Origin of the sequence: Novacetimonas maltaceti, from assembly GCF_002906255.1 — a bacterium.
GTDB classification, from domain to species: Bacteria; Pseudomonadota; Alphaproteobacteria; order Acetobacterales; family Acetobacteraceae; genus Novacetimonas; species Novacetimonas maltaceti.
Map to the genome: position 1 here is coordinate 1 of NZ_POTC01000019.1, position 57,337 is coordinate 57,337.

General features: G+C 65.7%; 45 protein-coding genes and 1 riboswitch. Of the genes, 15 read left to right on the forward strand and 30 right to left on the reverse strand.

Going from position 1 to position 57,337, the window contains the following annotated elements; genetic code table 11:
• Positions 1 to 311, forward strand: a 311-nt coding sequence (locus KMAL_RS08400; protein ID WP_146044184.1) for an OmpA family protein, incomplete at its 5' end; no start/stop codon positions are given.
• 197 nt (positions 312 to 508) lie between these two features.
• Here KMAL_RS08400 and tenA read toward each other — a convergent pair.
• Positions 509 to 1,213, reverse strand: a complete 705-nt coding sequence (gene tenA / locus KMAL_RS08405) for a thiaminase II (RefSeq protein WP_110095299.1) — start codon at positions 1,211 to 1,213, stop codon at positions 509 to 511.
• Between the two features lie 169 nt (positions 1,214 to 1,382).
• Here tenA and alaS point away from each other — a divergent pair, with 169 nt between their 5' ends.
• From alaS to KMAL_RS08425, 4 genes are all read left to right on the forward strand, one after another.
• A complete protein-coding gene (gene alaS / locus KMAL_RS08410) occupies positions 1,383 to 4,034 on the forward strand; it encodes an alanine--tRNA ligase (protein WP_110095268.1) in 2,652 nt (883 codons plus the stop codon).
• A 317-nt stretch (positions 4,035 to 4,351) separates the two neighbouring features.
• Entirely contained in the window at positions 4,352 to 5,050 is a 699-nt protein-coding gene (locus KMAL_RS08415) for a carbonic anhydrase (RefSeq protein ID WP_110095269.1), read from the forward strand.
• Positions 5,051 to 5,141: 91 nt separating this feature from the next.
• On the forward strand, positions 5,142 to 5,990 hold the full coding sequence (locus KMAL_RS08420; protein ID WP_110095300.1) for an endonuclease/exonuclease/phosphatase family protein: 849 nt from the start codon (positions 5,142 to 5,144) through the stop codon (positions 5,988 to 5,990).
• Positions 5,991 to 6,135: 145 nt separating this feature from the next.
• Complete coding sequence (locus KMAL_RS08425; RefSeq protein ID WP_110095270.1) at positions 6,136 to 7,095, forward strand: aldo/keto reductase; 960 nt, start codon at positions 6,136 to 6,138, stop codon at positions 7,093 to 7,095.
• Between the two features lie 28 nt (positions 7,096 to 7,123).
• Here KMAL_RS08425 and KMAL_RS08430 read toward each other — a convergent pair whose 3' ends face one another.
• Complete coding sequence (locus tag KMAL_RS08430; RefSeq protein WP_110095271.1) at positions 7,124 to 7,465, reverse strand: hypothetical protein; 342 nt, start codon at positions 7,463 to 7,465, stop codon at positions 7,124 to 7,126.
• A gap of 210 nt (positions 7,466 to 7,675) precedes the next feature.
• Here KMAL_RS08430 and KMAL_RS08435 point away from each other — a divergent pair, with 210 nt between their 5' ends.
• Positions 7,676 to 8,425 carry an NADPH-dependent F420 reductase gene (locus tag KMAL_RS08435; protein ID WP_110095272.1) on the forward strand — a complete coding sequence of 250 codons (750 nt, stop codon included), beginning with the start codon at positions 7,676 to 7,678 and terminating at the stop codon, positions 8,423 to 8,425.
• A 6-nt stretch (positions 8,426 to 8,431) separates the two neighbouring features.
• Here KMAL_RS08435 and KMAL_RS08440 read toward each other — a convergent pair whose 3' ends face one another.
• Complete coding sequence (locus KMAL_RS08440) at positions 8,432 to 9,397, reverse strand: multidrug resistance efflux transporter family protein (RefSeq protein WP_239020029.1); 966 nt, start codon at positions 9,395 to 9,397, stop codon at positions 8,432 to 8,434.
• A 21-nt stretch (positions 9,398 to 9,418) separates the two neighbouring features.
• Positions 9,419 to 9,504, reverse strand: a riboswitch (ZMP/ZTP riboswitch).
• A gap of 148 nt (positions 9,505 to 9,652) precedes the next feature.
• Entirely contained in the window at positions 9,653 to 10,207 is a 555-nt protein-coding gene (locus KMAL_RS08445) for an HdeD family acid-resistance protein (protein WP_110095273.1), read from the reverse strand.
• A 353-nt stretch (positions 10,208 to 10,560) separates the two neighbouring features.
• Between KMAL_RS08445 and rpsD the strand changes: the two genes are divergently transcribed.
• The 4 genes from rpsD to KMAL_RS08465 all read left to right on the forward strand — a co-directional run bounded on the left by rpsD (position 10,561) and on the right by KMAL_RS08465 (position 15,182).
• A complete protein-coding gene (rpsD, locus tag KMAL_RS08450; protein ID WP_110095274.1) occupies positions 10,561 to 11,178 on the forward strand; it encodes a 30S ribosomal protein S4 in 618 nt (205 codons plus the stop codon).
• 184 nt (positions 11,179 to 11,362) lie between these two features.
• Entirely contained in the window at positions 11,363 to 12,961 is a 1,599-nt protein-coding gene (locus tag KMAL_RS08455) for a peptide chain release factor 3 (protein ID WP_180999776.1), read from the forward strand.
• Positions 12,962 to 13,038: 77 nt separating this feature from the next.
• Positions 13,039 to 14,409, forward strand: coding sequence for a cysteine--tRNA ligase (gene cysS, locus KMAL_RS08460; RefSeq protein ID WP_110095275.1), 1,371 nt, complete (start codon positions 13,039 to 13,041; stop codon positions 14,407 to 14,409).
• Positions 14,406 to 15,182, forward strand: a complete 777-nt coding sequence (locus KMAL_RS08465) for an RNA methyltransferase (protein ID WP_180999777.1) — start codon at positions 14,406 to 14,408, stop codon at positions 15,180 to 15,182. Before cysS ends, KMAL_RS08465 begins: the two co-directional genes overlap by 4 nt.
• A 176-nt stretch (positions 15,183 to 15,358) precedes the next feature.
• Here KMAL_RS08465 and gltX read toward each other — a convergent pair whose 3' ends face one another.
• From gltX to KMAL_RS08485, 4 genes are all read right to left on the reverse strand, one after another.
• Positions 15,359 to 16,693 (reverse strand): glutamate--tRNA ligase, encoded by a 1,335-nt coding sequence (gene gltX, locus KMAL_RS08470; RefSeq protein WP_110095277.1) that lies wholly within the window; start codon positions 16,691 to 16,693, stop codon positions 15,359 to 15,361.
• Between the two features lie 71 nt (positions 16,694 to 16,764).
• Positions 16,765 to 17,133: a hypothetical protein gene (locus tag KMAL_RS08475; RefSeq protein ID WP_110095303.1), complete on the reverse strand. Its 369-nt coding sequence runs from the start codon at positions 17,131 to 17,133 to the stop codon at positions 16,765 to 16,767.
• A 62-nt stretch (positions 17,134 to 17,195) separates the two neighbouring features.
• Positions 17,196 to 18,434 carry a beta/alpha barrel domain-containing protein gene (locus KMAL_RS08480; RefSeq protein ID WP_239020030.1) on the reverse strand — a complete coding sequence of 413 codons (1,239 nt, stop codon included), beginning with the start codon at positions 18,432 to 18,434 and terminating at the stop codon, positions 17,196 to 17,198.
• Between the two features lie 38 nt (positions 18,435 to 18,472).
• The gene (locus KMAL_RS08485) at positions 18,473 to 19,876 is read right to left on the reverse strand and encodes a class II 3-deoxy-7-phosphoheptulonate synthase (protein WP_110095278.1); all 1,404 of its coding nucleotides are present in this window, start codon (positions 19,874 to 19,876) and stop codon (positions 18,473 to 18,475) included.
• Between the two features lie 335 nt (positions 19,877 to 20,211).
• On the opposite strand from KMAL_RS08485, the gene KMAL_RS08490 reads away from it, so the two are divergent.
• On the forward strand, positions 20,212 to 20,565 hold the full coding sequence (locus KMAL_RS08490) for a hypothetical protein (protein WP_110095279.1): 354 nt from the start codon (positions 20,212 to 20,214) through the stop codon (positions 20,563 to 20,565).
• 181 nt (positions 20,566 to 20,746) lie between these two features.
• Here KMAL_RS08490 and gorA read toward each other — a convergent pair whose 3' ends face one another.
• The gene (gene gorA, locus KMAL_RS08495) at positions 20,747 to 22,147 is read right to left on the reverse strand and encodes a glutathione-disulfide reductase (protein WP_110095280.1); all 1,401 of its coding nucleotides are present in this window, start codon (positions 22,145 to 22,147) and stop codon (positions 20,747 to 20,749) included.
• Positions 22,148 to 22,397: 250 nt separating this feature from the next.
• The gene (locus KMAL_RS08500) at positions 22,398 to 23,276 is read right to left on the reverse strand and encodes a ferredoxin--NADP reductase (RefSeq protein ID WP_110095281.1); all 879 of its coding nucleotides are present in this window, start codon (positions 23,274 to 23,276) and stop codon (positions 22,398 to 22,400) included.
• 288 nt (positions 23,277 to 23,564) lie between these two features.
• On the opposite strand from KMAL_RS08500, the gene KMAL_RS08505 reads away from it, so the two are divergent.
• Entirely contained in the window at positions 23,565 to 26,009 is a 2,445-nt protein-coding gene (locus KMAL_RS08505; RefSeq protein WP_110095282.1) for a helicase-related protein, read from the forward strand.
• A gap of 299 nt (positions 26,010 to 26,308) precedes the next feature.
• Here the strand turns inward: KMAL_RS08505 and serS are convergent, their stop codons facing one another.
• The 8 genes from serS to KMAL_RS08545 all read right to left on the reverse strand — a co-directional run bounded on the left by serS (position 26,309) and on the right by KMAL_RS08545 (position 34,869).
• The gene (gene serS / locus KMAL_RS08510; RefSeq protein ID WP_110095283.1) at positions 26,309 to 27,586 is read right to left on the reverse strand and encodes a serine--tRNA ligase; all 1,278 of its coding nucleotides are present in this window, start codon (positions 27,584 to 27,586) and stop codon (positions 26,309 to 26,311) included.
• On the reverse strand, positions 27,586 to 28,395 hold the full coding sequence (gene tatC / locus KMAL_RS08515; protein ID WP_110095284.1) for a twin-arginine translocase subunit TatC: 810 nt from the start codon (positions 28,393 to 28,395) through the stop codon (positions 27,586 to 27,588). The genes serS and tatC overlap by 1 nt, the downstream gene beginning before the upstream one ends.
• 11 nt (positions 28,396 to 28,406) lie before the next feature.
• Entirely contained in the window at positions 28,407 to 29,018 is a 612-nt protein-coding gene (gene tatB, locus KMAL_RS08520; RefSeq protein WP_110095285.1) for a Sec-independent protein translocase protein TatB, read from the reverse strand.
• Positions 29,019 to 29,120: 102 nt separating this feature from the next.
• Complete coding sequence (gene scpB, locus KMAL_RS08525; RefSeq protein ID WP_110095305.1) at positions 29,121 to 29,801, reverse strand: SMC-Scp complex subunit ScpB; 681 nt, start codon at positions 29,799 to 29,801, stop codon at positions 29,121 to 29,123.
• 104 nt (positions 29,802 to 29,905) lie between these two features.
• The gene (locus tag KMAL_RS08530) at positions 29,906 to 30,751 is read right to left on the reverse strand and encodes a segregation and condensation protein A (protein WP_239020031.1); all 846 of its coding nucleotides are present in this window, start codon (positions 30,749 to 30,751) and stop codon (positions 29,906 to 29,908) included.
• A 47-nt stretch (positions 30,752 to 30,798) separates the two neighbouring features.
• Positions 30,799 to 31,776 (reverse strand): SPOR domain-containing protein, encoded by a 978-nt coding sequence (locus KMAL_RS08535; RefSeq protein WP_110095287.1) that lies wholly within the window; start codon positions 31,774 to 31,776, stop codon positions 30,799 to 30,801.
• Entirely contained in the window at positions 31,773 to 33,575 is a 1,803-nt protein-coding gene (argS, locus tag KMAL_RS08540; RefSeq protein WP_110095306.1) for an arginine--tRNA ligase, read from the reverse strand. The genes KMAL_RS08535 and argS overlap by 4 nt, the downstream gene beginning before the upstream one ends.
• 109 nt (positions 33,576 to 33,684) lie before the next feature.
• Positions 33,685 to 34,869 (reverse strand): deoxyguanosinetriphosphate triphosphohydrolase, encoded by a 1,185-nt coding sequence (locus KMAL_RS08545; protein WP_110095288.1) that lies wholly within the window; start codon positions 34,867 to 34,869, stop codon positions 33,685 to 33,687.
• A 131-nt stretch (positions 34,870 to 35,000) separates the two neighbouring features.
• Here KMAL_RS08545 and KMAL_RS08550 point away from each other — a divergent pair, with 131 nt between their 5' ends.
• Positions 35,001 to 35,369, forward strand: a complete 369-nt coding sequence (locus KMAL_RS08550; protein ID WP_110095289.1) for a HesB/IscA family protein — start codon at positions 35,001 to 35,003, stop codon at positions 35,367 to 35,369.
• Positions 35,370 to 35,375: 6 nt separating this feature from the next.
• On the forward strand, positions 35,376 to 36,158 hold the full coding sequence (locus KMAL_RS08555) for an exodeoxyribonuclease III (RefSeq protein WP_110095290.1): 783 nt from the start codon (positions 35,376 to 35,378) through the stop codon (positions 36,156 to 36,158).
• A 462-nt stretch (positions 36,159 to 36,620) separates the two neighbouring features.
• Here KMAL_RS08555 and KMAL_RS08560 read toward each other — a convergent pair whose 3' ends face one another.
• The 12 genes from KMAL_RS08560 to KMAL_RS17590 all read right to left on the reverse strand — a co-directional run bounded on the left by KMAL_RS08560 (position 36,621) and on the right by KMAL_RS17590 (position 57,197).
• Positions 36,621 to 37,481 carry a cell envelope integrity EipB family protein gene (locus tag KMAL_RS08560; RefSeq protein ID WP_110095291.1) on the reverse strand — a complete coding sequence of 287 codons (861 nt, stop codon included), beginning with the start codon at positions 37,479 to 37,481 and terminating at the stop codon, positions 36,621 to 36,623.
• A gap of 4 nt (positions 37,482 to 37,485) precedes the next feature.
• Entirely contained in the window at positions 37,486 to 39,303 is a 1,818-nt protein-coding gene (gene aspS, locus KMAL_RS08565) for an aspartate--tRNA ligase (RefSeq protein WP_110095292.1), read from the reverse strand.
• A gap of 140 nt (positions 39,304 to 39,443) precedes the next feature.
• Positions 39,444 to 40,544, reverse strand: a complete 1,101-nt coding sequence (mtnA, locus tag KMAL_RS08570) for an S-methyl-5-thioribose-1-phosphate isomerase (RefSeq protein ID WP_110095293.1) — start codon at positions 40,542 to 40,544, stop codon at positions 39,444 to 39,446.
• Between the two features lie 356 nt (positions 40,545 to 40,900).
• On the reverse strand, positions 40,901 to 42,772 hold the full coding sequence (gene htpG, locus KMAL_RS08575) for a molecular chaperone HtpG (protein WP_110095294.1): 1,872 nt from the start codon (positions 42,770 to 42,772) through the stop codon (positions 40,901 to 40,903).
• Positions 42,773 to 42,888: 116 nt separating this feature from the next.
• Entirely contained in the window at positions 42,889 to 43,539 is a 651-nt protein-coding gene (locus KMAL_RS08580) for an NUDIX hydrolase (RefSeq protein WP_239020034.1), read from the reverse strand.
• Positions 43,539 to 44,033 (reverse strand): cupin domain-containing protein, encoded by a 495-nt coding sequence (locus tag KMAL_RS08585; protein ID WP_110095295.1) that lies wholly within the window; start codon positions 44,031 to 44,033, stop codon positions 43,539 to 43,541. The genes KMAL_RS08580 and KMAL_RS08585 overlap by 1 nt, the downstream gene beginning before the upstream one ends.
• A gap of 167 nt (positions 44,034 to 44,200) precedes the next feature.
• Complete coding sequence (locus tag KMAL_RS08590; RefSeq protein WP_110095308.1) at positions 44,201 to 44,800, reverse strand: hypothetical protein; 600 nt, start codon at positions 44,798 to 44,800, stop codon at positions 44,201 to 44,203.
• Between the two features lie 113 nt (positions 44,801 to 44,913).
• On the reverse strand, positions 44,914 to 47,130 hold the full coding sequence (locus KMAL_RS08595; protein ID WP_110095296.1) for a beta-glucosidase family protein: 2,217 nt from the start codon (positions 47,128 to 47,130) through the stop codon (positions 44,914 to 44,916).
• 340 nt (positions 47,131 to 47,470) lie between these two features.
• The gene (gene bcsD / locus KMAL_RS08600; protein WP_110095297.1) at positions 47,471 to 47,941 is read right to left on the reverse strand and encodes a cellulose biosynthesis protein BcsD; all 471 of its coding nucleotides are present in this window, start codon (positions 47,939 to 47,941) and stop codon (positions 47,471 to 47,473) included.
• The gene (locus KMAL_RS08605; protein ID WP_408887907.1) at positions 47,941 to 51,711 is read right to left on the reverse strand and encodes a cellulose biosynthesis protein BcsC; all 3,771 of its coding nucleotides are present in this window, start codon (positions 51,709 to 51,711) and stop codon (positions 47,941 to 47,943) included. Before KMAL_RS08605 ends, bcsD begins: the two co-directional genes overlap by 1 nt.
• A 128-nt stretch (positions 51,712 to 51,839) precedes the next feature.
• The gene (gene bcsA / locus KMAL_RS17585; RefSeq protein ID WP_338043490.1) at positions 51,840 to 56,480 is read right to left on the reverse strand and encodes a UDP-forming cellulose synthase catalytic subunit; all 4,641 of its coding nucleotides are present in this window, start codon (positions 56,478 to 56,480) and stop codon (positions 51,840 to 51,842) included.
• Positions 56,481 to 56,705: 225 nt separating this feature from the next.
• A complete protein-coding gene (locus KMAL_RS17590; RefSeq protein WP_338043491.1) occupies positions 56,706 to 57,197 on the reverse strand; it encodes a hypothetical protein in 492 nt (163 codons plus the stop codon).
• Here KMAL_RS17590 and KMAL_RS17595 point away from each other — a divergent pair.
• On the forward strand, positions 57,094 to 57,337 hold a 244-nt coding region (locus tag KMAL_RS17595), incomplete at its 3' end, for a hypothetical protein (protein ID WP_456306377.1). The two genes, KMAL_RS17590 and KMAL_RS17595, sit on opposite strands and share 104 nt — an antisense overlap.

A 57,337-nucleotide genomic window follows, 5' to 3' on the forward strand; every position in this document is an offset into this window, starting at 1 on the left:
CAGCCCTCACCGGCCGTGCGCGTGAGATCGTGGCCGAAGCCGCTCAGGCGTCCACCCACGTCCAGACCACCCGCATCGAGGTCAATGGCTACACCGATAACTCGGCAGCCCATCCCGGCCCGCGTGGCGAGAAGTACAACATGGGCCTGTCCATGCGTCGCGCCGACAGCGTGAAGGCTGAACTGATCCGTGACGGCGTGCCTGCCAACGCCATCGACATCCACGGCTATGGCGAAGCGCACCCGCTGGTCCCGACCGGCCCGGATACGCGCGAACCCCAGAACCGTCGCGTCGAAATCATCCTGCACTGATCACACGGTCAGACAGACTGGTTTCAGCAGAAGGGAGTGCCTCGGCACTCCCTTTTTGCTGTACAATACTCAGGAAGTATAAAAGTTCTTGGTGAAGCTTTTTTCAAAAAGCTTCAGACGCCGCCACCGTTCAGGAAAAGGCGCCCAGAACGTCGCTTGCCGGAGTCCATGTAGCCGGCATCGGCAACAGCCCTGCCTCACAGGCCCAGGCTGCGCCCTGCTTCCCAGAACGCGGCTTCCAGACGGACCGCCGTGCTGAACTCCGCAAGCAGCATGGGATAGCGGGCCTCGGCCCCATACTGTGTTCCCAGCATGTTCAGGCGATGGATTCCGCCCTCCACCAGATCCGTGAATTCCTGCCCGCCATACAGCGCGATCCATGACCAGTAGGGATTTCCTTCCCGCAGGGTAGCAGGATCGGCATGCAGCCGTGCGCCGATCTCCCCATACCCGATCATGCACGGGGCAAGCGTCACCTGCAGGTCCAGCAGGTCGCCCGTCTGCGCGCGGTCAAGGATGAAGCGACTGTAGGCCAGCAATTCGAGCGATTCCGGCGCGCGGCGCAACATGTCCTCGTCAATGCCCCACCCCCTGCAGTACCCCACATGCAGCGGCAGTTCGGTATCAAGGATACCCGACACCAGCGCGGCGGCCGCGCGCATGTCCTCCACCGTGGTCGATTTATGGACCGACAGCGCACAGGCGCGGGTGTACTGGATCAGGTAGAGGTAATCCTGGATCAGGAACCGCCTGAATTCCTCCTGCGGCAGCGTCCCATCCGCCAGTCCCTTCACAAAGGGATGGTGGATGAAGCGTTCCCAGTCCTCCATGCTGTCGCGACGCAACCGTCCCGCAAGGCCCGATTCCAGAAGGGGCCAGTCGCGTTGTGCATGCCATGTCATGTCCATTTTCCTCGTCTTCGTACGCGGCTACATTGCACAGTCGATCCCGGCACACGACATCATGTGACGGGCCGGGTCATGTGTACCCTTCCTGTGGCGTTGCGCGTGCGCTAGGTGAAGGGAACCAAGATCGCAATTTCTTTCACCACAGGATCGTCTGTTTTCCGCCATGCCAACAACAAATGACATTCGCGCCACTTTTCTGGACTATTTCGCCGCGAACGGACACCAGATCGTTCCATCCTCGTCACTGGTTCCCAACAACGACCCGACGTTGCTGTTCACCAATGCAGGCATGGTCCAGTTCAAGAATGTCTTTACCGGCCAGGAAACCCGCCCCTACTCCCGCGCCACCACGGCGCAGAAGGTCGTGCGCGCGGGCGGAAAGCATAACGACCTCGACAATGTCGGCTATACCGCGCGCCACCATACCTTCTTCGAAATGATGGGGAATTTCTCCTTCGGCGACTATTTCAAGGCCGAGGCGATCGAACTGGCATGGAAACTGGTGACCGGCACGTTCGGCCTGCCCAAGGACCGGCTGCTGACCACCGTCTATTCCGAGGACGAGGAAGCCGCGGCCCTGTGGCGCAAGATCGCGGGCCTGCCCGACAGCCGCATCATCCGCATCCCCACCACCGACAATTTCTGGCGCATGGGCGACACGGGGCCGTGCGGTCCGTGTTCGGAAATCTTCTACGACCACGGGCCGGAAGTCGCGGGCGGACCTCCGGGTTCCCCGGACGAGGACGGGGACCGGTTTACCGAGATCTGGAACCTCGTGTTCATGCAGTATTTCGAAAACCCGCCGGGCGTGCGCTCCCCCCTGCCCCGCCCGTCGATCGACACCGGACTGGGGCTGGAACGCTTTGCCGCGATCCTGCAGGGCAAGCGCGACAATTATGACATCGACACGTTCCGCGCCCTGATCCTCGCCTCGGCCGAGGTCACGGGACAGGACCCGGACGGGCCGTTCAACGCCAGCCACCGCGTGGTGGCCGATCACCTGCGCTCCACCTCCTTCCTGATCGCCGATGGCGTCCTGCCGTCCAAGGACGGGCGCGGCTATGTCCTGCGCCGCATCATGCGCCGCGCGATGCGCCACCTGCACATGATGGGCACGACCGAGCCCACCTTCTACAGGCTGGTGCCCGCCCTGATCCGGCAGATGGGCAGTGCCTATCCCGAACTGGTGCAGGCGCGCGCCCTGATCGAGGAGACGATGCGCGGGGAGGAAGAGCGCTTCAAGGCGATGCTGGATCGTGGCCTTGCGCTGCTGGAGGACGAAACCTCCCACCTTGCCCCGGGCGCGCCCCTGCCGGGGGCGGTGGCGTTCAAGCTATATGACACGTTCGGCTTCCCACTTGACCTGACGCAGGACGCGCTGCGCAACAGCCATCATGAGGTGGATGTCGCGGGCTTTGACGAGGCGATGGAAGTCCAGCGCCAGCGTGCGCGCGCGGCATGGAGCGGGTCGGGCGACAGCGCAACGGAGACCGTGTGGTTCGAGGCGCGTGACAAATTCGGCGCCTCCGAATTCCTTGGCTACACGACCGAGGTCTCCGATGCCGAAGTGCAGGCGGTCGTCGTCGATGGCGTCAGCGTCGATGCGGCAGGCCCCGGCACGAAGGTGGAAATCCTGCTGAACCAGACGCCCTTCTATGGCGAAAGCGGCGGCCAGGTGGGCGATACCGGCATGATCACGGCCAAGGGCCTGCAGATCGCCGTGACCGACACGCAGAAGAAGCTGGGCGACCTGCTGGTGCATACCGGCACCGTGATCGAGGGGACCGTCCATCCCGGTGAGGCCGTCACCGCGCGCGTTGACCATGAACGCCGCAGCGCGATCCGCGCGCACCACTCCGCGACTCACCTGCTGCACGAGGCGCTGCGCCGCCGCCTTGGCGCGCATGTCACGCAGAAAGGCAGCCTGAACGCCCCGGACCGCCTGCGCTTTGACGTCAGCCAGCCGCGCCCGATCACGCCGGAGGAACTGGCGGATATCGAGGCCGAGGTGAATGCCCGCATCCGCGAGAATACCGAGGTCACGACCCGTCACATGACGCCCGAAGAGGCGATCGAACAGGGGGCGATGGCCCTGTTTGGCGAAAAATACGGCGATGAGGTCCGCGTCGTGTCGATGGGCGCGCCGGAAGACGGGCGCGCCGCATGGTCGATCGAACTGTGCGGGGGCACGCATGTGCGGCGCACGGGCGATATCGGCCTGTTCCGCATCACGGCGGAAAACGGCGTCTCCTCCGGCGTGCGCCGGATCGAGGCCGTGACCGGCAAGGCGGCGGAAGAAGCCGCCGTCACCACGGAACAGCGCCTGTTCCAGATGGCCGCGATGATGCGCGTCACCCCGGCCGAAGCGCCAGAGCGCCTTGCGGTTCTGCTGGAGGAACGCAAGGTCATGGAACGCCAGTTGTCCGACCTTCAGCGCAAGCTTGCCGCCGGTGGCGACGGCACGCCGAAGGTCGAGGAGGTGGCCGGGACCAGCCTTGTCGCGCGCAATGTCGGTGACCTGCCGCCCAAGGAGCTCAAGCCGCTGGCGGATTCGCTGCGCAAGGAAATCGGCTCCGGCGTGGTGGCGCTCGTCTCCACCGCCGATGGCAAGGGCAGCATTGTCGTCGCCGTCACCACCGACCGCGCGGAACAGGTGGATGCCGTGGCCCTCGTGCGCCTCGCCAGTGCGGCGATGGGCGGCAAGGGTGGTGGTGGCCGCCGCGACATGGCGCAGGCCGGTGGCCCGGACATCAGCAAGGCACAGGCGGCGCTGGACGCGATCCGCAAGGCCCTGCCCGACATGCTCAAGGGCTGACAGCGCGGCCCCATGGGCCGGGTATCTTCATCAAGGGCGGGGCCGGTGGCTCCGCCTTTTTTTTTGCAATATCCCTGAAATGATGCCCTGTTTCAGTATAATATAACCATGAATATACGCATTTATTAACAAAACCCTGTACAAACATGAACATTTTTTAATTACATTTACATAGTATTTCTGAATGACTTCATAAGGGAACGCTTGTTTACTTTACGCATTAAACTGTATAGAAAACAGGAATGACACTTCCTATCAGAACCCCTGTTCATGATTGGGTGTTACCGTTCCGGACATAACGTGACAGGAGTGCCGACATGACCGATACGAATGCCCGTGAAACTCTGATTGACCTTCTGCATGGCGTGGAACGTTTCAATACCGAGGTCTTCCCGAAGAACCGCGAACTGTTCGCAAGCCTTGCGGACCAGCAGTCCCCCGGCACCCTGTTCATCGCCTGCGCCGACAGCCGCGTGAACCCCAGCCTGATCACGCAGACGAAGCCCGGCGAACTGTTTGTCCTGCGCAACATTGGCAACATCGTCCCGGCTTATGGGGAGATGCTGGGTGGTGTGTCGTCGGCCATCGAATATGCGGTCCTCGCACTCAAGGTCTCGCACATCATTGTCTGCGGTCATTCGGACTGCGGCGCGATGAAGGCGCTGCTCGACCCCGACCCGTCCAAGCTGGCGAAGATGCCGACCGTCGCCTCGTGGCTGCGCAACGCGGAAGCGGCGCGTGCGGTGCTCGAAGTCTCCGACGCGGGGCCGGCCTCCGTGCGCAGCCTGGCGGAACAGAACGTGCTGCTGCAGATCTCGCACCTGCGCACGCACCCGGCGGTGGCGGCGGGACTGGCGCGCAACACGCTGACGCTGCAGGGCTGGTTCTATGACATTCCCAGCGGCGAAGTCGTGATCCTTGACGAGGCCTCGCGCCATTTCGTCAGCGTGCATGACGCGATTGAGACCCTGCGCGCCGCGACGGCGGCTGCCGCGGCACAGGCGCAGCCCGCCTGAGGCTTTTTCCTCCCTTCCCTGCTGCCTTGTGACAACGGGCGCGGTAAGGTCGGGCATGTCCCGCCTGCCGCGCCCGTTCGTATTTCCACTGATGCTGCTGTTCGGTGGCGGGTGCCTGTCCGCCGGGACGGCCCATGCCACGACGCTGCGGCTGTCGACGTGGAACCTCGACTGGCTGACCACGCGCCCGGCAGGGGACCGTGCCCTGCCTGACGACGTGCATCCGCGCGACGGGACGGACATCGCGCGACTGGCCCGATATGCGGCACGCCTGCACCCCGACATCGCGGCGCTGGAGGAAGTCGATACGCCGGAACTTGCCACGCGCCTGTTCCCTGCCCCCGGCTACCGCATCCTCATATCCGGCGATGACGTGGTGCAGAAAACCGCGCTCGCCGTGCGGGCCGGACTGATCGTAACACGTCATCCGGATGTGCGTGCGCTGGATGTCTATCCCCCCGATGCGCCCCGTCACCTGCGCAGCGGACTGGACGTGACGGTGGGTGATGGCCGCGCCAGCCTGCGTGTGCTGGTGGTCCACCTGAAGGCCGGGTGCCGCGATGGCGGCCCCGATGACCGACGCCCCGCCTGCCGCACCCTGTACCGGCAGGTGGCCGCCCTGACGGACTGGATCATGGAACGGCAGGACGAAGGCGAACCTTTCGCCATCATGGGCGATTTCAATCACATGCTGGGGCCGGGGGATGTGATGCTGCCGATGCTGTCCGAAAACGGCCCGCTGCTGGCGCCGACGGTGGGGGTGGCCAGCCCATGCTGGGGCGGGGCCTATTTCATCGACCACATCGTGCTGGGCGATCAGGCGCGGCAATGGCTGCGGCCCGACAGCCTGCGCGTCATGCTGTATCGTGAGGACGATCCCGCGCTACAGTCCCGCCTGTCGGACCATTGCCCGGTTTCCGTCGGACTGGACATGCCATAACCAGCTGTTTTTAAAAATTCTTTAGAAAACAAAAGTTTCTGGGTGCCGCATTTTTCCAAAAAGGTGGCGTCTTTCGAAGCTTTTTGAAAAAAGCTTCACCAAAAACTTCCATTCCCATCAACCATATCCCAAAGGGAAACAGACCATGCAGATGCGTCATCTGGGCCGATCGGGCCTGCGGGTTTCAGCCATCGGACTGGGATGCAACAACCTTGGCGGGCGCATCGACCTCGACACCTCCCGCGCGGTCGTGCACCAGGCGCTGGAATGCGGGATCACGCTGTTTGACGTGGCCGATGTCTATGGTCGCCGCGACGCCCATGCCGGCGCATCGGAGGAGGCACTGGGCGCGATCCTTGGCCCGCGCCGCCGGGACATCGTGCTGGCGACGAAATTCGGCATGCGCATGGACCCCGACGGCCACCTGCAGGGGGCATCGCGCCGCTATATCCGCCGCGCGGTCGAAGACAGCCTGCGTCGCCTGCGCACGGACTACATCGACCTCTACCAGCTTCATGCCCCCGATCCCGACACCCCGATCGAGGAAACGCTGCGCGCGCTCGATGACCTGACGCGGGAGGGGAAGATCCTCTATGCCGGGTGTTCCAACCTGCCCGCATGGCAGGTGGCCGACGCGCAGCATACGGCGCGCGCGGCGGGTATCGGCGGGTTCATCAGTTGCCAGGACGAATTCTCGCTGCTTGCCCGCGCGGCCGCGCGTGACCTCATCCCCGCGATGCGGCATTTCGGGCTGGGCCTGCTGCCCTACTTCCCACTGGCGAGTGGCGTGCTGACGGGCAAATACACCCGCAATGCCCCGCCCCCGGCCGGAAGCCGACTGGGGGCATGGACCTACCTGCGCGAACGGTACCTGACGGAGACGAACTGGGCGCTGCTGGAACGGCTGGAGGCTTTTGGCAAGGAACATGGCCGCAGCCTGGGCGAACTCGCCTTCGGCTGGCTGCTGTCGCACGACATCGTCGGATCGGTCATCGCGGGGGCGACCAGCGCGCGGCAGGTCAGCGAAAATGTGGCGATGGCGCGCGCCCTGACCCCGGCGGAATTCGAGGGGCTGGGCGCACTGCTGGACGCATCGCGGCCCTGACGGCGGGGCCGCGCGCGATTACGGCCCCTTATTCGGGCCAGACACCGGACGCATGGGCACCGGCCCAGCCAATCGCAAGCAGGACCATCACGAAAATGATCGCCCCCATCAGTTGCAGCAGTTCCTTGAACGGCATCAACTCCGGCGGGACGGCGGTGGCGACGGCGGCACTCCCCCCTGTCGCCACGGCGGCGGCATCGGCGGCATCGCCCGCGGCGTCACGGGTTTCGGGGGCAAGCGGCTGCGCCCCCGGCACGGGACCGGGGTCAGGCACATCGGTCGAGGCCGCCTGGTCATGCGCGATATCGGCGGCGACGGACTGTGGACTGGCGGACAGCGGATGATCCGCATGGCTGTCGGCGTCGGGCATCTGCGTCTCTCCTGCGGGCCATGACACGTGGAATCGTCAATGTAATATAGCCGACCCACGCCAAAGCACCAACTGCATCCACGCGGCCATGGGGACATGATTTTTTCGTTTCAAAGGCCGCGCGGGCATCGCATACTCTGCCCGTGTCCCATTGGCGACCGGCACAGCCCCATCCCCTTTTCATCCCACAGGACCAGGTACCCGTTCCGCATGTCTTCTTGCCCGCTGACCCGCCGCATGGCCCTTGGAACGATTGCCGGGGCCGCGCTGTCGCCACTGCTGCGCGTGCGCCATGGCCGCGCCATCGCCCCGCTGCGGATCGGGATGATCGGCTCGGGCCATGTGGGGGAGACGCTGGGACAGTTGTGGACGCATGCGGGCCACCAGATCATGTTCTCCGCCAGGGGGATGGACGGGGCAAAGCGCCTCGCACGGAAGTTCCACCCCCTTGCCAGGGCCGGGAACCCTGCCGATTCCGCGCTGTTTGGCGATGTGATCGTGCTGGCCGTGCCCTATGGCGTGCTGCCGGAACTGGCGCAGGCGCTCGGCCGCAATACCGAGGACAAGATCATCCTCGACGCCACCAATCCCTATTCATGGCGCGACGGGGGCATCGCGCGGCTGGCGATGCAGCAGGGCGCGGGCATCACCACGCGCGACCTGTTCCCCAACAGCGCGGTGGTGCGGGGCCTCAATTCGGAAGACATGACCACCATCGCCGCGCAGGCATGGCGCAGGCCGCCACGGCTGGGAATCCCGCTGGCGGGCGATTCCCGCGCGGCGCTGGAAACGGCGCAGGGACTGGTCTGGGACGCGGGCATGGACCCGGTGATCGTCGGCCCGCTATCCACCGCGCGGGAATTCCAGCCCGGTGGCCCGGCGTTCGAGGCCGCGACCACCGCCACCCACCTGCGCGAGATCCTGAACCTGCCCGCCGCGACGGACCAGCGCAACGGGTAGCGGTCCCTACGCCCGTTCCTGGAACGTGAAACCGATCAGGCCGCCCATGACCGCAACCAGCCCGAGCCAGGCGGGCAGGTCGGGCGGGGCCGCGCCAAGCACGAACATCTCGCCCAGCAGGGCAAACGCGACCTCCGCCGCCTGCGTCGCATCCACTGCCGCAATGCGCAGCGGGTCGTTCGACAGGTTGCGCGCGTAAAGGAACAGCGTGGTCGCAAGGCACCCGGCGACAAGCGCGATCAGGGCGGTCGCCCCCACCTGCGCGGCATCCGGCGGCGGGGGCCGGACGAACAGGACCAGACCGATGAAGACCGGCAGCGCACCCAGCGTCAGCAGCAGCACGCCCGCCACGGGATCCGCCAGCAGCACGGATGCCTCATCCCCCGCATGTTTCGCACGGTTGAGCAACTGGTTCCCCACCGGATAGGCCACCGCCGCCACCATGACGGGGACGACACCGGCCAGTATCTGCGCCATCCCCACGCCAGAGGCGGCACGCTGCAGGTTCAGCGTCAGGACGCCGAGGAAGATAAGCCCCAGAAAGACAAGGCCACGGAGCGGGACGCGGATGCCGAACGCCCGCAGCACGAACGGGGTGGCAAGGATCGTCAACTGCCACGTCGCGGCGACAATCCATCCCGGCGCATGGTCGGCGGCAAAGCAGCAGCAGGCATAGAACACGCCAAACCCGACCCCGCCCGCCAGCAGCCAGAACCCCGGCCGGTCGCGAAAGAGGCGCAGGACCGCCCCCAGATAGTGCGGGCCACGCCGCACAAGCAGCCACGCAGCCAGCAGCAGCGCCATGTCGAAATAGCGCAGCGACGCACTCCAGACCCAGTGCCCGCCGCCCAGGCTCATGGCGCGGTTCAGGACGAACGTGATGGAAAACAGCGCCGCCGCCAGAAGGCCGATCCCCAGCAGTCGGGACATGCCCGGTGCGGGACCGGCGGCCGGGCCGGATGTTACGGACATGCAGACGCTCCGATCATGGCGGGAGGATGCCCAGGCGAACGGCGCACGAACCCATCCGCACTTCCCGGTGGTCTTTCCACCCCATGTCGCCAGTCATGCGGAGTACGTCATGATACGCCACGCATCCGCCGCCTGTCCACATTCCGTTACGAGAGAGTGACGAATCCGTGTACCCCGCCCATGAAAAAAGCCCCGCCGGGTCACCGGACGGGGCTTCGCATCACGCAGGGCCGCGCATGGCGGCAGGAAGCGTTTCTACAGATCGCCGCCTGGCGGCAGGTAGGCCGCCTGGCGCAGCGCCAGCCCGAACTGCACCCAGCCGATGCCCGCCGCTATCAGTTCGACGGCAATGAACGTCCCGATCAGCCACAGGCCCGACCAAGGCAGGGTGATGTAAAGGACAACCCCGACCAGCAGGCTGATGACGCCACCGGCAAGGATGAGTTGCCACCCGTTCAGCCCGCGCTGCTGGATCGCCATGATGATCCGCCCGATGCCGGAGACGACAAGGCAGGCGGACAGGAAGATGGTGATGGCCATGGACCCGGTGGCCGGTTCCTCCATCATCAGCGTTCCGCCAAGGATATACAGCGCGCCCCCTAGGATCGACATCAGCCGCCCGCTCCAGTCACGCACGACAAAGGCATGCACAAGCTGCATCGTCCCGGCCAGGAACAGCAGCAGGCCCAGCAGGATCGTGCTGGCCATCGTCACCGTGATGGCATCGACCCACGCCACGAATCCCAGCAGAACCAGCACCACCCCAAGCCCGCAAAACAGGCCCCAGCGCTGCGTAAATGGCGTGTCCATCGTGAAAATCCCCCGGCTTTATGAACGCATCATGCGGATCGGCCGCCCGCACCGGACGGCTGGCACCGATATAACAGGCAAGGCCATGATGACGATACCGGCTTTTATACCACCGCTGGCGCGCGGGAATTGACATTGCAACGCCGTACTCCTATACGCGCCCGACTGCCGGGAACGTGGACGGACCGGCCGGTGCCTGTAATCAGGGGTGATTGCTCCCCCGGCGCCGGTTAATGCGGGACGCGCCCGTCCTGTTCATGGGGAACAGGACCTACCGGTGCCACATCGTGGCGTGACATTATCGGGCCTTGCGCCCACGTTCACGCCATGCAGATGAAGAAAGAGAGCGCGCAATGAGCAAGCGCCTTGAGAGCAAGTACAAGATCAACCGTCGCCTTGGCGTCAACCTGTGGGGCCGTGCGAAGTCCCCGGTCAACAAGCGCGAATACGGCCCCGGCCAGCATGGCCAGCGCCGCAAGCAGAAGCCGTCCGACTTCTCCATCCAGCTGATGGCGAAGCAGAAGCTCAAGGGCTACTACGGCAACATCGGCGAAAAGCAGTTCCGCAAGTATTATGACGAAGCCGTCCGTCGCAAGGGCGATACGTCCGAAAACCTGATCGACCTGCTGGAACGTCGCCTGGACGCGGTCGTGTACCGCATGAAGTTCGCGATCACCCCGTTCGCGGCACGCCAGTTCATCAGCCACGGCCACATCACGGTCAACGGCCGCAAGGTCAACATCCCGTCCTACCTGGTGCGTGATGGCGACGTGATCGAGGTGCGTGAGAAGTCGAAGCAGCTGGCGATCGTGCTCGACGCGGCGCAGAGCGGCGAACGCGACGTGCCGGAATACATGGAAGTCGACCATCGCCAGATGAAGGGCACCTTCCTGCGCACGGCGAAGCTGTCGGACGTTCCCTATCCGGTCCAGATGGAACCGAACCTGGTCATCGAATTCTACTCTCGCTGATCCACACCCGGAACCGGGCTGTCATGGCGCCGGGCGTGGGGCATTGCCTCCACGTCCGGCGTACGTGTTTGTGGGCTTTTGTTTTGTGGCCCGCACCCTGCCCCGGTATCCTGTGGCCTGTCGTGCGTGCCCCCGTGGCGCGCGCCCCTGTCGTGCCGGCGCATGGCGCGACGCACGAAGGTATATGCCCATGAACGCCGCCGCCCCCCCCGACACCACACCAGACGCCACCACCGACGCACCGGCCGCGCCCGGCACCATCGCGCACGAGATCGCGCGGCGGCGGACATTCGCCATCATCTCCCACCCTGACGCGGGCAAGACCACGCTGACCGAACGCATCCTGCGTGCGGGCGGCGCGATCCAGATGGCGGGCAACGTGCGGGCCAAGGGGGAACGGCGGCGCACGCGTTCGGACTGGATGGGGATCGAGCGTGACCGTGGCATTTCGGTCGTGACCTCGGTCATGACATTCGAATATGGCGACTGCATCTTCAACCTGCTCGACACGCCGGGCCATGAGGACTTCTCCGAAGATACCTACCGCACGCTGACGGCGGTGGACGCGGCGGTGATGGTGATCGACGCCGCCAAGGGGATCGAGGCGCGCACGCGCAAGCTGTTCGAGATATGCCGTCTGCGTGACATCCCCATCGTCACCTTCATCAACAAGATGGACCGCGAGGCTCAGGACCCGTTCGCGCTGCTTGACGAAATCTCGTCCTCGCTGGCGCTCGATACCTCGCCCGCGACATGGCCGGTGGGAAGGGCTGCGAAATTCGTCGGCACCTATGACCTGTACCGCCGCGAACTGCACACGACCGAACCGCTGGAACAGTCGGACCCGCGCATGGTCCAGCTGTCCGAGGAGCTGGAACTCGCCGAGGCGGCGCTGCCGGAATTCGACCTCGAAAGCTTCAACGCGGGCCACCTCACCCCCGTGTTCTTCGGTAGCGCCATGAAGGAAATCGGCGTGACCGACCTGCTCGACGCGCTGGCGTCGTTCGGGCCGCCGCCGCGCGACCAGGCGACCGAAACACGCAGCGTCCATGCGGACGAGGAAGCGATGACCGCGCTGGTGTTCAAGATCCAGGCGAACATGGACCCCAACCACCGCGACCGCATGGCGTTCGCGCGCATCTGCTCGGGCAGACTGCAGCGCGGCATGCGGCTCAAGCATGTGCGCATCGGCAAGCAGTTCGCCCTGCACACGCCGCAGTTCTTCTTCGCACGCGACCGCCAGCTGGCGGAGGAAGCCTTTGCCGGCGACGTGGTGGGCATCCCCAACCACGGCACCCTGCGCATTGGCGATACCCTGACGGAAGGCGAGGACCTGCGCTTTACCGGCGTGCCCTACTTCGCGCCGGAAATCCTGCGCCGCGTGCGCCTTGACGACGCGATGAAGGCCAAGAAGCTGCGCCAGGCGCTGACCGAACTGGCGGAAGAAGGGGTGGTGCAGCTGTTCCGCCCGCAGGACGGCTCGCCGCCGATCGTCGGCGTGGTCGGCACGCTGCAGCTGGACGTGCTGCAGTCGCGGCTGAAAGGGGAATATGGCGTGTCGATCGGCTTCGAATCGACGCCCTACAACCTTGCGCGCTGGGTCACCGGCCCGCGTGAGAAGCTGGAGACGTTCTGTAGCGTCAACCGCAGCGCCATGGCCGACGATATCGATGGCGACCCGGTCTTCCTTGCGTCTTCCGCGTTCATGATGCGGCGCACGGCAGAAGGGCAGCCCGAACTTGCCTTCCATGACATCAAGCAGATCGGCCAGGAGATCGGCTGACACCACGCAACCCCGCCTGCCGTCCCACCCACAAGAGTATTGCGTCAGGCCCGCTGTCTGGCGCATCTAGGCGCATCATGTCCGACACAATGCCCCGCCTGAGCCTGCATGACAGCAAAAGCCGCAAGACGGTTGCGTTCACGCCGCTCGACCCTGAAAATGTCCGCGTCTATTACTGCGGGCCGACCGTCTATGACCTTGCGCATATCGGCAACCTGCGCGCGATGGTCACGGCGGACGTGCTGGTGCGCCTGCTGCGCCACCTGTATCCGCGCGTCACCTATGTCCGCAACATCACGGACGTGGATGACAAGATCAACGCCCGCGCGCACGAAAACAACGAACCGATCGCCGCCCTGACGGCGCGGACCATCCGTGACTTCCACGAGGACCTGGCCGCCGTCGCCATCCTGCCGCCCGACATCGAACCCCGCGCCACCCACCATATCGAACAGATGCAGCGCATGATCCGCGAACTGATCGACAATGGGCATGCGTATGAGGCACAGGGCCATGTCCTGTTTTCCGTCGCGGATTATCCCGAATATGGCGAACTGTCGGGCCGCAGCGCGGATGACCTGATGGCAGGCGCCCGGGTGGAGGTCGCGGATTACAAGCGCGCACCGGGCGATTTCGTGCTGTGGAAGCCCTCTGACGCGGACACGCCGGGCTGGGACAGTCCGTGGGGCCGGGGACGTCCGGGCTGGCACATCGAATGTTCCGCCATGTCGTACCATTATCTGGGCGAGAGCTTCGATATCCACGGCGGCGGGTCGGACCTCCTGTTCCCCCACCATGAAAACGAACGCGCGCAGAGCATGTGCTGCCACCCGCACGGGCGTTTCGCCAACCACTGGGTGCATAATGCGATGCTGCTGGTGGATGGGGAGAAGATGTCGAAATCCCTCGGCAACTTCCTGACGGTGCGCGACGTGCTGCGCGACACCCCGGCAGAGGCGCTGCGCCTTCTGCTGCTGCGCGCGCAGTACCGCTCCGTCCTGAACTTCACGCGCGACGGGCTGGATGACGCGCGCCAGACGCTCGACCGGTTCTATCGCGCGCTTGCGACGCTGCCCAACGACGGGGCTACTGACACGACCCCGCCACCGGATGCCTTCGTGCGCGCATTGTGCGAGGATCTCAATACCCCCGCCGCCCTTGCGGAAATGCACGCGATGGCGGACCGGGCGCTTGCGGGCGACGCGCAGGGCGCGCGTGACCTGCGGGCGGCGGGACATCTGATCGGGCTGCTCGGCAGCACGCCTGACCTCTGGTTCCGTGGCGATGCGCAGGTGGACGGAGGCCGGATACAGGCCCTGATCGACGAACGCCTCGCGGCGCGCAAGGCGCGTGATTTCGCCCGTGCCGACGCCATCCGCGACGAACTGGCGCAACAGGGCATCGTGCTGGAAGACGGGCCGGGCGGTACGACGTGGAGGAAGGCATGACCGGGCGCGACGGCGGGGCGGATATCGGCCCCATCGGCAATGCCCCGGTTGTCATCCTTGTCCGCCCGCAGATGGCCGAAAACATCGGCACCACCGCGCGCGCGATGGCCAATGGCGGGCTGTTCCACATGCGCCTGGTCGCCCCGCGCGACGGATGGCCGCAGGAACGGGCATGGCGGGCGGCCTCCGGCGCGGACCGGATCCTTGAATCCGCGACCGTGTTCGATACCGTCGATGACGCGGTGGCCGACCTGCACCATGTCTTTGCCACCTGCCCGCGCCCACGCCATATCGTCAAGCCGGTGATGACCGCGCGTGGCGGGGCCGCCGAACTGCGCGCGATCTCGCGCCGGGGGCTGCGCACGGGGCTTCTGTTCGGGCCGGAACGCGCGGGCCTCGATAACGAGGACATGGCCCGTGCCGATGCGCTGATCCGCTATCCGCTCAATCCCGCGTTCATGTCGCTGAACCTGGCGCAGGCGGTGATGATCATGGCCTATGAGTGGTGGATGACGGAGGATGACACCCCGCCACGCACCCTGATGACCAACGAAACCCATGTCGCGACCAAGGGGGAGCTGGACAATTTCATGCGCCACCTGATCGGTGACCTTGATGATTGCGGGTTCCTGCGTAATGAGCAGAAACGCCCCGGCATGGTGCGCAACCTGCGGCATTTCTTCCTGCGTGGCGAGGTGACGGAACAGGAACTGCGCACGCTGCACGGGGTGGTGACGGAACTGGCGCGCGGACGCAAGGCACGGCAGCAGTAGACAGAAGTATTAAAAGTTTTTGGGTGCCGCCTTTTGATCGAAAAAGGCGGTGTTCTTTGAAGCTTTTTGAAAAAGCTTCACCAAAAACTTTTGATCTGTTTTCCAAAACTCGAAAAACAGCTGGTTTGCAAAGGGCAATGCCCTTTGCCGGGTTTCAGGGCAGCGCCCTGATCCCCTTACCGTGCCGCGATCCGCAGTCGCCCTGCCACGCGGTCATATCCCATCAGCGGCAGCAGGTCGCGCATCTCCGGCCCCTTTTCCTCCCCCGTCAGGGAAAGGCGCAGCGGGTGGAACAGGGCCTTGCCCGTGCGTCCCGTTGCTTCCTTCAGGGCAGTGGTCCACGTTTTCCACGTCTCTGGCCCCCACGGCTCCGCAGGCAGCAGGTCCACGGCTTTCAGCAGGTAATCGCGCTCCTGCGCCTCCATGACAGGCGGCACGATGGAGCCAGCCACCACATCCCACCAGTGGCGCAGTTCGCCAATCATGTCCACGTTGCCCCGCACCGCCAGCCAGAAGGCTTCCGTCGCGCCTTCGGGCAGGCGCGGGCGCACCTCCTCGAACGACATGGTGTGCATGATGCGGCGGTTCAGCCCCAGAAGCTGGCGCATGTCGAACCGCGCGGCAGAGCGCGAGACACGCGACAGATCGTAACTGGCCGCCTGTTCGGCAAAGGACATCGGCTCAGGGTCATCCGCGCTGCCCAGACGGGCGAGGTAGGAGACGATGGCCGAAGGCTCGATCCCGTCCTGCCGGAGCGAACGCAGCGACAGGCCGTCGAACCGCTTCGACAGCTTGCCGCCGCCCTCGTCAAGCAGCAGCGGCAGGTGCGCGAAACGGAAATGGTCCGCCGCAACACCCAGCGCCACGGCAATGTCGATCTGCACGCCGGTATTGGTCACATGGTCCTCGCCGCGCACCACATGGGTGATGCCGGTTTCGATGTCATCGACGACGGAGGCCAGCGTATACAGCACCGTCCCGTCCGCGCGCACCAGCACGGGGTCGGAAATCGACGGCAGCTTCACCCGGCTTTCGCCCATCACCATGTCGTCCCAGCGCACCATGCGGTCCGACAGGCGGAAGCGCCAGTACGGCACCTTGCCATTGGCTTCGGCCTGCGCGCGCTGCTGCGGCGTCAGCTTCAGCATCGCGCGGTCATAGATCGGCGGCTTGCGCGCGCGAATCCGCGCCTCGCGCTTGGAGGCAAGCTCCTGCTCGCTCTCGAAACAGGGATACAGCCGCCCCGTGGCCTTGAGATGTTCGATCGCCAGCGCATAGCGATCCAGCCGGTCCGACTGCCGCACGAATTCATCCCATTCGATGCCCAGCCACTGCAGGTCCGCCTGCAGGGCCGTGACATATTCCTCCCTGGAACGTGCCACGTCGGTATCATCGATACGCAGGAGGAAGCGTCCGCCATAATGGCGGGCATACAGGGCGTTGGCGATGGCCTGCCGGGCGTTGCCAACATGGATCAGTCCGGTCGGACTGGGCGCAAAACGGAGTTTCATGCGCCCTTTATGCGGGGATCGCGTGGGAAAAACCAGTCACCAGATGCACCGTCGCATCCATGGCGGCAGGCTCAGTCCTCCGCGTCCTCATCCTCCGCCCGGCGCGGGTCGAGCGCGCGCCAGTCCCGCTCCATTTCGGAGGCGCGGTGGGCGGCGAAATCGTCGAGTTCATTGGCCGAGCGCCAGCCATTCTCCCCCGCTTCAAGCACCTCGGCATCCTCGCCATAGGCGAACCATGCCTGCAGCACTTCCTTAGGCGACAGGCCCGCGCTGCGGCAGCGTTCGATGCTGTCACGGACATAGGCGCGGGCAAAAGCGTTGGCGTGGATCAGGTCGGGGAAACCGCCGATATCCTCCACGATATTGTCTTCGGCGCCACCGGACAGGTCGATGATACGCACACGCCAGCCCCCTTCGGGAGCAAATAGAGTTTCCGACACGATCGGCCCTTTCGTTGGTGTGAACGGCAATGCCGGGACGCCATGTGGTCCCGGCCCGCCGGTCAGGAATGGCGCACCGTATCGCGCCCGCGAGCATGGCGCAGCAGGAATTCCCGCCCGACCTTGACCCGTGGCTCCCCGTCATAGGCGACGATATCCGCCGTGGCATAGGTTTCGGACCAGCGGTCGGGAATGAACGACCCCGTGCCGATCACATCCACCGGCGCGTGCGCATCCGCCATGCTGAGGCATTTTTCCACGCTGAAGCCCGAGGAGGCGACAATGCGCACACGCGGGAATCCTGCGGCATCCAGCACCTCGCGCATGCGCCAGATCGCGGCGGCCGACACCCCTGTGCCGACAAGGTAGCGCAGTTCCTTGTCCGAGCGGTAGCGGCGGATCGTGCCCGGCGTGTTGCGTTCCAGCGCGGCATACGACCCCTGCGGGTCCAGCCCCTCCAGGAAACGCCCGCCATGCGTGTCGAGACGCACGCTCAGCCGTCCCTCCGCCGCAAGGTCGGGGAAGCGGCGGCATACCTCCAGCGCGTCCGTCAGTTCGCGGCCGAAGTAATCCACCAGCACCACAAGGTCCGAATCGGGATAGACGGTGTGGAACATCTCCGCCGCGCGCAGGGTGGACCCGGCATAGCCGATCAGCGCATGCGGCATGGTGCCAAGGCCGAAGGCGGTGTCGAAATACGGCGCCGTTGCGTCATTGGCGCCCCCGATGAAGCCCACCGCCCCTTCGGCCTGTGCCGCGCGACTGCCGACCGACGCGCCATAGGCCATCTGGACCTGCATTTCATATCCGGCGCAATGCCGCGCCTCCATCGCCATGAAGCGCACGTTCGGCAGCGCCAGCGCCATCTGGTACGCATTGTGCGCGGCCACGCAGACCGGCCCCAACTGCTGCAGCAGCAGGGTCTCAAGGTCCGCAAGGTGGGCGAACGACCCCGTGACATAGGCCAGCGGTTCACCCGCCCCCACCCACGTCCCTTCGGGGAACATCACGTCGCATGTCACGCTGATGCCACGTGCCTGCGCCACCCGCGCCAGCCAGTCGACCATCAGGCGCGGGGCGGAGACGACCGGCCGGCGCAGGAACAGCGCATAGGTGACCGTGCAGTCCCCGAAATGAGTGACGATTTCACAGGTGCGGTTGAAATAGGCATCGGTGCGCGCCGCGATGGCCGCATCGTCGGGCACCCCGTAAAGGGGGGAAGAACATGCCCCGCCCGTCAGGTCGCCTTCCTCCGCGTGGGCCTGCCCCGGTGAAGACGCATCATGGTCGGGTCTGGACATGTTTCCTCCGTCACTACCGCCCGTCTCTGGCGACGGACCTACTTTTCCCCGCCGGGTACGTGGTGCTTGCGGGTCTTGAGTTCCTCCGCCAGGCGGAACGCCATTTCCAGCGACTGCTCGGCATTCAGGCGCGGGTCGCAGAAGGTCTCGTACCGCTCGCCCAGGTCATCCTCGGTCAGGCACTGCGCGCCGCCGATGCACTCCGTCACGTTCTGCCCGGTCATTTCGAAATGCACGCCGCCAGGGAAACCGCCCTCGGCCTCGAACACGTCGAAAAAGCCCTTCACTTCCGCAAGGATCGCGTCGAACGAGCGGGTCTTTACCCCATTCGTGGTCGAACTGGTATTGCCGTGCATGGGATCGCACAGCCATGTGACCGTCCGGCCCGTGCCCTGCACCTTGCGCAGCAGCTGCGGCAGGTGGTCGCGCACCTTCGTCGCCCCCATGCGCGAAATGAGCGAGATGCGCCCGGCCTCGTCCGTGGGGTTGAGGATGTCGAGCAGCCGCTCAAGGTCCTCGATGGTCGTGGTGGGGCCGACCTTGATGCCGATCGGGTTGCGCACGCCACGCAGGAATTCCACATGCGCGCCATCGGGCTGGCGCGTGCGATCGCCGATCCACACGAAATGCGCGGAACAGTCGTACCATTCCCCCGATGTCGAATCGATGCGCGTCATCGCCTGCTCGTATCCCAGCAGCAGCGCCTCGTGCGAGGTGTAGAACTCCGTCTCGTCCAGTTGCGGCGTGGAGGCGGTCGTCAGGCCACAGGCCGCCATGAAGTCCAGCGTCTCGCCAATGCGTTCGGCCAGCAGGCCATAGCGCTGCGCCATGGCGGAGCGTTCGACGAAGCCGAGGTTCCAGCGATGCACCTCATGCAGGTTGGCATAGCCGCCGCCCGCGAACGCGCGCAGCAGGTTCATGGTGCCGGCCGACTGGAAATAGCCGGTTTCCATGCGCAGCGGGTCGGGCACGCGCGATTCGGCGGTGAAGGCCGCGCCGTTGATGTTGTCGCCGCGATAGGACGGCAGCGTCACGCCATCACGCGTTTCCGTGTCGGAGGAGCGCGGCTTGGCATACTGCCCGGCCATGCGGCCAAGCTTGATGACCGGCACCTTGGCACCGAACGTCAGCACGACGGCCATCTGCAGCAGCACGCGGAAGGTGTCGCGCACGATGTCGGCCGTGAATTCGCTGAAGCTTTCGGCGCATGCGCCGCCCTGCAGCACGAACGCCCCGCCCCGCGCGGCCTGCGCCAGATGGGATTTCAGGCGCCGTGCCTCCCCCGCGAACACCAGCGGCGGATAGCGGCGCAGCCGTTCCTCCACCGCCTCCACCGCTGCGGGATCGGGATAGGTCGGCACCTGCCTGATGGGAAACGACCGCCAGCTTCCGGGCGTCCAGTTCTGCCGCGCGGAGCTGTTTTTCATGTGCGTCGCACTCATGGGTCGTGTCCTGTGTCCTCTGGTCAAAACGATATTCACCCCCGGGCGCGGACCTGCCATCCGCCTTCCTGCCCACGAGGGGGTTGCCTTTATGTCGAAAAAACCCCCGCTGGCAAAGCATCTTGTTATGCCGGGGGCACATTCGCTGTTATTATATGTCCCGCATGGCGTTGCCGGAGCGCCACAGCAGGCGGCCCAATGCAGCATTGGCGGTCGCATTATCGCCCGGTTCGTTCCATATGACACATCAACATGGATGGCCTGCTGCCATGCGCCTTACGCCGCGTGGCGGGAATTGGCATTGTAGAAGGCCGTAAGCGGAAGGAAACCGAACCATGCTCATGTCGCGTGGAAAACTCATGACAGCACTCGCCGCGGGGCTGTGCCTGTTCAGCGTCAGCGCCAACGCTGCCCCCCCGGGCTCATCGGACCAGGATTCAGGTTCGGATAACAGCGAGGACCGCATGACCGTCCATGGTCAGCGCAACCGCCTGCCCCCCGGTTACCAGGATGCGCCGTCAATGGAACTGAACCATGGTCCCGATCCCGACCATGCCGAACATGTCCACCGCGATTCCGTGACCGGCACCGACCTGTCGCGCTTTGGCTCGTCCTATCAGGCCAGCGGCATCAATGGCGACGGACAGCTTGGCGATTCCACCGGCAATGGCTGGGTCGCGCCGCGCTGATTTTTTCTTCCCTGTCCGTCAGGCCATCGGGGCCGGACGGACTTGGGGAACCTGAAAAAGAGCGCCCTGACGCCACCGGGAAACTCGTTTCAGAAGTTTCTGGTGAAGCTTTTTCCAAAAAGCTTCGAAAAACGCTGCCTTTTTAAAAAAGGCAGCACCCAAAAACTTTTATTCTTTTTTCTTATTCCGCCGGGGTCTGCGGCGTTTCGCGCGTGCGGGTGCGCATGGTCACGAATTCCTCGGCCGAGGTCGGGTGGATGCCGATCGTGCGGTCCCAGTCCTGCTTCGTCAGGCCAGCCGTCACCGCGATTGCCAGTCCCTGCATGATTTCCGGCGCGTCATCACCCAGCATGTGCGCGCCCAGCACCTTCTGGCTGGCCTGGTCCACCACCAGCTTCATCACCGTGCGCTGCGGGCTGCCGCCCAGCGTGTTGCGCATGGGACGAAACCTGCTGAGATAGACATCCACCGCGCCCTGACGGGCGGCCTCCTCCTCCGTCAGGCCCACGCTGGAGACGGGCGGGGAGAAGAACACGGCCTTGGGTGTCGTGGCGAACGACCATTCGCGCACATGGTCCGCGAACAGGTAATCGGCAAGGATATGCCCTTCCGCGATGGCGACTGGCGTCAGGTTGAGCCGGTTGGTCACGTCCCCGATGGCATAGATCCCCTCCACCGAGGTCTGGCTGTGGCGGTCCACGGCGATTCGCCCGCCAGAGACCGTTTTCACGCCCACTTCCTCAAGCCCGAGCTGGGCGATTTTCGGACGCCGCCCGGTGGCGAAGAAGACGCAGTCCGTCTCGACCGGTTCCCCATGGTTGAGGGTCACGACAAAACTGCCATCCTGCCTGCGCTCGATCGCGGTGGGCGTGGTGCCACGATGCTGGCGGATGCCCCGCAGGTCGATCGCTTCATGCAGGGCGGCGCGCAGGTCGGCATCGAAACCGCGCAGCGGCTGGTGCGGGCGGTAGACAAGGTCAACCGTGGAGCCAAGCCCCGCGAAGATCCCCGCGAATTCCACACCGATATACCCGCCGCCAACGATGCAGACCCGTTCGGGCCGCTGCGGCAGGTGGAACGCCTGATCGGACGTGATGGCATGTTCGATGCCGGGGATATCGGGCACGAAGGGCGTCGATCCGACGGCGATCACGATCCGCCGGGCCGTGACGCGGCGGGGCGCGGCCTGCGGGTCCAGGGCCGATGGCCCGATGGACAGGGTGTGCGCGTCCTCCAGCCGGGCATGGCCGGTAAACAGCCGCACCCCGGCCTTTTCCAGCATGGAGACATAGATGCCGTTGAGGCGCGAGATCTCGCGGTCCTTGGCGGCGATCAGCGCGGCCCAGTCATGGTGCCCGCGCTGCGTGTCCCAGCCAAAGCCGTGGCTGTCATCGACGTCGGCGCCATATTCGCTGGCCTGCACCATCAGCTTCTTGGGCACGCAGCCAAGGTTGACGCAGGTGCCGCCCCAATGGCTGCTTTCGGCCACGCCGACACGCGCGCCATGCGACGCCGCGACACGCGCGCACCGCACCCCGCCGGAGCCTGCGCCAATCACAAACAGATCAAAATCATATGCCATGGAAGTGCTGCACCCTGCTGGAAAAAGGCCGTGCAAGAAACGTGAAAAAGTTTTTGGTGAAGCTTTTTTCAAAAAGCTTCGAAAGACGTCGCCTTTTTCGATCAAAAGGCGACACCAAAAAAACTTTTATTTTTATCAAGAGACTGTTCAAAAACAGTCTCTTATGGCCGGATGCGCAACATCAGCACATCCGACAGGCCGCAACCGCCTCCCCCACGCACCGGAAGAGTAGGTCGCGGCCACCATTCAATCAGCGCTCCGCGAACGCCTTTTCAACGACATAGGCACCGGGCCTGGAATTGTTGCCCTCGTCAAAGCCACGCGCCTGGAGCATCTTTTCCGTATCGGCCAGCATCTCCGGCGAACCGCAGATCATGACACGGTCATGCTCGGGGTCGAGTTCAGGGATGTTGAGATCCTTGAAGATCTTGCCCGTCTCGATCAGCTTGGTGATGCGGTCGGTCACGGCGAACGGCTCACGCGTCACGGCGGGGTAGTAGAGCAGCTTGCCCGACACGTCCTCGCCCAGGAACTCATGGTGCGGCAGTTCGTGGCGAATGTGGTTGGAATAGGCCAGTTCGCCGGAAATGCGGACCGTGTGGCTCAGGATCACATGGTCATAGCGTTCATAGCATTCCGGGTCCTTGATCAGGCTCATGAACGGGGCAAGGCCCGTGCCCGTGGACAGGAAATACAGGTTGCGGCCCGGACGCAGGTTATCAAGCAGCAGGGTGCCCACCGGCTTGCGCCCGATCAGGACCTTGTCGCCCACCTTCACATGGCGCAGGCGCGAGGTCAGCGGGCCATCAGGCACGGCGATGGACAGGAATTCGAGGTTGTCCTCGTAATTCGCGCTGGCGATGCTGTAGGCACGCAGCAGCGGCTTGCCCTCGACCTCGATGCCGATCATCGTGAACTGCCCGTTCTCGAAACGAAGCGCGGGGTCACGCGTTGTGGTGAAGGAAAACAGGCGATCGGTCCAGTGATGGACCGTCAGCACCGTTTCCGCGTTCAGGTGGCCATATTCCTTGACCGGCGGGGCAAGGTGGTAAACCCCCGGCTGCCCCTCCACCGGCGCCAGACCGGACGGGACTGCATCAGCGGCGGGCGTGATCAACGTATCCGACATAAGGTCATTATTCTCCCGACTGACGCGGACGCGCGCCAGGTTCCCCTGACATATGCGTCCGGCGACAATTTTTCCAAGGCGGGAATGTTTAGGCATCTGGCGCGTGGTATTCCAGCATAAACCTGCATAAATCGCACCGCAGGAGGCAGAATTGCGTCTGATGCGACCCGGATGTGCCCGTATGGTGTGGAATTCCCGCGCCATCATACGGGCCGGGGCACGAATTCGCGGCCATGTTGCGCGTGCGCGACATTGTCGTGCGCGTGCGAATGACGCACATAGGCAGACATGACATCTGATCTTCCCGCCCGTGCGGCGCCTGCCCTGATCGCCATGGATGCGGCCATCGCGGCCACCGGCCTGAATGTGGAAACCCGCGAACGCCAGAAGCTGGAGCGCATCATCGCGCGCCTGCTGCAGCCGGGTGCGGAACATATCGACGCGGCCACGTTCCGCGCGGCGCTGTGCACGCTGCGGCGCAAGCCATGGGGGTCGCGCCTGATGGACATGACCCGCCGGGCGGGACAGGTCTGGATCACCCGCGCGGATGCCGAAAGCGCCGCCACGACGCTGGACGATCCCGAACCCGACGATGCCCGCCTGCTGGCGGCGCTGCGCCCGGTGATCCGCGCGCGCCTGCGCGAACAGGGCGACAGCGCGCAGGCGGCGGTGGACAATGTGCGCACCGACCTGTTCGACGGGACGGGCCGCGTACTGGCGGCGGCCGAGTTGCGCACGCTTGCCCTTGCGGCGGCGGATGCGTTCGACCTGCCCGATGCCGAGGCCTTTGCCCGGCAGGTGGAGGACGCCGACAGCCGCACCCGCAACCGGCGCGAGGAAATCGAGCAGACCGCCCGCGCCCGCCGCAAGGAAGAGGTCCAGCGCCTGCGGGAGTGGGAGACGAAGCTTGTCCCCTTTGCCGAGGTACCGGGCCTGCTGCGCTGCTCCCACCGCGAGGCGCTGCGCTGGATCGCGGAAAAACGCCTGCCGGTCGCACGCCGCGTGCCGCAGAAGGATGGGCAGGAACGCTGGGAATTCGACCCCGCCGAACTGATTTCCCTGCGCCCGCAGGTGCAGGCATGGCGGCAGGAACGCCCAGACCGCGGCACGCCCGTGCCGCTTGCCCCCGACATGGGCGACCGGCGCGTGGGCAATGCCGTGATCGCGCAGGTCGCAGCGCTTGACCGCTATGCCGCGCATTTCACCACCGCCCGCGCGCTCAAGCGCCGCATCACGCTGGTCACCGGCCCGACCAACAGCGGCAAGTCGCACACCGCGCTTGATGCGCTGGCACGGGCCGAAAGCGGGCTGGCGCTCGCCCCGCTGCGGCTGCTGGCGCATGAATTCCGCGAATCCCTGACCGCGCGCGGCGTGCCCACCTCCCTCGCCACGGGGGAGGAACGGATCGACGTCCCCGGCAGCCGCCACCTTGCCGCCACGGTGGAGATGTGCCCGCTGAACAACCCCGTCGATGTCGCCATCATCGACGAGGCCCAGATGCTGACCGATCCCGACCGTGGGGCGGCATGGACGGCGGCGATCATGGGAGCGCCCGCGCGTCACCTGTTCATACTTGGCGCGCCGGACTGCATCCCCATGGTCCGGCGCATCGCCGAACTGTGCGGCGACCCGGTGGACGAGATACATCTGGAGCGCAAAAGCCCGCTGGTCGCCGCCGACACGCCCGTGCGCATCCAGGACCTGCAGCCGCATGACGCGCTGATTGCATTTTCCCGGCGCGAGGTGCTGGACCTGCGCGCGCTGCTGCTGGCGCATGGCAAGCGGGTGGCTGTCGTCTATGGCGCGCTCAGCCCCGAAGTCCGCCGGGCGGAGGCCCAGCGCTTCAACCGGGGCGAGGCCGATATCCTGATCGCGACGGACGCGATCGGCATGGGCCTGAACCTGACCATCCGCCGCGTGATCTTCGCCGCCCTGCGCAAGTTCGACGGCACGCAGACGCGCGACCTCAATGCGCAGGAAGTCAAGCAGATCGGCGGTCGCGCCGGACGCTTCGGCAAGCATGAAAAGGGTGTCGTCGCAGTGCTCGAAGGCGTGGGCAGCCCATCCTTCATCCATGCGATGCTCGCCGCCCCTCCCGCCCGCCTGGACGACCTGCGCCCGCAGGTGCAGCCCGACGCGGACATCGTGCAGGCGGTGGCCGCCGAAATCGGCTCCGACAGCCTGTTCGGCGTGCTGGTGCGCATCCGCCGCGCCGTGCTGCGCCGTGATGACCCGAATTACCGGCTGGCCAACATGGAACAGGCCTTCGCCATCGCGACTGCTCTTGAAGGGGTGGAAGGGCTGACGCTGGCACAGCGCTGGGTCTATGCCATGTGCCCGGTCGATGACCGCGACAATGGCATACAGCGCCTGGTGGGCTGGGCCGCCGACCATGCGGCGGGCCATGCCGTGCCGCCGCCGGGCACCGGCCGCCTGCCGCCTGCCGAACGGGCGGAACGCAGCGAACTGGAACGCGCGGAAAAACGGCACAAGCGACTGGTGGCATGGCGGTGGCTGGCGCTGCGCTTCCCCGATGCCTATCCCGACCGCGAGAATGCGGAAATCGCGACCACGCGCCTCAATGACTGGATCGAGGACGTCCTGCGCCAGCAGAGCACACGCACGCGCGCCGAAATGCCGCAGATGTCCCCGCGCCGCCGCAACCATGACCGCATGGATCGCAATTCCCGCACCGACGACCGGCCGCGTGGCAGGCCCCGACGCAGGAAATGAGCGTCACTGCGTCACGCCATCGGCGCATGCAACATCCGGGCTCTGCCCGGACCCGGCAGGGATCACGATCCCTGCACCCTGATTCGTTCAGAAGTCATGGTTTCCAAAGGGCAATGCCCTTTGGTGGGGGTTCGGGGGCAACGCCCCTGAGACAGTCAGCGCATGGAGCATCCGGGCTCTGCCCGGACCCGGCAGGGATCACGATCCCTGCACCCTGATTCGTTTAGAAATCATGGTTTCCAAAGGGCAATGCCCTTTGGTGGGGGTTCGGGGGCAAAGCCCCTGAACATAGCCGCCGCCTACTTCGCGCCAGCCCTGATGACGTCCGTCCCGCCCATATAGGGCCGCAGCACCTCCGGCACGGTGATGGAGCCATCCTCGTTCTGCCCATTTTCCATCACCGCGATCAGGGTACGCCCGACCGCAAGCCCCGACCCGTTGAGCGTATGGACGAAGGCGGGCTTACCGTCCGCCGCGCGGTAGCGGGCGTTCATGCGACGGGCCTGGAAATCGCGGGTGGTGGAGCACGAGGAGATCTCCCGCCATGCCTTCTGTCCCGGCAGCCATGCCTCAAGGTCAAAGGTGCGGGCCGCGCCGAACCCGGTATCGCCCGCGCACAGCAGCATCCGGCGATAGGGCACGCCAAGGCGTTCAAGCACCATCTCCGCGCAGCGGGTCATGCGTTCATGCTCCGCCTCGCTGTCTTCCGGCGCGGTGACGGACACCATCTCCACCTTCTGGAACTGGTGCTGGCGCAGCATGCCGCGCGTATCGCGCCCTGCCGCCCCGGCCTCGCTGCGGAAGCACGAGGACAGGGCCACCATGCGACGCGGCAGCGTGTCGGCGGCAAGGATTTCCCCCGCGACCGAGGCCGTCAGCGGCACCTCCGCCGTGGGGACCAGCCAGCGGCCATCGGTGGTGCGGAAGGACTGGTCCGCGAATTTCGGCAGCTTGTCGGTGCCGTACATCGCCGCGTCATTGACCAGCACGGGGACGGAGGTTTCGTCATACCCGTTTTCGCGCACATGCAGGTCCAGCATGAACTGCCCCAGCGCGCGCTCCATCCGCGCCAGCGCACCGCGCAGGACCACGAACCGCGCACCCGACAGGCGTGATGCGATTTCGAAATCCATCAGGCCCAGCGCCTCGCCCAGTTCGAAATGCTCCTTCACGGGGAAGCCCTTTTCCGGCACGTCACCCCATGTGTGGCATACGACATTGCCGCTTTCGTCACGCCCGTCGGGCACGTCCGCCGCAAGCCGGTTGGGCAGGCATTCCAGCGTCCCGCGCAGCTGCGTATCGAGGTCGGCCACCTGCGTGGACAGTTCTTCCATCCGCGCGCGCAGGGCGGCGGATTTTTCCTCCACCGCCGAACTGTCGGCACCCGTGCGGCGCAGGGCGCCCACTTCCTTCGACAGCGCCTTGCGCTGGGCCTGGCATTCCTGCAACGCGGTTTCGGCGGCACGCCGTTCGCGATCCAGCCCCAGGATGGCGGCGGCAACGGGCGGTTCGCCCCGGCGCTTCAGGTCGGCGTCGAACGCGTCGGGATCGGCGCGAAGGGCGCGCAGGTCGTGCATCAGGAATCCTCCTCGGTCCCGTCCACGCGGCGGGGGGCGACCATGCGCGCGCAGACGATGGAAATTTCATAAAGCCCGATCATCGGCACGGCCAGACCGGTCTGGGTAATCACGTCGGGCGGCGTCAGGATCGCGGCGATCACGAATGCCCCGACATAGGCGTAACGCCGCACCCGCGCCAGTCCTTCGGCCGTCACCAGCCCCACGCGCGCCATCAGCGTCAGCACGACCGGCAGTTCGAACGCGGTGCCAAACGCCAGGATCAGCTTCATCACCAGCGACAGGTATTCCGACACCTTGGCCTGCAGTTCGATCTGGATGCCATCGGCCCCGTGGCCGCCCGTGCTCTGGAAGGAAAGGAAGAACTTCCACGCGGCGGGGAAGACGAAATAATACGCCAGCGACGCGCCCAGCGCGAACATCACCGGCGTCGCCACTAGGAACGGGGCAAAGGCGCGCTTTTCACTGCGGTACAGGCCCGGCGCGATGAAGATCCACGCCTGGATGGCGACCATGGGGAAGGACAGGCACGCCGCGCCAAAGAACGCCACCTTCATGTAGGTGAAGAACGCCTCGGCCAGCGCGGTATAGATCAGGTGCGGCTGTTCCCCCTGCTGGCGCATGATGTCGGCAAGCGGCCGGGCAAGGAACATGTAGATCTGGGTCGAATAATAATAACAGATCGCGAAACAGGCCGCGAAGGTCACGACCGACCACAGAAGCCGGCGTCTGAGCTCCACCAGATGCTCAAGCAGTGGCATGGGCTGGTCATCAAGCGTATCGTCGTTCAGCGTCGTATCCCCCGGCATGGGCCAGACATTCAGGAACTGGGTATATCGGTCGCACGCGCCGGGGCGACGCGGCGGCCTGCATGGATCACGCGCACCGGCGGCAGGAACGCCGGCGGGTGCAGGCGCGCACGTTCATCGGCAATCCGGCGCGCGACCTGTGGCGGCACGAAATCCGGCGCGGGCGGCCCGGCCATCGGGGGCCATGTGACGGGTTCATCATGCAGCGACGGGATCGTCGGCGCGCCGCGATAACGCGACGGCATCGCCACCTCGTCCATCGGGGGCTGCGTTGCGCCGCCCGCGGGTGGCGGCGGGGTGATGGTGGGGGGCGACAGCGCCGTGCCGGCATCAAGCGGACGCTCATCAAGCGCCCGGCGCAGGCTGCCATCATTATCGACCGCGCGCATGATCTGGTCACGCACGTTCATCCGGCGCAATTGCCCAAGCTGGTCGCGCGCTTCCGTCAGGTCGGCCTCACGCACCATTTCATCGACATGGGTCTGGAATTCGGCGGCCATCTTGCGCGCCTTCTTGATCAGGCCGGTTACCGTGCGGATCGCCACCGGCATGTCCTTCGGCCCGATCAGCAACAGGCCCACGGCCCCGATCAGGGCGAATTCAGACCACGCGAAATCGAACATGACACCCTGCCCTCTCCTGCCCCCGCACGCGGCACGACCGCCCGCCGGGACCAGCATTCCACCAACCCGTCGCATAGCGCGAAAAACCTGTCCGCAGACCTATCACGCATCGGGCGGGGCGCAAACCGCATCATCGGCCTCCTGCCGCGCGCCTTCCCCTTCCGCCGCATCGTCGGGCGGGGCGTCGAACATGTCCTGTCCCGGCTGCTCCTCCTGCGCTGCGGGCTTGAGGTCGGGCACATCGACCAGCAGTTCCTCCCGCCGTGGCAGGTCGCGCAGGTCACGCAGCCCGAAATGCCGCAGGAACCCGGCCGATGTCCCCCACAGGATCGGCCGTCCCGGCACCTCCTTGCGGCCAAGCGGCACCACGAGTTCGGCTTCCAGCAGGGTATCGAGCACCTGCTGGCTGAGCGAGACGCCGCGTATCCCCTCGATCTCCGCACGGGTGCAGGGCTGGTGATAGGCAATGATCGCCAGCGTTTCCATGGTGGAGCGCGCCAGCCTGCGCGGGCGGCGCAGCACCCGCGTCAGGCGCGGCGCAAGGTCGGGCGTGGTGCGGAACTGCCACCCGCCCGCGACCTCCACCGGCATCACGCCGCGCCCTTCATACAGCGCCAGCAACCGCCCAAGCGTCGCGCGGGTATAGGCGCCAAGGTCGTCCACGCCGGCCGGGATCTCCCCCTGCGTTTCCAGAAGCTCCGCGATCGCGCGTTCGCTGACGGGTTCGGCGCGCGCGAAAATCAGCGCCTCGACCAGGCGCACGGACATGTCCGACACCTCCATGTCCGCCGGGACGCCACGGTGGGCATCGGCCGGCGCGGCGTCGGACGGCGCCACATCGGGCAGGGACAGTTGGGGGGCGTGGTCCCCGTCGGGCGGGATTGTCGTCATGCCGTCTGCACTCCTGTCTCCACTGTTTCGGCCTGCGGGTTGCGGCGCAGTTCGATGCGGCCGAATTCCTCATCCTGACGCAATTCTATGACGCCGCTCTTGGCCATTTCCAGCGAGGCGAGCAAGGTGCCCGCCACCGCCGCGCGCCGCTGCGCACGGCGCTCGTCCTCCCGCGCCGCATCCATGCGCCCCGTCTCGCCCACATCTGGCAGGAAGGCGTCAAGGCTGCACCAGTCGGGCACCATGTCCGCGCCCAGCAGGTCGCGCAGGCGGCGCAGCGCGTCCTGCACCGTCCAGAAATGAAACTGCCGCGGGCGATAGGCGCGTTTGCGCGCATGCCGCCGCATGGCCGTCATGTAGCCGCGCATCAACTGCGCGATGTCCACCGCAAGGCCGGAGCGGTCGATCTCCACCAGGTCCTCGGCCTCCCCGCGCTCGAACACGTCATGGCCAAGGCAGGGCTGCGCCGCAAGCCAGCGCGCCAGCAGCCCGACCCGTTCCAGTTCCACCAGACGCGCCTGCAACGCGCCCGCCGCTTCCTCCGCATCCAGCGCGTCCTCGTCATGCGCGGGCAGCAGCAGGCGCGATTTCAGCCATGCCAGCCATGCGGCCATGACCAGCCAGTCCGCCGCAAGTTCCAGCCGCAGGTTCCGCACGGAATCGACGACGGCCAGGTACTGTTCCACAAGCTGGAGGATGGAAATGCGCGCAAGGTCCACCTTCTGCGCGCGTGCAAGTTCCAACAGCAGGTCCATCGGCCCGTCGAACCCGTCGAGATGCAGGATCGGGGCCATGACGGACGGGGCATGCGCCTGTGCGCTGCCTGCGTCCTCAGCGGACATGCGCGCGCCCCTGGCCACCGGCATGGAAAACGGTCATGGCCCGGGGCTCAGAACCGGACCGGGTTACAGGCCAGTCCGTGCGCCTTGACCTGCTGGCAGAAGGCGGAAGCCTGCGCGGTGGAGGCAAACCCCCTGACCCGCAGGCGATAGAACACTGTCCCGTTATGTTCGGCACGGACAATGGCGGGCTGCCGGTCACCGAACAGAGAGGCGTACTGGTGCTGCAGGCGCGCCCAGCTTTTCTGGGCCGCCGCCTCGCTGTCGAGGGCAGCCAGCTGCACGCCGTACTGCCCGCCCGCCGCATGGCTGGCCGCGGCATGGTGGGCGGCAGGCGCCGGGGCCGGGGCGCGTTCCTCCGCATCAGGGGATGCTTCTTCCTGCGTAGCCCCGGCCTGTGGCGCGGGGGCGGCCTGAGGCGGCGGGGCGGGTGCCGGACCTGCATCCGTCTGGGCCGAGGCCAGCGGCTGCGCCTGCACGCCCGGCGCGGCAGGCCCGGCCTGCGCGGGGGCGGCCGCGTCGCCCGCCGCCGGGGCGGGTGTGTCGGCCTGCCCGTACTGGCGGGCCATGGCGTCGGGTCGCGGCTGTTCCGGGCCGGGGGCCATGTGCGCGCCATCGCCGCCATCGCCCGCACCCGGCCCGTCAGCGCCCAGCACCTGCATCCCGCCCGGGTCGGTCGGTTTGACCCGCAGCGCCCCCGGCGGCGGCCCGATCACGGGAATGCCGTTCTGGTGATGGCCAAACAGCGACCATCCCCCGACGAACACGATCAGGAGCCCACCAAGCCCCGCCGCCCCAAGCAGCAGCTTGCGCGTCATGGGGTCGTTGCCGCCCAGCAGGCCCGACCCCAGCGTACGCGTCAGGGTGGACAGGATCCCACGTCCCCTGGACCCGCCGGCGTCGGTGGGTTCCATCGGGGTGCGTGCGCCGGTATCGTCGTCCTCGTCATAATCGCGGATCATCCGTTCGCGCTGGCGGTTCAGCCGGTCGTCGGGCGGGGTCCGGTCGGTGGGGTCTGCTGCGCTCATCGCATCTCCTTGACCGGCTCGACACCAAGGACGCGCAGACCCGAACGGATCACGCTTGCCGTGGCTTCGACCAGTGCCAGTTTCGTACGCGTCAGTTCGGCATCATCCTCATGCAGGAAACGCAGGGTGGCGTCGTCACGCCCACGGTTCCACAACGCATGGAAATCCGCCGCCAGTTCCTGCAGGTAGAACGCGATGCGGTGCGGTTCATGCGCGATGGCGGCGCTTTCGACCACGCGCGGCCACTGCGCCATGCGCCCCAGCAGCGCGAGTTCCGCATCCGATGACAGCCCCGACAGGTCCAGCGTGGACAGGGCCTCCACCGACAGGTCGCCCTCAAGCCTGCCCGCCTGCGCCAGTTCAGCGGCCCCGCGCAGCACGGAACAGCAGCGCGCATGGGCGTACTGCACGTAGAAGACCGGGTTGTCGCGGCTCTGCGCCACGACCTGGTCGAGGTCGAATTCCATCTGCGCGTCGGCCTTGCGCGTCAGCATGGTAAAGCGCACGGCATCGCGCCCGACCTCGTCAATCAGGTCGCGCAGGGTGACGAAGGTGCCCGCGCGCTTGGACATGCGCACCGGCTGCCCGTCGCGCACGATGCGCACGATCTGGCACAGCAGGACATCAAGTTCGGGCTTCCCGTCCTGCCCCAGCGCCGCAACCGCGGCCTTCATGCGCGTGACATAGCCGCCATGGTCCGCGCCCCACACGTCGATCAGCACATCCGCCCCACGCGCGATCTTGTCCGCATGGTAGCCGATATCGTTGGCGAAATAGGTGTTCGACCCGTCGGACTTGCGCAGGGGGCGGTCCACGTCGTCGCCAAATTCGGTGGAGCGGAACAGCGTCTGCGGCCGCGCCTCCCAGTCCTCGGGCAGCTTGCCCTTGGGCGGCTCCAGCACGCCTTCATAGATCAGGCCCTTCGCCGCCAGCCGGTCGATGGCGCGGTCGGTCTCCCCATCGGCAAGGATCTTCGCCTCGCTGGTAAAGACGTCGTGATGCACGCCAAGGGCTTCGAGGTCCTCGCGGATCATGGCCATCATGCGGGCGACCGTCTCCGTCCGCACGGTCTTCATCCACACATCCACCGGCGCGGGACGGCCGCCTTCGGCCGCAAGCGACGTGCCGTGGCGCTGTGCCAGTTCCTCGCCCACCGGCACGAGGTAGTCGCCGCCATACTGGATCCCGCCGGGGACGAGGGCCGCGAATTCATCCTGCGTCAGGGGCGTGCCGATCGCCTGCAGGTAGCGCCAGTACGCCGCCCATGCCAGCGCCGTGACCTGCGCGCCGGCATCGTTGATATAATATTCCTTCGTCACGCCATAACCCGCCTTCGACAGCAGGTTCGCCAGCGCGTCGCCCACCACCGCGCCACGGCAGTGCCCGACATGCATCGGCCCCGTGGGGTTGGCGGAGACATATTCGACATTGACCGTGGTGCCCGCGCCCACCTGGCTGTCGCCATAGGATTCGCCCGCGCGCAGCACCTGTGCCGCGACTTCCTGCAGGACCGACGGCGCAAGCTTCAGGTTCACGAATCCCGGCCCCGCCGCCTGCGCGGAGGCCACGCCGGGCACGGATTCGAGCACACGGGCAAGGTCCGCCGCGATGTCTGCGGGTTTGCGCCGCGCGACCTTCGCCACCAGCAGCGCTGCATTCGTCGCAAGGTCCCCATGCGACGGATCGCGCGTGGGCGTGACCTCCACCCGCGCCACGATGGCGGGGGGCAGGTCGGGCACGACCTGGCCCAGTGCCTCGCGCACATGCGAAAGATAGCGGACGAACAGACTGTCAGACATGTGGTGCGGTTTCCCAAAATTGACACCCGGGGCCACAGGCCCGGACAACACAACGCGGCAGAGTGGCCACATCCCGGAATGGGACATGGCGGCATGATGCCATGCTGTTTCACCCCGGCGAGGACAGGTCCGTCAACCGCCGATATTCCTCCATGGCGAGGCGGTCGGTCATCCCGGCTATATAATCCGCCACGACGCGGTGCGCATCGGCCAACTTTTCGGCGCTCCGCGCGGCCAACGCCTGCTCACGCCAGCCATCGGGCAGCAGCCCCATGTTTTCCGACAGGATGGTGAAAATCGATTCGACCGTCAGCCGCGCCTTGCGCGTCATGCGGTTCACCCGCCAGTGGCGATACAGCCGTGCATACAGGAACTTGCGGATCTCAAGGTTCGCGGCACGCATGGCATCGCTGTATTCCACCACGGGCCAAGGCGCGTGGCGGATGTCATCGGCGCAGGTGGGGGAGAGGCGTTCAAGGTTGCGCTGCGTCTGCGCCGTAAGGTCGGTGGCCAGCACGTTGATCACACGGCGGATCGTCTCATGCCGCAGGCGCGGGTCATCCGCGCCGCCGCACCGCCCGGCCCCGACTTCGCGCTGCACCTGCCGCGCCTGGGCCAGCGCCTCCCCCACCACGGGCAGGTCCTCGAGGTCGGGCAGGTGCAAAAGCCCCGCGCGCAACCCGTCATCAAGGTCATGGGCGTGATAGGCGATATCGTCCGACTGCGCCGCGACCTGCGCCTCCGCCGAGGCGAAGCTGTCGAGTTCCAGCCCATGGCGCGCGGCATATTCCGCGACATAGGCCGTGGGATGGTCCACCGGCCCGTTATGCTTGGCCAGTCCCTCCAGCAGTTCCCATGTCAGGTTCAGCCCGTCAAAGGCGAAATAGTGCCGCTCCAGCGTCGTCACCAGCCGCAGGGACTGCGTGTTGTGGTCGAACCCGCCCCATGGCCGCATCGCCGCCGACAGCGCCTCCTCCCCCGCATGGCCGAACGGCGTGTGGCCGACATCGTGCGCCAGCGCCAGCCCTTCGGTCAGGTCCTCGTCCAGATTGAGCCTGCGGGCGATGGAGCGCGCGATCTGCGCGACCTCCAGCGAATGTGTCAGGCGGGTGCGGAAGAAATCGCCTTCGTGGTTGAGGAAGACCTGCGTCTTGTACTGCAGGGTGCGAAAGGCGGCCGAATGGACGATCCGGTCACGATCGCGTTGCCATGGCGTGCGCGTGGGGGCTTCGGCCTCCGGATGGAGGCGGCCGCGCGCGGTCGCGATCTGGACAGCATAGGAAGCGACACTCATATATACCTCTATCCCGCATGAAGGCCGGGCGCGATGGCCGCGCATCCGTCCTTTGTCCGATAACCTGCCCCGGACGCGATGGCCACCATGCTGCCGCGTCCGCCGGTTTCGTCACACGATGGTGATACCCGATGGACAAGACCGCCGACCACCCCACTTCCACCCGCTTCCGCGTCTCCGACGGTGCGGTCAGGCGCCTGCGCGAGATCATTGAGGAACAGGGCGATCCCACCCCCACGCCGCCGGGGCTGCGGGTTTCCGTCCTCGCGGGGGGCTGTAACGGGTTCCAGTACAAATTCGCGCTTGAGACCGACATCGCCCCCGATGACATCCTGATCCCGGCGGGGGAGACGCACGTGATCGTCGATCCCGCCAGCCTCGACCTGCTCGACGGCGGGGAACTCGATTTCAAGGACAGCCTGATGGGCGCGCATTTCACCATCCATAACCCGCAGGCTACATCCTCGTGCGGGTGTGGCACCAGTTTTTCGGTTGACTGACGCGCAATGAAATTCGCCACCTGGAACGTCAATTCCATCCGCCAGCGGCAGGACCTTGTCCTGCAATGGCTGGAGCGGGAACAGCCCGACCTGCTTGGCCTGCAGGAAATCAAGTGCACCGAGGACCAGTTCCCCGCCGACGTGTTTCGCAAGGCCGGGTATGAAAGCGTGGTCGTCGGGCAGAAAAGCTATAACGGCGTCGCCATCCTTTCGCGCGTTCCGTTCACGCTCACGCACCGCACGCTGCCGGGATGGGAGTGCGACCCGCCGCAGGCGCGCTATGTCGAGGTGCGGACCGGGGCGCTGACATTCGGCAACCTCTACCTGCCCAACGGCAATTCGGGTGGGGATGCGGGCTACGCCAACAAACTCGCCTTCATGGCCGCGCTGGCGCAGCACGCCCGCGCCCTGCTGCGCGCGGGCACGGATTTCGTGCTGGCGGGGGATTACAATGTCTGCCCCACGGACGAGGACCTTGCCCCCGGCGCGCTGCCGCCAGATGACGCGCTGGTGCGCCCGGCGTCGCGCGCGGCCTTTCGCACGCTGCTGTGGCTGGGGCTGACCGACGCCCTGCGCGCGCTGCATCCGGTGGGGCGTTTCTACACCTTCTGGGATTATCAGGCCGGGGCGTGGCAGCGCGACAGCGGGTTGCGCATCGACCATGCCCTGCTCTCCCCCCGCCTGGCCGAACGGTTGGTGAGCGCCGTGCCCGACCGGGAGGAGCGGAACATGAAGCAACCCTCCGACCATGTGCCGTTGATCGTCACATTGCGCGATGGGGCCGCCTGAACGGTTTTCGAGCGTGCAAGGCCATCGCGTGCATGAAACACCCGGGCGCTGCCCGGACCCGGCAGGGATCCCGATCCCTGCACCCTGATCCGTTTATGAAGTCATGGTTTCCAAAGGGCCGCGCCCTTTGGTGGGGGTTCGGGGGCAAAGCCCCTGAATGGGCAAGGCCGTCGCGTACATGAAACATCCGGGCGCTGCCCGGACCCGGCAGGGATCCAGATCCCTGCACCCTGATCTGTTTATGAAGTCATGGTTTCCAAAGGGCCACGCCCTTTGGTGGGGGTTCGGGGGGCAAAGCCCCTGAATGGGCAAGGCCGTCGCGTGCATGAAACATCCGGGCGCTGCCCGGACCCGGCAGGGATCCCGATCCCTGCACCCTGATCTGTTTATGAAGTCATGGTTTCCAAAGGGTCGCGCCCTTTGGTGAGGGTTCGGGGGCAAAGCCCCTGAGCATGCGTTTCCTTACGGAGCATGCGGCGTCACCATGACAGAGCAATGGCGCGGCGCGGGCAGCGGGGTGAAGGTGCGCAGCGTGCCACGCATGCGGAACTCCCCGAAATTCATGTCCAGTTGGTCGGACACACCATTTTCAAAATACCGCATGCCGATATCGAAATCCGGCGGCATGTCGTGCGTCGCATGGTCGTAATAGGCCACATGCGTCCCGACCGACCCCAGATGCACCAGCGCGGGGATATCCGTCTGCGTGGGCGGTGGCTTCCATCCCATCAGGACGATGAAGGTGTCGATCGCGCCCTTTTCGGTCGTGCCATCGAACAGGGCGGGTTCGATCGTGGCCTGTCCCGCGCGGCCGGCGGCAATGATTGCCCTGGTATGCGCCACGGGAAACAGCGTGCCTGCCGCCAGCGGGACGACGCTCACGCCGGGCTGGGTATAATGCACCTGCCCGCCGGTGGCGGCCATCGTCGCCTCCCCGCTGATCTTCTGCTCCGTCACGCCACTGCCATACTGGTGGGTACGAAAGACCATGTGGCCGCCGTCCTTGTCCTCCAGCACAGCGTAATCGGTGCGGATTTCCGTCTGCGCGCCACTGCGGGTGGCGGTCTGCAGGTTGAGTTCCTGCTGCGTGGACCACGCGGAACACGCATCGGACAGCACATAGGTCATGCTGCCACTGGCGGAGACGACCTGCCCGCCGCTGACGGATTCCAACGTCAGGTCATACACCGCGCGATGCGGCGCAAGCGGCGTCGGGGCGTCCGCCCGGGCCATGGGCGCACCCGTGGCCAGCAGGAGCGCGCCCATGCACAGGCCCCGCCAGCGTGGCGCGTTCATGACGCAGGCACGGATGGCGGGGCGCATGGGCTCAGTCTTTCTTCGGGGTGGCGGCGGCCTTCACCACCGCAGGCTTCGGCTTGGGCAGGTCGAGCGCCAGCGACAGTTCCTTCAGGCGCGCGGCCTCCACCGGGGCGGGGGCGCCCATCATCAGGTCCTCGCCCTGCTGGTTGAGCGGGAAGAGGATGACCTCGCGGATGTTGGGTTCATCGGCCAGCAGCATGACGATACGGTCCACCCCCGGCGCGGACCCGCCATGCGGCGGCGCGCCGTAACGGAAGGCGTTGAGCATCCCACCAAAGCGGGCCTCGACCTCGCTTTCGGGATAGCCCGCGATCTCGAACGCGCGGATCATCACGTCGGGACGATGGTTGCGGATCGCGCCCGACGACAGTTCGATGCCGTTGCACACGATGTCGTACTGGTACGCCTTGATCGTCAGCGGGTCCTGCTTCTCCAGCGCTTCCATGCCCCCCTGCGGCATGGAGAACGGGTTGTGGGAGAAGTCGATCTGCCCCGTGTCCTCGTTGCGCTCGAACATCGGGAAATCCGTGATCCAGCAGAAACGGAAGGAATTTTCCTCGATCAGGTCAAGCTCGGTCGCAACGCGCGTGCGCACGAGGCCGGAGAACTTGGCGACCTCGTCCCCCTTGCCCGCGGCGAAGAAGACCGCGTCGCCCGCCTTCAGGCCCGTCTTGTCACGGATGGCGGCGACACGTTCGGGCTCCAGGTTCTTGGCGATCGGCCCCTTGCCGCCATCTTCGGCAAAGATGATGTAGCCAAGGCCACCGGCACCGGCTTCACGCGCCCAGGCATTGAGCTTGTCGAAGAACGCACGCGGCTTGTCCCCTGCCCCCGGCGCGGGGATGGCGCGCACCTGCCCGCCATCGGCGACGATGCGCGCGAACAGTCCGAACCCGGACTCCGCAAAGGACTCCGTGACATCGGAAATCTTCAGCGGGTTGCGCAGGTCGGGCTTGTCGCTGCCATAGACTTCCATGGCGGTGGCATAGGGGATGCGCTCGAACGGGGCCTTGCTGACGGTGCGGCCATTGCCGAATTCGCGAAACACCCCTTCCATCACCGGCTCCAGCGTCGCGAACACGTCTTCCTGCGTCGCGAACGCCATTTCAAAGTCAAGCTGGTAGAACTCGCCCGGCGAACGGTCGGCACGCGCGGCTTCGTCGCGGAAGCATGGCGCGATCTGGAAATAGCGGTCGAAACCCGCGACCATCGCCAGCTGCTTGAACTGCTGCGGGGCCTGCGGCAGGGCATAGAACTTGCCCGGGTGCATCCGCGCGGGCACGAGGAAGTCGCGCGCGCCCTCGGGCGAGGACGCGGTCAGGATCGGCGTCTGGAATTCGACGAAGCCAAGGTCCGTCATCCGCCGGCGCAGGCTTGCGATCACCTGCGCGCGCAGCATGATGTTGCGATGCACCTTCTCGCGCCGCAGGTCGATATAGCGGTAGGTCAGGCGCAGGTCCTCGGGGTAGTTCTCGTTCCCCGCGACCTGGAACGGCAGCACGTCGGCGGCGGACTGCACGTCGATCTGCTGCGCGCGGACCTCGATATCGCCAGTCGGCAGGTTCGGGTTCTTCGTCGCGGCATCACGCAGCACGACCTCGCCCGTCACGGTCAGGACGCTTTCGACGCGGACCTTCTCCGCCAGTTCCAGCACCGGGGAGCCGGCGGGAATCACGATCTGGGTCAGGCCGAAATGGTCACGCAGATCGATGAACAGCAGGCCACCGTGGTCCCGCTTGCTGTGTACCCATCCGGAAAGGCGGGCCGTCTGCCCGGCGTCGCTGGCCCGCAGGGCCGCACAGCTATGGGTACGATAGGGATGCATGATCTCGTCCTGTCCAACCTGTTTCAGGGTTCCGGGCAACCGTTACAGCCGTCCGTTCCCGCAGGCGCGACAAAGCCAATCTGGCCCCGCGCTGTCAAGTTCGGACACCCCTGTAACGCCGCACGGGCGCTTTTTTTCATTTACACATATTCGGGGAACAGGTCGCACAACCCGTCCGCCGTGGCGCTGCAGCGGCCGCGTTCGGTAATCAGCCCGGTCACAAGGCGCGCGGGCGTCACGTCGAACGCGGGATTGGCGGCATGGCTGCCCTTGGGCGTCAACTGCACCGTTTCCACCTGCCCCGCCCCCGTCAGGCCGGAGATGTGCGTGACTTCCGCACTCGCGCGTTCCTCGATGGGGATTTCGCGCACGCCGTCGGAAATGCTCCAGTCGATGGTGGTTGACGGCAGCGCGACCCAGAACGGCACGCCATTGTCCGCCGCCGCCAGCGCCTTGAGGTAGGTGCCGATCTTGTTCGCGACATCGCCGGTGCGCGTCACGCGGTCGGTGCCCACGATCACGAGGTCCACCCGGCCATGCTGCATCAGGTGGCCGCCCGCATTGTCGGCAATGACCGTATGCGGCACGCCATGGCTGCCCAGTTCCCATGCCGTCAGCGATGCGCCCTGGTTGCGCGGGCGGGTTTCGTCCACCCACACATGCACGTCGATGCCCCGGTCATGCGCCATGTAGATGGGCGCCAGCGCCGTGCCCCAGTCCACGGTCGCGATCCACCCGGCGTTGCAGTGGGTCAGGATATTGATCGGTCCCGCCGCGTCACCACGCTGGGCGCGGATTTCCTCGATCAGTTCGAGGCCGAGGCGGCCGATGGCCTCGTTCTGGATCACGTCCTCATCGCAGATGCGCCCGGCCTCGTCATAGGCGGCGGCAACGCGGTCGGCAGGCGCAAGCGGGCGCAGGCGCGTCAGCATCCGCCCGATGGCCCAGCCAAGGTTGACCGCCGTGGGCCGCGTGGCCGCCAGCATCGCCGCGTCACGTTCCATCGCCGCGTCCGAAGCATCCACCCGCAGCGCCAGCGCCAGCCCGTAGGCCGCGACCGCGCCAATCAGCGGCGCGCCACGCACCTGCATGGTACGGATGGCATGGGCGACCTGATCGCAGTGTGTCAGGCGCAGGATATCCAGCGCCCACGGAAGCCGGGTCTGGTCAAATATCCGCACCGACCATCCGTCCTCGGGGTCAACCCAAACGCTGCGATACGAGACATCGTTGATTTTCATGCGTCGTTTGCCGTTGTCAAAATCAGGAACTTACCATTCATCAGGGGCGTGCAAGGAAGCATCCACAGGAGATGTATTCAAGTCCCGATCAGGCCGATCGCCCCGGATCGCGCGTGCACGCCACGCCTGCGGCCTGATTACCATGATACCGCCCATCGGGCACGGCGGGAATCATGAAGAAGTTTCCCGACGGGGCTTTTTTCAAAAAGCCTCACGGGACGCCGCCTTTCTGAAAACGGCGGTCCCCGGAAACTTCTGCTTCCTGAATATATCATCCCGACCCTGCGGGACAAAAAATATCCCGCCATGCGCGACGGCATGGCGGGATATCGCAATGACGGGCCGAAAAGGGCGCGTCAGCCGGCCTTGACGGCCACCTTCGACAGCAGCGTCGTCAGGCGCTGGGCAAAGCCGGTCGGGTCCTTCGGGCTTTCGCCGTCCTGGATGCGGGCCATGTCCATCAGGATCAGGGCGAGGTCGGTGATCGACTCCCCTGCCTTCACGCGCTGCGCGAGTTCATGGATCAGCACATGGCGCGGGTTGACCTGCAGGACGGGCGCGGTATTGGGCACTTCCTGCCCGCTGCGCCGCATCAGGCGGATCATCTGCAGGTCGGGGCCGTTTTCGGCGGCACCCAGCACGACCGCGCTGTCGACAAGGCGATTCGTCGCCTTCACGTCCGACACTGCATCGCCAAGCGCTTCCTTCAGCGCGGGCAGGACGGATTCAAGGTCGCTCTTTTCCTCAGCCGTTTCTTCCGGCGCGCCGAACTTCTCAAGGTCGGCGTGGAACTGGCTGATGTTACGCAGCGGCGTGTCCTTGTAGACGCCAAGCCGGTCGGGCCAGAAGGAATCGACCGCATCCGACAGCAGCAGCACCTCGATCCCGCGCGCGCGGAAACCCTCAAGCTGCGGCGAGGACGGCAGCATTTCCGTGCGATCCCCCGTCAGGTAGTAGATCGCCTCCTGCTCCGGCTTCTTGCGCTCCAGATACGCATCGAGCGTCGTCCAGCCTTCCTGCGTGCTGGAACGGAAACGCGCGATGGTCGCAAGTTCGGTGCGGTGTTCGGCGTCGTCCCAGATGCCTTCCTTGAAAGTCGGGCCGAAATTGTCCCAGAACTTCTCGAAATCCGCCTCGTCCTTGGAACGGGTCTTGAGTTCGGAGATCACGCGGTTGGTCACGGCCTTGCGGATGCGCGCCAGAACCGGGGTCGCCTGCAGCATCTCACGCGAGACGTTGAGCGGCAGGTCCTCCGTATCGACAACGCCGGTCACGAAGCGCAGCCACGGCGGCAGCAGTCCGGCCTCGTCCGTGATGAACATGCGCCGCACATGCAGGCGGATCTGGCTTTCACGCACGGGTTCGCCGAATTCGAACGGCTTGCTGCCCGGGATGAACAGCAGGGCGGAGAATTCCAGCGTCCCTTCGGCATGCCAGTGCAGCGTCGCCCATGGCGTGTCGAAGTTGTGGCTGACGTGACGGTAGAACTCGTTGAGCTGTTCCTCGTCAATCTCGCCACGGCCCTTGCGCCACAGCGCCGTGCCCTTGTTGGCGGTGCTTTCCTCGCCATCCTTGACGATGCTGATCGGCCACGAGATATGGTCCGCCCACTTGCGCACGATCGTCTCGAGCTGGAACGAATCAAGGAAATCGTCGGCATCTTCCTTGATGTGCAGGATGATGTCCGTGCCCGCCTTCTCCCGCGTGGCGGGGGAGATGGTGTAGTTGCCCTTGCCGGTGGAGGACCAGCACCAGGCCTCGTCGCTGCCGGCGCGGCGCGAGATCACGTCCACGCGGTCCGCCACCATGAACGCGGCATAGAAGCCGACGCCGAACTGCCCGATCAGGCTCGGCTTTTCTTCCGGCTTGGCCTTCTGCAGCTCCTCGCCAAACGCACGGGTGCCCGAACGCGCAATGGTGCCAAGGTTGTGGGCCAGTTCTTCCTTGCTCATGCCCGCACCATCATCGCTGATGGTCAGCAGGCGCGCATCCTTGTCGGGATTGATGCGGATCTTCGCATCGTCCGGCAGGGCGCGCGCGCCATCGGTCAGCGCCTCGAAGCGGCGCTTGTCAGTGGCGTCGGCGGCGTTGGCGACGAGTTCGCGCAGGAAGATTTCCCGCTCGGAATAAAGTGCATGCACCACAAGGTCGAGAAGGCGCCCGACCTCGGCGCTGAATTCATGCTGTTCGCCCCCGGCGGCGGCGGGCGCGGCTGTCTGTTCTGTCATCTTTTTACCTGTTCTCCAGCTTCAGTAACGGCCGAAATATCTTGTGAATGGATATGGAAATCTTTGCGCCCGATTTCAATGGGCTATCGCCGCGCCATGATGCGGCGCGCGTGCGTTCAGTCGCACCATGTCGGCAGGGCCGGGTTGGCGGCATGTTCGAACATGGCGTCGATCTGCGCGGGCAGCACGCGGCCCAGCGACAGGTCCGCGGGGATTTCATCACGCGCGAACCAGCCGATTTCAGATGTCTCCGCGCTCGTGGCCGGTGCGCCACCGAGCAGTTCACAGATGAAACACAGCGTGTAGCAAGAAAACGGTCCCGGCGGATGCGGGTGGCGGGCGCGGTCCCATACTGCGGCAAGGCGCGTGACGCGGACGAGATAGCCGCTTTCCTCCCGCACTTCCTTGATGGTGTTTTCCACCGGGGACAGGTTCACGTCCGCCCATCCCCCCGGCAGGGTCCAGCGCCCATGGTCCAGCACTTCGCGCACCAGCAGGATACGCCCCTGCGCATCGAACACCGCAGCGCGCACCGTGGCCTTCGGCGTGGCGTAACCGCGCTGCCCCGCAAACAGGTCCGCAATCCGGGGGGCGGGTTCGTCACTGCCCATCGCCATCATCCTTGACGCGATGTCACGCACCGCCTCGTAACGCTCCCGGTCGAAGGGGCTGCCATCGGCATAGGCAAGGCCGCTCTGCGCGATGGCCTGCAGTTCGCGCGCCAGGACCAGCCATTGCGGTTCATCCGTCATCAGTGTGTCCTTCATCATGCCTCTCCCGTCCGGGTCGCTGCGGGGGACCAGCCGGGCGGGGCAAGTTCAAACCGTTCGAACAGGAAGGCCGGGGCAACGATGCACGCCACCAGCGACCATGCGCCCATGCTCTCGGCCGCCTGCCATGCGCCTGCGGGAACGACGGCCTGCAGCACCTCGCCCCTGCCGGGACGCGGGCCGATGGTGATGGCCTGTTCGGCCTGCCCCTCGACCGCGATACGCAGGCGCAGCGGCCCGCCCGCCTGCCAGCACCAGATTTCCGCCGCATCGACACGGTGCCAGTGGGAGCGTTCCCCCTCGGCAAGGAGGAATTCGATCGTGCTGACGCTGCCGCGCCCGCCATCGGCCCGTCCCTCCCGCCAGATCTCGCGATAGCTGCCGCCTTCGGGATGCGGGGCCAGCGACAGGGCGGCACGCACCCGCGCCGCGTCCAGTCCCGGATCGCGCAGGTCCAGCACCGGACTGTCCTTGGGGGGAGTTTCGGTCATGATGATACCTCATCTGCCTGAATGGGGGGAACGACGCGCAACCGTGCCTGAGCGGACGGCAGGCGGCAAGGCAGGCCCGTCGTGTGGGGACAGCCCTGATTGCCATTGAATGCGGGTGATGTTCCCCAAGGGCCCTGCCCTTTGGAAACCATGACTTTGCCGTGCCTTCACGCAGGCGGCGTGAATTCCAGTATCGCGCCGGTATAGGTTTCCACCACCTCGCTGAACGCCAGGCCATCGTGACGTGACAGGACCGCGCGATTGCGCAGGATTTCACCCGGCACCGCAATCGTGCCTGCCGATGCGGGCGGTGGCGCCTGCATTTCCCACCCGGCGGGCAGGGGCGACCACAGCAGGGTCGAATCCAGCGTGCGCCGGGTAAAGCCCAGATCCGCGACGACATGGCCAAACGGCACATCCGTCTGGTCCAGCCGTGCGTTCATCGCCGGGGTCAGGCGCGCGGGCACATACCAGTTGTCCGCAAGCGAAAGGACATGCGACCCGCACGACAGGGCAACCCGGCGATGGCGCAGGGGTTCATCGGCCCCCACGCCAAGGTCCGCGCGCACCTGTGCCGGGATGGCCATCCGCGTTTCAGGCAGCCTGCGCGCCAGCACATGCGCGGACGGGGCCATGGCGTGACGGGCGCACCAGTCCTCCAGCGTGACGGTGGCACTCGGCTGCGTCAGCAGGGCGACCTGCAGGGTGCGGATTTCAGCCTGCATCCGCATCCGCGCCATGGGCGTATCAGGCCAGTCCGCAGCCATGGCCCTCCCTCCCCCATCCACCAGCAGCGCCGCGGCAAGGAGGGCCGTCGGCAGGGACAGCCATAACCGGCCGTAACGGGATATCCCGCCTGACCCGATTCCCCTTCCCATCCTCAGGGCGCCATGGTGCGGCTACCCAGATGGAGCGTCGCCTGCTGCGACTCATCCGTGGCGGACGATCCCAGCCAGACCCGGTATTCCCCTGCGGGCTGGCTCCAGCGGTCATGCTTCTCGTCGAAATGCGCCAGCACGCGCCGCTCCAGCGTCACCGACAGTTCGCGGCTTTCGCCCGGCGCCAGCGTCACGCGCTGCCATCCCGCCAGCCGACGCCCGCCACCACCGGGCAGGCGGACATAGACCTGCGGCACGTCAACGCCCGGACGGGTGCCGGTGTTGCGCACCGTAAAGGTGGCGATGACGTCATTCCCATGGTGGCGGACACGCAGTCCTTCATGGGCGAAGCTGGTATAGGTCAGGCCATAACCGAACGGGAACAGCGGTTTCGCCTGCGTCCGGTCGAACCAGCGATAGCCGACCTCGCTGCCTTCGTCATAGACCAGTTCCTGATCGGTGTGGAACTGCATCTCGAACACGTTGGTGGCCGTCACGCCCGCAATGTCGGGATGGGCCAGTTGCGCGGGCGACGCGGGGAATGTCATCGGCAGGTGGCCGGCCGGGGCGACCTTGCCATACAGCAGGCGGGCAATCGCGGCGCCACCGCCCGAACCGGGATACCATGCTTCCATCACCGCGCCGACATTGCCCAGCCACGGCATCATGACCGGGTTGCCCGTCTCCATCACCACCACCGTGCGCGGATTGGCGCGCGCGACCGCCGCCACCAGCGCATCCTGGTTGCCATCCAGCGTCATGGCATTGGCGGTATCCATGCCTTCATACGAAAACTGCGTCACGAACACGACGGCCACATCCGCCCTGCGCGCCGCTTCCGCCGCACGCGCGATATCCGCGCCGGAGGTATAGGTCAGGCGCGCGCCCGGTGCTTCCGCCTGCATCATGCGATACGGCGCGGACGGGAAATAGACGGGATCGCCGGGCCAGTCCTTCTTGCCCGGTCCCTTGACCACGCCGATCGCGGGCGCACCGATGGGATCGACCTGGCTGGACCCGCCCCCGGAAATCACGCCCACATCGGCATGGCCGCCAATCACGGCCACCCGCGCGGTGGGCGACAGCGGCAGCAGGTTCGCGTCGTTCTTCAGCAGGACCGCGCCTTCCTCCTCGTCCCGCTGGGCGGCGAGCGTATCGGTGACGACGTCAAGCGGCTGCATGACGGGCGGGTGGTCCACCAGCCCCACGTCATACATGCTGCGGATGATCCGCTGCGCCATGTCGCCCACGCGGGCGGCGGGAACGCGGCCTTCCTTGACGTCACGCGCCAGGATCTCGCGGAAATAGGGACGCGCGTCGGCATCGTCTCCCGACGATTCCTGGTCCAGCCCCGCCAGCGCGGCCCGGGCGGAGGAATGGGTCGCCCCCCAGTCGGACATGACAAAGCCGGGATATTTCCAGTCCTGCTTGAGCACCTTCGTCAGCAGGTACGGGTTTTCGCAGGCATAGACATCATTGACGCGATTGTACGAACACATGACCGAACCGGGATGGCCGACCTCCAGCGCGATCTCGAAGCCGAGCAGGTCGCTTTCACGCATCGCCGCATTGTCGATATCCGCGCTCATGGTCATGCGCGAGGTCTCGAGGTCGTTCATCGCGAAATGCTTCAGCGTCGAGATCACATGCTGCGACTGGATGCCCGCGATGGTCGCACCCACCACCCGGCCCGTCAGCAGCGGGTCCTCGCCCGCATATTCGAAATTACGCCCGCCCCGTGGGTCGCGCGTCAGGTCGGCGCCGCCCGCCAGCAGGACATTGAACCCCTGCCGCCAGGCTTCCCCACCGATCATCGCCCCGCCCTGCCGGGCCATGTCCGGGTCCCATGTGCTGGCCGTTGCAAGGCCGGACGGCAGCCCGACCGCCTGCCCATGGGGACGCACATGCGACGGGTTGCGCAGGCCAAGGCCCGCATCGCTGATCTGCAGCGGCGGCAGCCCCGCCGGCGACTTCAGGTAGGCCGCCGATCCCAGGCCACCGGGGGGAACGGGCGCATTGCCCATCGTGCCGCCGCCATCAATGGTGAAAACCATCGACAGCCTGTCCTGAAGCGACATGTGCGACAGCATGTCGCGCGCGCGGGTATCGGCGGTGGCCGGGGCATCATGCCCATGCCGCGCCTGCGCGCCGGGGGACAGCGCCACCAGCCCGCCAAGCGCCACGGCAGACAGCAAGACCAGTTTCCGAGACATCGTCATGTGTCGATCATCCTCCCCATACCCATTGCAGAATCTCAAGGAAGCCGACACCGGCAATCGGCATGCCGCCCCCATTTGACCCCGAGGATGACCCCCCACCCACCAAAAGTGCATGACATATCGCAATGTCGGTCGGGAAAAATCAACAAACGGGGCGCCATCATGCCGGCAGGCAGGCCCCTTCCCCCTGCAGACAGCAAAAAGCCCGGCCACCCCATAAGGGACGACCGGGCCGCCATGACTGGCTGCCTGCCAGCACGCCGGATGCTTGCGCATCCCGCGCGACCGCAAGGGCCTGTGCGTGGGAAACAGCGGCGGACCAGACCGCCGTTGTCACACCTCAGTTCGCGGAGCTGCGCACGCGCATGTACATGATGATCGTCTGGCGCGGGACGGCGTTGAGGTCTTCGGCATCGACATCGCGCGTCACGACGTAATCGCCAAACGCACCCGCCTGCGACGTGACCCAGCGGCCATACAGCCCTTCCAGCACCGGGGCCAGCCACGTGCCCGACGGCTCGCCCGCGCTGCCGACCTGCGGCAGGTTTTCATGCACGATGCGCAGCGACTGGTCCTCGGGCAGGAGTTCGAGCGTCACGGTGCCCCAGCCGATCATGGCCAGAAGCGCGTTCAGTTCGATCTGCAGCTTGTCCACGGTCTGGCACGGCGGCGGCATGATGCGCGTGCCCATGCCCCGTCCAACCTCACGCAGGAGTTCATTCCTGACCTCGATCCCGACCTGATCGTCAATTTCCCAGGACAGGGTCTGAAGAAACAGGGTGAAGTCCGGTTTTTTCTCATAAATTGTCATTACTGGTCCATAATAAGATAGTGAGCCGAGATCATGGCGCCGCCCTCATCCCAGTTGCCAGCCTTCTGGAAACGACCGGACAGGTCAAGACGCAGCGAATGGCTGACGCGATACCCCACCCGGCCATCGAAACCACCAACAAGGCTTCCGACATCATCGCCGGGATACCGGGCCGATTCCAAGGATAGTTCAGCAGTAGATACACCCGCCAGCCCGTTCGCAAGGGCCTGATAGACAGGATTGGTCGGGAAGAAGGCGGAACTATGCTCATGAAACAGCTGATAGCCGATGGACCCGGTGATATCCCAGTCGAACAGGCCACTGTGGCCGGAATAGCGCACGGGCACCGTCGCCGCGAAATAGGACTGCGGCGAGAAGTAGCCACCCTGCCCGTAGGTATAGAAATCCTCGTTATGCTTGTACCCGAAATAGGTCAGGTTCACGCCCACGCGCACTTCATGCTTGCGGTTGCGATAGACAAGGGTATTGGCCCCAAGCCCGCCTTCCACTTCGGTATTGCTCTGGACATGATGGCCGGTCTGGATGGCATAGCCACCACCGCCATACAGGATCGTATTGCCCAGCGTGGCCTCGACCTGCCCATGGAAGTGGTTGGTGACGACACCACCCCACTTCTTGCCGGTCAGGGCATCCGTCATGCCGCCATAGGACAGGACGCTGTTGGTGATGGAGCGGCGCTCCCCGCTGACGCGGAAGGTGACCGGCCCGACACGCGGGGCGAATTCGACACCACCGATCACGTTCGGCAGCGTAAAGCCCAGCGGGGAGGCCCCGACATCGGCGCTGACCCAGTTATTGGCGAAGCGCACGTCAGGCGCCACACCCGCCTCGCGCCCGATCGTATCGGTGTTGAGGCGATGCTCCATGCTGTTGTTCTGGTTCTGCAGGTTCCGTTCCAGCGCGAACAGGTTGGTGCCGAAACGCGGGATGTCATACCCGGTCTGCGGCAGGTGCCCGGAGGTCAGGAAGGTCGGCGTGGCGGTGAAGGTCAGCGCCGACGTGCCAGCCTGCAGCGGGATACGCCCGACGATCGGCACCGAAGCCTCGGTCAGCGCGCCCATGCCGCGCGTGCCCGAACGGACGCGGAAGCCAAGCCCGGCATCGACGGACGGCGCAAGGTCTTCCGACAGGGTGTGGATCTGCCCGTTGATGGAGGACAGCATCTGGTCCGAAATCTCCGGCACGCTGCCTGCCGTGGTGTAGCCATTTTCGCCCGGAGGCGCGCCAAGCTGCAACGCATGGCCATACGCATCACGGCGGAACGGGTTGGCCGTCGGCGGGGCGGTCGCCTGCGTTTCATCGCTGGCGGTGGCTTCCCCACGGCTGATCTTGAGCTGCTGGAGGCGCAGTTCATAGGCACGGCGCAGGTCGGCAAGCGTCCGCTCGCCATGGCCGGCGGCACGGTCGGCAACCGCCATGGCAAGCCAGCTGCGCGCATCCATCGGCGACTGCTGGACCCCATCCTGGGCCAGCTGCATGGCCAGGCCGTCCTTGTTGTCGTTCGCCGCGGCCTGCACGGCGGCCTGCCGCGCATCGAGGTCCTGCGGGTTATGGCGAAGGACCGACAGGTCGATATCCAGCGCATGCCCGTACTTGCCGCGCCCGTTATACAGCCGCGCGAGTGCGAGCTTGGGCGACGTGGCTTCCGGGTCGGCCTGCAGCGCGGGGGCAAGGTGGTCATAGGCCGCCGCCTGGTCGCCACGCTGGTTCAGCAGGTCAGACTGCGCGACCGAAATCCCCATCCGCAACTGAACCAGCGTCTGGCGCTGGTCGGGCGACATCGCCGAACCGGTCGCGGTCCCGCTGCCATCGCCAAGCGGGGCGAGAAGACGCGCGGCCGCGACGGGGTTGCTGATCTTCATGTATTCGGTGGCATAGGCCAGACGCTGCTCGGTCGTCAGGTCGGCCGTGTGCGTGGAGGCGATGCGCAGCGCCATGTGCGCGTGCAGCATGTCGCCCCGCTGGCGGAACAGGTCGGCCACGGCCACGCCACGCGCGCCCGTCGGGTCCGGCACGGCCAGCGCCTCGCGCACCAGCGGGGTGGGGTTCGACACCATCGACAGGCGGGCGGCCAGGTCGGCCTTGATCGCCATTTCATCGGCGATCGTACGGATGGCCGGTGAATACTCATCCGGCGACAGCCCCGCCAGCAGGCGCCGCGTCAGGGTATCGTTGCCATTGCCCGACGCATACAGGATCGCCGCCTGGTAATCGTCCGGGGTGCGCGGACTCGTCAGGAGCGGACGCATGACGTTCGACGCTTCGGCACTGTCGCCCTGCTGCTGCAGCGCGTTGGCAAGGTTGATGCGCAGCCACGGATCATCGGGGTCCTTGGCCATGGCCTGCCGCAGCAGGCTGACCTTCTGCGCGGAATCGGTGGTGCGGGCGGCTTCGGCCATGATGCCCGAAACCTCGATCTGCTGCACCTGCGCGCTGTAACGGCCGCCAAGGCGCGACAGCAGGGCATTGGCCTCACTCTCCTGCCCCTCGCCCATCAGGACACGGGCCAGTCCCATCAGTGCAATGGGATTGTCGCCATTGCGCGCCAGGACCGCACGGTAATTGCGTTCCGCCTCGCCCGTCTGGCCCGTCGTGCGCTGCAGGTCCGCAAGCATCAGCGTCGCGCCCTCGGACTGTCCGGGCTGGCGCGCCAGCGACATCAGGCGCTGCTCGGCCTCCTGCGTCTGCCCGCTCGCGATCAGTCGGCGCACGGTGCCATATTCCTCGCCCACCGCCATGCCGGCAAGGGCCGGGCGCCAGTGGCCCGCATTCTTCGGATCGGCGGCGATCGCCTCCTCAAAGTAGCGGTGCGCCTCCTCGTTATGGCCCGCGCGCATGGCGACAAGGCCAAGGCCGCCGAGCGCATCGGCATCCTTCGCGTTCAGGTTCAGCGCGCTCTGGAACGCCGTCTGCGCTGCGGACAGCCGCCCGGCATTCAGCGCCTTGAACCCGTCCTGCCGCGCCAGCGCGCCCTTGTCAGGCGGGCCGCCGGCCGGTTCCGTCATATGGGTCCGCAGCGCGGTATCGGACGGATGCGCATCCAGCCACTGCTGCATCAGCGGCAGCGTCTCCGGCGTGACCGGCAGCCATGACAGGGTCTGGCGATATGACTTTTCCGCCGTCGCCGCCTCGACCGGGGCGGAGGAACGGTATTTCTCCAGCGCCTGCAGACGCTGCAGCCCCTCCATCCGGGTGGCGGGCTGGTAGGTCAGCACCTGCGCCAGCGCAAGCTGCGCACGGAAATCCGAAGGGTTGGTCTTGACCAGGCGGACAAGCCCGTCGCGCGCGGTATTCGCCTGCCCTGAAACCCCAGCCAGCGTCTGGTAGTATTCCACCGCCAGCGAGGGCGTCGGCGTGGGACCGTTGAACAGGTGCTGGTAGGCTTCCACCGCCTGCTCGCTATGGCCCGAGGCCGCAAGCGAGCGTGCATGCGCAAGGTCAGGCTGCGAGATCGCCTGTTCATGCAGCAGGTCGTTCAGCTGGCTTTCATACGCACTGCCGGGCGCTGCCTGATGCAGGCGGCGCTGCGTATCGAGGGCGGCATCGCGATTGCCGATCCGCGACTGGTATTCGCCCTGCGCTTCCAGCACGTCGATCGAATCCGGCGCAAGGCGCGCGGCACTCTGCAGCGACTGGCGTGCATTGTCATACTGGTGCTGCTGCATCCAGAAGCGTGCCTGCTGCACCAGACGCTGCACCACCGCGGCCTGCCCGCTCTGGGCTGGCGCCACGGAATCCGCCTGCGTCATGGTGGTATTGGCAGGTGCCTGCACCGCTGCCTGCTGTGCCCGTGCACCGTTCGCCTGCAGCAACAGGCCTGCAGTGCAGGTCGTTGCGAGAAGACCGGCGGACAGGGACGAAGCATATCGTTTATGGGTCACGACTTGCGCCTCTCATCCTCGAGCTGCTTGAAACGCCGGGCAGCATGCCGCGCCAGGGCCCGTGCAAGGACACTGACAATCAGAACACATCCCAACAGGCCGACAAGCAGCACACGAACCGGCCTGTTGTGCATATACCAGTCGGGCCACAGCCAGACCGGGAGGGAACCGATCGTATAGACCGGCGAATTACGGAAGGAGGACAGCTCCTCACCGTGTGCGAGAACCAGATCCCCCTGGATCTTGGCCTGCTGCTTGCGCTCTCCCATCAGCTGGAGAAGATTGCTCAGCCCGGCCCCGTCGGCGGACAGCAGCGCCAGCACCGTACGGCCTGATGTCAGGGGGGATTCCGCCTCGATCATCGCGCCGACACCACCCGTCAGCGCGCTGTCGACATCCTGCGGCTTGCTGTTGCGTTCGCGATACGCCGTCAGCGGGTCATCAATCGCCTTCAGGACAGTGTCCAGCGTCGAAGTATGCAATGCCGTGCGCAGGTGGCCGTCCGAAATCTCGTAGGACGAGCGCGACAGCAGCGGTGCGATCTCGGCACTGGAGGCCAGGGTCGAGATGACCAGCAGGTTGCGGTCGGCCACGTCGCTGACATGGTCGGCCGACACGATGTCCACGCCCGCGACCGGATACCATGTCGCCGCCCCCATGAAGCCCATCAGGTCAAGATAGGCGCCGACCACGGCCGCGTTCGGGTGTTCCGGCAGCACGACCGCCGTATGCGACAGGTCCGCATAGGTCGTGAAGGGGAAGCCGACCGTCGCCATGTAGGCAAGGTTGGGCATCTGGGCGATGTGATAGGCGCGGGAGAAATCGATGGTGGAGTCCGGATCGATCCCGATATGGAAGGCATTGCTTGCCGCGCTGCCCTGACAGACACCATGGGCCATGGACAGTGCATTGAAGTAGAAATGCAGCTGGTCCTGTCCGAACACGGTCCAGGGCGGCACGTCGAGGTCATGCACCTGCATGCCGGCCGAAGGGTGGACCAGGCCGATATTCTGCAGGAAGCCGTTCGGCTCCCTCAGGCCATAGGAATGCAGGTAGACATCGTTGATGCCGACATCCAGGCGGGCCTTCTCGACCTCCTTGTCCGTGCCTGCCGGCGAACGGAAACGCACCTGCATCTTGTACGGGCGGTCGCGCCACGTATACAGGTCGGGCGGGATACGGAACGGAACCGACAGCACGCCGGACGTGAAGCCCGTCTCCTGCAGCTTCTCGGGCGTGACAAGGTCGGCGAAACGCACCGGATGGTCCATCGCGATGAAGGACGGCGCATCATCCGGCTTGCTGGGGGCGACATCCACCGGCGCCACGTTCATGTGGCTGTCGGCCGGCAGGGGCGAAGAACTGAAGGCAATGCCCTTGCTCGCCGTAATGACCTCGTCGCGGTCACGACCGGTCACCACCAGGATCGTCGCATTCGAATCCGACGGGTTCGGCAGTTCAAGGATCGTCGGGCCGGTCACCTGCGGCTGCCCGAGGCTGGTCGGCAGTTCGTCCGCCACGCCGATCAGGATGGCGTTACCGGTCTGCGGGATGGTGGAGGAAACCGGGAAGTTCACGCCAAGGAAGTCGGTCTGCTTGCCAAACCATGAGGCGAGTATGCCGGCGGCCTTGAGGATCTGCGGGTCATAGGTCTGCGCCAGGACCATGGGAACCGTGACGTGCTGGTGTACGTTCTTGTCATAGAACGGCTGCGGCAGGCGCGACAGCAGACGCCGCGGCGGCAGGGCGATGGTCGTGATCTGGAGCTGCGAATTCTCCGAAATCGTCGCCCACATCGTGTCATTCGTAAGGTCCGAACATCCCTTCGACCCGGAGGCGAAGTTGAAGTTCAGGCGGTTTCCGCTGACGAAAAAGATCGGGTTGATCTCGAACGAGATGGGCCCGAACGTCGGGTGCGCCGGGTCCGGGCGTAGCGTGCCGATGAACTGCTCGTTCAGGGTCATGGTCACGGAATTGGTTTCCGGACGCAGGTTCGGTGACATCGAACCCGACAGCACAAGCCGCGCCGAGGTCACAAGCTGGTCGGCAGGGATGCCGAACTCGATCCCCTGCAGCGGCGCAAGGCCACGCATCGTGATGGATCCCGCAGCGCCAAGGTCCTTGAGCGTATAATTATGGACCGTCGCCGTATCGGGCGTATTTTCCGCGTTGTCCACCATTGCATCCGCACTGTCCGCCGCAAGCGGCTGCCCCGTGGGGGCACCGGCGGCAGCGGGTGCGGAAGCGGGCTGGCCCGGGCCATTGGCCGGCAGCAGGGCGGGCAGCGGCGGCAGGTCGGAGGCTTCGGGCTGCTGGACTGGCGCCTTCGTGGCGACCGCCTTCGAAGCTGCCGGCGCGGCCTGCGCGGAGGAGGCGAATGTCAGCAGGGCCAGAAGCGAAACCATCTTCACGGTTCCCTTCAGCACGCGCTCCTGACGGTCCGGCCTGTTGCTGCTATCCGGCAGGGAGTTGCCCTGGTTGACTTCCCCGCCCCGGCTCGGGCCCTTGGTATGGACGATGTCGCCGCTTGAACGGAACAGCCCCTTGACGCTGAGGACCATGTCCAGAAGGCTGAGCAGCGGGCGGTCCGGCTTGTAGTTGCCCCAGTCGACCCACGCATCGGCGCGGCCGAACACCAGGCGGACAACCGCGAATTCCTGCTGCAGGTTCTCGATGGTCCAGATGAAGACGCTACGCCCGTTGGAACTGCGGATGAGCCGTGCCGGAAGGTTCAGCTCCTCCCCGTCAAGGACGGTGCGGATATAGACGGGCGTGGGGCCTGCGACCTTGCCCGGCCACGACATCTTCACCGCCGCGCCACCCATGGACAGGTCCTCGGTCTGGCCGGTCACGACGATGGAACCATCCGCGCTGGAAACCTCCACCGGGATGACGGCAGGGATACGGTGGCTGTTGCGCTTCTGCTGGGTTTCACGTCCCACGGCAATGGCCGCGAGGATGATGATGAGGCTGAGCAGCGCCCATGCGGAGTTCAGCAGGTAAGCGCGTTCCGCGATCTGGTCGAGATGGCCGAAGGACAGTTCATAGATGCCGCGCGCCAGGCCGCCAAACATGATGATGCCAAGGATGACGTTCGGATAGACGGCGCCAAGGTCGAAATATCCTTTTTCAAGCAACCCGCCCTTGTCCGTCACGTTGAACTTGCCACGCGAGGGGCTGAGCAGGGTTACGATCGTCACGCGCACCAGGAACAGCGCCATCGTGGTTTCATAGACCTCGCTCCAGAAGGAGTAGCGCCAGCCCTTGTTGATCTTCGACGCCGTGCCGACGGCATGGAACATATGCGGAATGGCGTAGGCCAGCAGCGCGAGCGGCGAGGCCGCGATGATGTTCTGCCCCAGGAACAGGAACGCCAGCGGGGAACTGAGGAAGATGACGCGCGGCACCGCGAACAGGAACGACGTCATGGCCGACAGGTAACAGAGCCGCTGCCCCCATGACAGTCCCTTGCCGAGCAGCGGGTTGTCGATACGGAAGATCTGCAGCATGCCACGCGCCCAGCGCACGCGCTGGCCGATATGCAGGATCAGGCGTTCCGTCGCGAGGCCACCGGCAAGCGGGATGCGCAGGTAGGCCGTGGACCAGCCCAGACGCTGCATCTTGAGCGCGGTATGCGCATCCTCGGTCACGGTCTGGGTTGCAAAGCCGCCGATCTGCTCGATCGCGGTGCGACGCAGGATCGCACACGATCCGCAGAAGAAGGTCGCATCCCAGAAATCGTTGCCGTCCTGCACCACGCCATAGAACAGGTTGCCTTCGGGGGGCGTGCGGTAACCGGCGGACAGGTTCCGCTGGAACGGGTCGGGGGAGTAGAAGTGATGCGGCGTCTGCATCAGCGCGATCTTCGGGTCGTCGACCATCCAGCCCATCGTCAACTGAAGGAAGGCGCGGGTCGGGACGTGGTCGCAGTCAAAGATCAGGATGTAATCGCCATCGGTATGGTCAATGGCATAGTTGAGGTTGCCAGCCTTCGCATGCTCGTTGCTGGGTCGGGCGATGTAGTTCGCGCCACAGGCCTTGGCGAACTCGGCGAATTCGGGGCGCCGGCCGTCATCGAGGATATGGACCCGCACCTTTTCGGGCGGCCAGTCAATGCCAAGCGAACCGAGGACCGTCAGGCGAACGATGCTCAGTTCCTCGTTATAGGTCGGGACGAAGATGTCGACCGTCGGCCACTCATCGATATTCGCCGGCAGCGGCAGCGGCGCGCGATGCAGCGGCGCAATCGTCTGGAAATAACTGAGGAACAGCATCATCAGGGCGTAAAGTTCCGCCAGGAGCAGCATTGTCCCAAGCAGGCCCTGCAACCATGTATCAAATGAAAGCGTTTCCGTCAGACGCCACGTCAGGTAACGCAGCGACACGAGCCCTGACAGCACCTCGAGGAAAATCTGTGCCCGGCGACTGGGCTTGTGACCAACAACGAAAAAGATCACGACACATACAAATGCCACAATCAGCTGCTGTTCTGGCGGCAGGGTCACGGACGTAGCCGCAATCAGCGCACACAAGCCAAAAACACCGATAAGCAGTCCCGCACCACGAATGGAAAGAATTTTCCCCATCCAGCGGGACATTCCTGACTCTGACTGCGTTGACGACCGAACCTCTGGCATAAACAACTCGTCCGAAATGCTGTAAAACAGAAAGATTACGTCAAAAAAACCTGCCCCCGACCCTCTGCGGTCACGTCGGGGAAAAGTGGGCCCGCCCGGGCGACATGAAGATCACCAGGGCCAAAGACAGAACGAATCGTCGAGCCGATGCGGAGACCTGCCATCCCCCGCGGCCGCCGTCCATGGGGCCGGCAAGGGGATGGCGATCTCCTGAATGCGCTGAACTCAGGAAGCTTCTTCGCTCTCGCGGCGACGCAGCAGCGCCTCACGCAGCGTGGGCCGCGGGTTGAGCAGTTCCGTCGCGCGGCCACCAAGCGTCATGAACACTTCCGTCATGGTGGGCGAACCGTCGGGCGATGCGAGCGGGTTGCTGGACGGGGAAGCCTGTGTGGAATTCGTGTCGGTCTTGGTCATGCTGGTCACCCTGGAAACATTGCTACGAACTGGTCGCGTGGACGCCACGGGAAAGAATTTCCTTTCGGCACGGGTATCGCGGATACCCTGAAAGAAAAAGCTCAGGTCGCCGGGACGTGGACGCTCCCGCGGGCTGAGGCGCGCCTTTGGAACAGGACTCCAATCATCGACGACACCCCTGTCCATCGGGTTCCCACTTATGGGCGATACCGAAGGTCGGGGGGAAGGGTTCTTTGAAAGCGAAGGAACACGTGAAGCCACCGGCGCCGGTCGCGCCGGCGGGCGGGAGAAAGGCTCGACCATGCGGGTCGTGTCCGGACGCGGCTGCACCGGCGGGGGAACCTGCGCGGGGGCGGCGGCCGGGATCATGTTCGCATACGGCACGGACGCCGGATCCGGCGCGGCGGGCGGCGGTGCCTGTTCGGCAACGGGCGGGACAGGCG

Excerpts from the sequence above, each read along its gene's own strand:
- tenA (WP_110095299.1), bottom strand. The coding sequence starts at position 1,213 with ATGACATGGCATGCACAACGCGACTGGCCCCTTCTGGAATCGGGCCTT.
- alaS (WP_110095268.1), top strand. The coding sequence starts at position 1,383 with ATGCCAACAACAAATGACATTCGCGCCACTTTTCTGGACTATTTCGCC.
- KMAL_RS08415 (WP_110095269.1), top strand. The coding sequence starts at position 4,352 with ATGACCGATACGAATGCCCGTGAAACTCTGATTGACCTTCTGCATGGC.
- KMAL_RS08420 (WP_110095300.1), top strand. The coding sequence starts at position 5,142 with ATGCTGCTGTTCGGTGGCGGGTGCCTGTCCGCCGGGACGGCCCATGCC.
- KMAL_RS08425 (WP_110095270.1), top strand. The coding sequence starts at position 6,136 with ATGCAGATGCGTCATCTGGGCCGATCGGGCCTGCGGGTTTCAGCCATC.
- KMAL_RS08430 (WP_110095271.1), bottom strand. The coding sequence starts at position 7,465 with ATGCCCGACGCCGACAGCCATGCGGATCATCCGCTGTCCGCCAGTCCA.
- KMAL_RS08435 (WP_110095272.1), top strand. The coding sequence starts at position 7,676 with ATGTCTTCTTGCCCGCTGACCCGCCGCATGGCCCTTGGAACGATTGCC.
- KMAL_RS08440 (WP_239020029.1), bottom strand. The coding sequence starts at position 9,397 with ATGTCCGTAACATCCGGCCCGGCCGCCGGTCCCGCACCGGGCATGTCC.
- KMAL_RS08445 (WP_110095273.1), bottom strand. The coding sequence starts at position 10,207 with ATGGACACGCCATTTACGCAGCGCTGGGGCCTGTTTTGCGGGCTTGGG.
- rpsD (WP_110095274.1), top strand. The coding sequence starts at position 10,561 with ATGAGCAAGCGCCTTGAGAGCAAGTACAAGATCAACCGTCGCCTTGGC.
- KMAL_RS08455 (WP_180999776.1), top strand. The coding sequence starts at position 11,363 with ATGCCCATGAACGCCGCCGCCCCCCCCGACACCACACCAGACGCCACC.
- cysS (WP_110095275.1), top strand. The coding sequence starts at position 13,039 with ATGTCCGACACAATGCCCCGCCTGAGCCTGCATGACAGCAAAAGCCGC.
- KMAL_RS08465 (WP_180999777.1), top strand. The coding sequence starts at position 14,406 with ATGACCGGGCGCGACGGCGGGGCGGATATCGGCCCCATCGGCAATGCC.
- gltX (WP_110095277.1), bottom strand. The coding sequence starts at position 16,693 with ATGAAACTCCGTTTTGCGCCCAGTCCGACCGGACTGATCCATGTTGGC.
- KMAL_RS08480 (WP_239020030.1), bottom strand. The coding sequence starts at position 18,434 with ATGTCCAGACCCGACCATGATGCGTCTTCACCGGGGCAGGCCCACGCG.
- KMAL_RS08485 (WP_110095278.1), bottom strand. The coding sequence starts at position 19,876 with ATGAGTGCGACGCACATGAAAAACAGCTCCGCGCGGCAGAACTGGACG.
- KMAL_RS08490 (WP_110095279.1), top strand. The coding sequence starts at position 20,212 with ATGCTCATGTCGCGTGGAAAACTCATGACAGCACTCGCCGCGGGGCTG.
- gorA (WP_110095280.1), bottom strand. The coding sequence starts at position 22,147 with ATGGCATATGATTTTGATCTGTTTGTGATTGGCGCAGGCTCCGGCGGG.
- KMAL_RS08500 (WP_110095281.1), bottom strand. The coding sequence starts at position 23,276 with ATGTCGGATACGTTGATCACGCCCGCCGCTGATGCAGTCCCGTCCGGT.
- KMAL_RS08505 (WP_110095282.1), top strand. The coding sequence starts at position 23,565 with ATGACATCTGATCTTCCCGCCCGTGCGGCGCCTGCCCTGATCGCCATG.
- serS (WP_110095283.1), bottom strand. The coding sequence starts at position 27,586 with ATGCACGACCTGCGCGCCCTTCGCGCCGATCCCGACGCGTTCGACGCC.
- tatC (WP_110095284.1), bottom strand. The coding sequence starts at position 28,395 with ATGCCGGGGGATACGACGCTGAACGACGATACGCTTGATGACCAGCCC.
- tatB (WP_110095285.1), bottom strand. The coding sequence starts at position 29,018 with ATGTTCGATTTCGCGTGGTCTGAATTCGCCCTGATCGGGGCCGTGGGC.
- scpB (WP_110095305.1), bottom strand. The coding sequence starts at position 29,801 with ATGGAGGTGTCGGACATGTCCGTGCGCCTGGTCGAGGCGCTGATTTTC.
- KMAL_RS08530 (WP_239020031.1), bottom strand. The coding sequence starts at position 30,751 with ATGTCCGCTGAGGACGCAGGCAGCGCACAGGCGCATGCCCCGTCCGTC.
- KMAL_RS08535 (WP_110095287.1), bottom strand. The coding sequence starts at position 31,776 with ATGAGCGCAGCAGACCCCACCGACCGGACCCCGCCCGACGACCGGCTG.
- argS (WP_110095306.1), bottom strand. The coding sequence starts at position 33,575 with ATGTCTGACAGTCTGTTCGTCCGCTATCTTTCGCATGTGCGCGAGGCA.
- KMAL_RS08545 (WP_110095288.1), bottom strand. The coding sequence starts at position 34,869 with ATGAGTGTCGCTTCCTATGCTGTCCAGATCGCGACCGCGCGCGGCCGC.
- KMAL_RS08550 (WP_110095289.1), top strand. The coding sequence starts at position 35,001 with ATGGACAAGACCGCCGACCACCCCACTTCCACCCGCTTCCGCGTCTCC.
- KMAL_RS08555 (WP_110095290.1), top strand. The coding sequence starts at position 35,376 with ATGAAATTCGCCACCTGGAACGTCAATTCCATCCGCCAGCGGCAGGAC.
- KMAL_RS08560 (WP_110095291.1), bottom strand. The coding sequence starts at position 37,481 with ATGCGCCCCGCCATCCGTGCCTGCGTCATGAACGCGCCACGCTGGCGG.
- aspS (WP_110095292.1), bottom strand. The coding sequence starts at position 39,303 with ATGCATCCCTATCGTACCCATAGCTGTGCGGCCCTGCGGGCCAGCGAC.
- mtnA (WP_110095293.1), bottom strand. The coding sequence starts at position 40,544 with ATGAAAATCAACGATGTCTCGTATCGCAGCGTTTGGGTTGACCCCGAG.
- htpG (WP_110095294.1), bottom strand. The coding sequence starts at position 42,772 with ATGACAGAACAGACAGCCGCGCCCGCCGCCGCCGGGGGCGAACAGCAT.
- KMAL_RS08580 (WP_239020034.1), bottom strand. The coding sequence starts at position 43,539 with ATGAAGGACACACTGATGACGGATGAACCGCAATGGCTGGTCCTGGCG.
- KMAL_RS08585 (WP_110095295.1), bottom strand. The coding sequence starts at position 44,033 with ATGACCGAAACTCCCCCCAAGGACAGTCCGGTGCTGGACCTGCGCGAT.
- KMAL_RS08590 (WP_110095308.1), bottom strand. The coding sequence starts at position 44,800 with ATGGCTGCGGACTGGCCTGATACGCCCATGGCGCGGATGCGGATGCAG.
- KMAL_RS08595 (WP_110095296.1), bottom strand. The coding sequence starts at position 47,130 with ATGACGATGTCTCGGAAACTGGTCTTGCTGTCTGCCGTGGCGCTTGGC.
- bcsD (WP_110095297.1), bottom strand. The coding sequence starts at position 47,941 with ATGACAATTTATGAGAAAAAACCGGACTTCACCCTGTTTCTTCAGACC.
- KMAL_RS08605 (WP_408887907.1), bottom strand. The coding sequence starts at position 51,711 with ATGACGCAGGCGGATTCCGTGGCGCCAGCCCAGAGCGGGCAGGCCGCG.
- bcsA (WP_338043490.1), bottom strand. The coding sequence starts at position 56,480 with ATGCCAGAGGTTCGGTCGTCAACGCAGTCAGAGTCAGGAATGTCCCGC.
- KMAL_RS17590 (WP_338043491.1), bottom strand. The coding sequence starts at position 57,197 with ATGGTCGAGCCTTTCTCCCGCCCGCCGGCGCGACCGGCGCCGGTGGCT.